Genomic DNA, 55,241 nt, shown 5'->3' on the forward strand with positions numbered 1-55,241 from the left:
GGCCTTGGCGCCGATCGCGATTGCCAGCGGCAGGCCGATGGCCGACCAGACCGAGTAGCGCCCGCCGACCCAGTCCCAGAAGCCGAAGGTATGCGCCGCGGCATAGCCCTGGGCGGCCGAGACCGCCGGCGAGGCGGTCACCGCGATCAGGTGCGGTGCCTGCTCCTCGGCCGTCTGCAGGCCATGGTCGGCCAGCCAGCGCTGGGCCGATGCCGCAAGGGTCATGGTTTCCTGGGTCGTGAAGGTCTTGCTCTGGACGATGAACAGCGTGCTGTCGGGCTTGCACCAGCGCAGCAGCGAATGCAGCGCCCAGCAGTCGGGGTTGGAGACGAAGTGCACCCGCACCTCGCGCGTGGCGCAGGCGTCGAGCGCCTGCACCGCCATGCGCGGCCCCAGGTCGGAGCCGCCGATGCCGATGTTGATCACGTTGGCGATGCGCTGGCCGCGGTGGCCCCGCCAGCGGCCGTCGCGGATGCGCTCGGCGGCGTCGAGGAAGCGGTCGAGTTCCTGGCGTACCGCCTCCGATACCGCCGCGCCCCAGGGAGCGTCCGCCATGTCGGCGCCGCGCAGCGCCATGTGCAGCACGGCGCGGTTCTCGGTCGCGTTGACGGGCAGGCCCTGGTGCTGGGCCTCGGCCTGCTCGAGCACGCGGGATTCGGCGGCCAGCTCGAGCAGGGCGGCCAGCACCTCGGGCGTGACCTGCTGGCGTGCGGCATCGAGCTGCAGGCCGGCGACTTCGAGCTGCAGGCTGGCGTGGCGCTCGCTGGCCGGGTCGGCCAGCAGCTCACGCAGATGCGGCAGGGGTTGATCGGCCAGTTGCTGCAGCCGCTTCCAGGCCGCTCGTTGTTGGGGGGGAGTGAAAGGGTTCATGTGTGACAGCTAGCTTTGCCGGCAATCATGCCAGATCGGCAAGAACAATCCGGGTCTGGCGCGGTGGGTCGAAGCGAATATCCCGGGCTGAAGGACGCTGGCAGCTGCGACAATGATTCCATGAGCGCGCTTCATCAGAACCCTTCATCCCCCCCCGTGTTGACCCTGCACGGCGCGGTAGCCACCATCACGCTGAACCGGCCGGCACACCGCAATCGCCTGCAGGATTCCGATCTGGACATGCTGCTCGAGCAGTTCGCCCGCATCGATGCCGATCCGTCGATCCGGGTCTTGGTGCTGCGCGCCAACACCCAGGACCAGCCCCGGCCCGTGTTCTGTGCCGGCTATGACATTGGCGGCTTCGAGCAGGATGCCCAGGCCTCGAGCGCCTTCGAGCGGGTGCCCGACGCTCTGGCCGCGCTGCGCCCGGTGACGATCTGTGCCTTGAACGGCAGCCTGTACGGTGGCGCGACCGACCTGTTCCTGGCCTGCGACCTCAGGATTGCGCTGCAGGGGGTGGAATTCAGGATGCCGGCCACGGCGCTGGGCCTGCATTTCTACCCGAGCGGGCTGCTGCGCTATGTCGAGCGCCTGGGCCTGGCGGCAGCCAAGCGGGCCTTCCTGACCGGGCGTCCGTTCAGCGCCGACCAGCTCTGGCAGACCGGCTGCCTGGAGGCGCTGGCTGCCCCCGAGCAGTTCGAGGCCGAACTGCAGTCCCTGGTCGAGGATGTGCTGGCCATGGCACCGCTCACGCTCGAGGCCATCAAGCGTTCGCTCAACGAGATCGCGGCCGGTTGCCACGATCCGGCCGAATTGCGCCGGCGCGAGCACGCCAGCACGCGCAGCGCCGATTTCGCCGAGGGCCGCAAGGCCTTCGCCGAGCGGCGCCGGCCGGTCTTCACCGGCCGTTGAGCGCCGCTGCGACCGGGGTCGCGATCAGTCGCCGAGCAGCGACAGGTCGCGCACCGCGCCCTTGTCGGCCGAGGTCGCGAGCATCGCGTAGGCCTTGAGCGCGGCCGAGACCTTGCGCGGACGCGGCTTGGCCGGCTTCCAGCCCAGCGCATCCTGTTCGGCACGGCGCCGGGCCAGTTCCTCGTCCGAAACCAGCACGTCGATGCTGCGGTTCGGGATGTCGATGCGGATGCGGTCGCCGTTCCTGACCAGGCCGATCGCGCCGCCGGCGGCTGCCTCGGGCGAGCAGTGGCCGATCGACAGGCCGGAGGTGCCGCCCGAGAAGCGACCGTCGGTCAGCAGCGCACAGGCCTTGCCCAGACCCTTGGACTTGATGTAGCTGGTCGGGTACAGCATTTCCTGCATGCCCGGGCCGCCCTTGGGGCCTTCGTAGCGCACGATCACGATGTCGCCGGCCTTGACCTCATCAGCCAGGATCTTCTCGACCGCCTCGTCCTGCGACTCGGTCACGAAGGCCGAGCCTTCGAACACCAGGATCGACTCGTCCACGCCGGCGGTCTTGACCACGCAACCGTCGAGCGCGATGTTGCCGTGCAGGACGGCCAGGCCGCCTTCCTGCGAGAAGGCATGCTCGGCCGAGCGGATGCAACCCTCGGCGCGGTCCAGGTCCAGGTTGGGCCAGCGGGTGGCCTGGCTGAAGGCGACCTGGGTCGGGATGCCGGCCGGGCCGGCCAGGTAGAAGGTCTTGACCGCCTCGGACGGGTGGCGCGCGATGTCCCACTGGTCCAGCGCGTCCTTCATGGTCTTGGCGTGGATGGTCGGCACGTCGGTGTGCAGCTTGCCGGCGCGGTCGAGCTCGCCCAGGATGGCCATGATGCCGCCGGCGCGGTGCACATCCTCGATGTGGTACTTGTTGGTGTTGGGCGCGACCTTGCACAGCTGCGGCACGACGCGCGACAGGCGGTCGATGTCCTTCATCGTGAAGTCGATCTCGGCTTCCTGGGCGATCGCGAGCAGGTGCAGGATGGTGTTGGTCGAGCCGCCCATCGCGATGTCGAGCGTGATCGCGTTCTCGAACGCCTTCAGGCCGATCGAGCGCGGCAGCACCGATGCGTCGTCCTGCTCGTAGTAGCGCTGGCACAGCTCGACAGCCAGCCGGCCGGCACGCTTGAACAGTTGCTCGCGGTCCGCGTGGGTCGCGACCACGGTGCCGTTGCCCGGCAAGGACAGGCCGAGCGCCTCGGTCAGGCAGTTCATCGAGTTGGCGGTGAACATGCCCGAGCAGGAACCGCAGGTCGGGCAGGCCGAGCGCTCGACCTCGGCCAGGTCGGCGTCGCTGACCTTGTCGTCCACCGCCATCACCATCGCGTCGACCAGGTCGAGCTTCTTGAACTCGATGGTCTGGGTGGCCGGGTTGGCCAGGCGGACCTTGCCGGCTTCCATCGGGCCGCCCGAGACGAAGACGACCGGGATGTTCAGCCGCATCGCGGCCATCAGCATGCCGGGGGTGATCTTGTCGCAGTTCGAGATGCAGACCAGCGCGTCGGCGCAATGCGCGTTGACCATGTACTCGACCGAGTCGGCGATGATGTCGCGGCTCGGCAGCGAGTACAGCATGCCGTCATGGCCCATCGCGATGCCGTCATCGACCGCGATGGTGTTGAATTCCTTGGCGACGCCGCCAGCGGCCTCGATCTCGCGCGCGACCAGCTGGCCCAGGTCCTTCAGGTGCACATGGCCCGGAACGAACTGGGTGAAGCTGTTGGCGATCGCGATGATCGGCTTCTGGAAATCGTCGTCCTTCATGCCGGTGGCGCGCCAGAGCGAGCGCGCACCCGCCATGTTGCGGCCGGCGGTGGAGGTCTTGGAACGGTAGATGGGCATGCTGAGGTCCTGGTTGTCTTGGGGTCAGTTTTCGATTGTCGCCGAGCCGGGCGTGCGCAGGCGCAAGACCGTGGCGCTGGCCGGGTTTCTGGTGGGGCTCAGCCCCGGCTGAGCTTGAACACCGCGGTGCTGGCGCGCAGATTGGGCTGCCAGCGCAGCACCCGGCCGTCCTGCAGGCCGAAGCTGTCCTCGATCGCCAGGCCGTTGCGGCGTGCCAGCTGCTCGAAGTCGGCGTAGGTGCCGACCCGGATATTGGGCGTGTCGTACCACTGGTAGGGCATGCGGCGCGTGACCGGCATGCGACCGCGCAGCACGCTCAGGCGATTGGGCCAGTGCGCGAAGTTCGGGAAGGCGACGATACAGCGCTTGCCGACTCGCACGGTCTCGCGCAGCATGGTCTCGGCATTGCGCAGATGCTGCAGCGTGTCGATCTGCAGCACGACGTCGAAGCTGTCGTCGCCGAACAGGCTCAGGCCTTCCTCGAGGTTGAACTGCAGCACGTTGACGCCGCGCTGCAGGCAGGCCTGCACCTTGGCATCGTCGATCTCGACCCCATAGCCCTGGCAGCCGCGCTCGGCCTGCAGATAGGCCATCAGGGCGCCGTCGCCGCAGCCCAGGTCGAGCACCCGCGCGCCTTGCGGCACCATGCGGGCGATGCCTTCCATGATCGATGGGTCGCTCATGCAGCTGCTCCCTTCAGGTCGGCGGCGATGGTGCGCTCGAAATAGGTCCGCACGGCCGCCAGGTAGCGCGGGTCGTCGAGCAGGAAGGCGTCGTGGCCATGGGGGGCGTCGATCTCGGCATAGCTGACGTCGCGCCGGTTCTCGAGCAGGGCCTTGACCAGCTCGCGGCTGCGCGCCGGCGAGAAGCGCCAGTCGGTCGTGAAGCTGACCAGCAGGAACTTGGCACTGGCACGGGCCAGCGCCTGGCTCAGGCTGCCGCCGTAGCGGCGCGCCGGGTCGAAGTAGTCGAGCGCCCGCGTGATCAGCAGATAGGTGTTGGCGTCGAAGTACTCGCTGAACTTGTCGCCCTGGTAGCGCAGGTAGCTCTCGATCTGGAACTCGATCGCCTGCGTGCTGTACTGGTAGTCCAGGCGCTCGAGCGCTGCCGCATCCTGGGTCAGTGCGGCATCGACCAGGGGCTTGAGCTGGCGGCCGAACTTCTCGTTCATGACGTCGTCGCTCAGGTAGGTGATGTGGCCGATCATGCGCGCGATGCGCAGGCCGCGCCGGGGCAGGGTGCCGGCGCGCAGGTAGTGGCCGTCGTGGAAATCGGGGTCGGTGACGATGGCGCGCCGTGCCACCTCGTTGAAGGCGATGTTCTCGGCGTTGAGGTTGGGTGCGCTCGCGATCACGACCGCATGGCGCACCCGCTCCGGGTATTGCAGCGTCCAGCTCAGCGTCTGCATGCCGCCCAGGCTGCCGCCCATGACGGCGGCCAGCTGCTGGATGCCCAGGGCGTCGATCAGCCGTGCCTGCGCATCGACCCAGTCCTCCACCGTCACCACGGGGAAGTCCGCGCCCCAAGGCTGGCCGGTGGCCGGGTTCAGGTGGGTCGGGCCGGTCGAGCCGAAGCAGGAGCCCAGGTTGTTGATGCCGATGACGAAGAAACGATCGGTGTCGACCGCCTTGCCGGGCCCGATCATGTTGTCCCACCAGCCTTCGCTCTTCGGGATCGCCTGGCCGTTGGCGTCGGCCTTCAGGCCCGCCACATGGTGCGAGGCGTTGAGCGCGTGGCAGATCAGCACCGCGTTGGAGCGCTCGGCGTTGAGCTGGCCGTAGGTTTCGTAGACCAGCTCGTAGCTGGGCAGTACCGCGCCGCTCTGCAGCGTGAGCGGCTGGTTGAATCGCATCGTTTGCGGCGTGACGATCACTGGCTTGACCCCAGGGACTGGTGCGTCCCGAAACAAAAACCCGGCGCCGCGAACCGTCGGATAAGCAGAGACGGGCACGAAACCGGGGTCCCCTCTTTAGCGGCATTTCTATCGCGCCCGCAATCCGGAAAGCAAATCGGCGCTGAGCCATAGTATAAGTTGATCGTCCGCGTCACTCGCGGCAGGGGGGATCTGCATGTCCGAGATTTTTGGCTTCGATGCCTATGCGCCGCGCGAAATCGCGCAGCGGGTCGAGACCGTGGGCGTGGCCAAGGCCAGGCTGGCCTTGCTGCCGCTGGCCCTGCTCGGCGTGCTCGCGGGGGCCTTCATCGGCCTGGGCGCGCTCGGCTTCGTGATCGTCAAGTCCGATCCCGGCCTGGGCTATGCCGCCGGCCAGTGGCTGGGCGGACTGGTGTTCTCGCTCGGGTTGCTGCTGGTCGTGGTGGCCGGGGCCGAGCTGTTCACCGGCAACAACCTGCTGGCGATGGCCTGGGCCGACGGCAAGATCAGCGCGCGCGAGTTGCTGCGCAACTGGATCGTGGTCTGCCTGGCCAACCTGATGGGGGCCGCCGGCCTGGCGCTGCTGGTCTTCCTGAGCGGCCACCCCCAGCTCAATGGCGGCGCGATCGCGCAGACGGTGTTCAAGATCGCGCTGGCCAAGCAAAACCTGCCCTGGCAGGAGGCGCTGTTTCGTGGCGTGCTGTGCAACCTGCTGGTCTGCATGGCGGTCTGGATGGCGATGGCAGGACGCAGCGTGGTCGACAAGGCGGTCGCGATCGTGTTTCCGGTCAGTGCCTTCGTCGCCGCCGGCTTCGAGCACAGCATCGCCAACATGTACCTGATGCCGCTGGCCTGGCTGTTGCAGCAGTCCGGCGCGGTGCCGCCCGCACCCCTGATCACCGGCGCCGGCATGCTGGGCAACTGGCTACCCGTGATCGCGGGCAATCTGCTCGGCGGCAGCGTGCTGGTCGCCTTGACCTATCACCTCATCTATCGGCGCAATCCGGCGCATCCCGAGGCCTGACTTGTTGTGCCGCCACAACGAAACCAGTGCCTGTCAAGGGTTAAACGGCTACAACTTGCACCAGATCGAGATTCCTGATCCGGGATGACAAAAAAACCCCCCGTTTTTCAAAGCCACAGCGCATAATGGGATACGTCTGTAAATGCAGGCGTGATTGGTGATAGGTCAGTTTCGTGCGCCACAGCGGCCAAGACATGCGGTTTCGTCGTGCTACCGGGGCTCCATCGCTACTTGTTTCGTGTTTTTTTTCGGGAGTCCCTTGATGGGCAACAAACTGTACGTCGGCAACCTGCCTTACACGGTGCGCGACAACGATCTGCAACAGGCTTTCGGCGAGTTCGGTCTGGTGACCAGCGCCAAGGTCATGATGGAGCGTGACACTGGTCGTTCCAAGGGCTTCGGCTTCGTGGAAATGGGCAGCGACGCTGAAGCTCAAGCAGCAGTCGAAGGCATGAACGGCCAGTCGCTCGGCGGCCGTAGCCTGGTGGTCAACGAAGCCCGTCCGATGGAACCCCGTCCGCCCCGTAGCGGCGGCTTCGGCGGCGGCCGTGGCGATGGCGGCTTCGGCGGCGGCCGTGGCGAAGGCGGCTTTGGCGGCGGTCGTCGCGAAGGCGGCTTCGGTGGCGGTGGCGAAGGTGGCTTCCGTAGCCCCTACGGCAACCCCGGCCGTCGTGATGGCGGCAACCGCGGCGGTTACTGATCGCCTGGGCGCAGCGATGCGCCCCTGAATCCTGGTGCGCCTCGGTGCGCCGACAAGCAAACCCCGGCTCCGCAAGGTCCCGGGGTTTGTTTGTTCATGGCTTCAGCGCGCCGACAGCTGGGCCCGTACCCGGCCCTGCAGTTCGGCCACCCGGGTGCGGTTGTCGTAGCGCAGGGTTTGCGCCGTCGCCCGGTTGCCGTTGCGCGTGAGCTCGACCGGCAGCTCGGAGTCGATGCGTTGCCCGTCGCCCTGGACCCGCAGCTGTTCTCCGGCGAAGTGCATCGAGGTTTCCGGCCCGGCCTTGCCGGCCCCGCCGTGGCGCTCGACCGTGACCGCGCCTTCGAGCAGGTACTGGCTCTGGCGCGTGTCCGTGTTCAGGCGTCGGGCTTCGGCGCGGGTGTAGCCGCTGCTGTTGATCGAGAGCAGGCGCGCCTGGTCGATCTCGATCGCATCGTTGTCCGGGTAATGGCGGACCTCGCTGCCGGACAGCTCGCTCAGCAGCGTGCCGGCGGCGTCATGGCTGCGCACCGAGAAGCTGCGCATGAAATAGTCTGGCTCATGGCTGGCCGGACGCTGCGCGGCTGGCGCCTGCGGTTCGGGCGTGCTGCGCAGTATCCAGTAGCTGCCGAGCGCGAGCAGGCCCATCGTGAGTACCGGCAGGTAGACCGCCGCCCGGTCCCAGCCATGCCGCAGTTGCGCCAGGGGCAAGCCGGGTTTCATGCCCCGGCTTCCTCGAGCAGGCTGGCGTAGCGGCCGCTCGCGACCAGGATCAGGTCGCAGAGTTCGCGCGCCGCGCCCATGCCGCCGCCAGCCCGGGTCACGTAGTGGGCCAGCGCCAGCAACTCGGCCTGTGCCGCTGGCGGGGCCACCGCCAGCGCGCAGCGCCGCAGCACCGGCAGGTCGGGCCAGTCGTCGCCCATCGCCGCCGCCTGGCTCCAGTCCAGGCCGAGTTCGGCCAGGATGCTTTCGGCCGCCGGCCGCTTGTCCTCGGTGCCGAAGCGGCAATGGGTCACGCCCAGGGCGGCCAGTCGCTGGCGCAGCGGCGCCGAATCGCGCCCGCTCACCACCGCCGGCGTCACGCCGATGCGCTGCAGCAGCTTGATGCCATGACCGTCCAGGGTGTGGAAGCGCTTGATCGTCTCGCCCGCCTCGGTCAGGTAGAGGCCGCCGTCGGTCAGCACGCCGTCGACATCGAAGAAGACCACCTTGATCGCTTGCGCGCGCAGCAGCAGCTCGGGCGGGAATTGCAGGACCGGTTTCAGGGGGGGCAGGGGGGCTGGCTGGTTCATGGCTGGCTTGTCCGGTTGGGAGGAGTTCAGATGACCTTGGCGCGCATCAGATCGTGGCTGTTGAGCGCGCCGCAGAGCCCGCCCTGGGCGTCGATCACGAGCAGGCTGTTGATGCGGTGCTTTTCCATCAGCTCGGCGGCCTCGACCGCGAGCGCGTCGGGGCGGATGCTGCGCGGTGCGCGGTGCATGACCTGGCCCGCGCTGACCGCGCGCAGGTCGGTGCCGCCTTCTATCAGTCGGCGCAGGTCGCCATCGGTGAAGATGCCGACCGGCAGGCCGTCGGCGTCGACCACGGCGGTCGCGCCCAGGCCCTTGGCGCTGATCTCGCGCATCATCTCGCTCAAGGACGCCTGCAGCCCGACGCGCGGTGCCTGCTCGGCCGGCCGCATCACGTCGCTGACCAGGGTCAGCAGCTTGCGCCCGAGCGCGCCGCCCGGGTGCGAGCGCGCGAAGTCGTCGGGGCGAAAGCCCCTGGCGCTCAGCAGCGCGACGGCGAAGGCATCGCCCATCGCGAGCTGGGCGGTGGTGCTGGCGGTCGGCGCCAGGTTGTGCGGGCAGGCTTCCTTTTCGACGCCGGTGTCGAGCACCACGTCGGCATGACGGCCCAGGCTGGAACCGGCCTTGCCGGTCATGGCCAGCAGCGGCACGCCCATGCGCTTGATCAGCGGCAGGATGGCGGTCAGCTCCTCGCTCTCGCCGCTGTTGCTGATCGCCAGCACCAGGTCCTCATGGGTGATCATGCCGAGGTCGCCATGGCTGGCTTCGGCCGGATGCACGAACATCGCGGGGGTGCCGGTCGAGGCCAGGGTGGCGGCGATCTTGCGTCCGACATGGCCGCTCTTGCCCATGCCGGTCACGACCAGCCGGCCGCTGCAGCTAAGCGCGAGCTGCACCGCCTGCACGAAGCCGGCGTCGAGGCGGGCGGCCATGGCGCTGATGGCCTGGGCTTCGATCGCCAGGGTGTCGCGGGCCAGCGCCAGCGTGCTGGCGGAGTCGATGGGGGAGCTTGCAGTCATGGGCGAATTATCGGACAAGGGCTGCCGTCCGGGCCGGACCCGGCCTTGCGCCCCGATAAGATCGGAGCATGAATTCGCTCGATATTGCCTTGCTCTACCTGGTCGCTGCCGTGGCGGGCGTGGTGCTGTGCCGTCTGGCCAAGTTGCCGCCCATGCTGGGCTATCTCGCCGTCGGCGTGCTCATCGGTCCGAACGCGCTGGCGCTGGCGCAGGACTCGGCCGGGGTGCGCTATCTGGCCGAGTTCGGCGTCGTGTTCCTGATGTTCGTGATCGGGCTCGAGTTCAGCCTGCCCAAGCTGCGCACCATGCGCCGGCATGTGTTCGGGCTCGGGCTGCTGCAGGTGGTGCTGACGATAGTCCTGACCGTGCTGGGCTCGCTGCTGCTCGACTGGCTGCTGCCGCGCTGGTGGAAGCTCGAGTGGTACCACGCGCTGGCGCTCGGCGGCGTGATGTCGATGAGTTCGACCGCCATCGTGGTCAAGCTGGTGGCCGACCGGCTCGAGCTCGAGTCCGAGCATGGCAAGCGGGTGGTCGGCATCCTGCTGTTCCAGGACCTGGCCGTGGTGCCGCTGCTGGTGCTGATCCCGGCCCTGGGTTCGCCGCCCGAGCAGTTGCTGACCGGACTCGGGCTGGCGCTGCTCAAGGCGGTGCTGCTGCTCGGCCTGCTGCTGACCGGCGGCCAGAAGGTGATGCGCTGGTGGCTCACGCTGGTGGTGCGGCGCAAGAGCGAGGAGCTGTTCATGCTCAACATCCTGCTGATCACGCTCGGCCTGGCCTGGCTGACCGAGCATGCCGGCCTGTCGCTGGCGCTCGGGGCCTTCGTCGCCGGCATGCTGATCTCGGAGACCGAGTTCAAGCACCGGGTCGAGACCGACATCCGGCCGTTCCACGATGTGCTGCTGGGCCTGTTCTTCATCACGATCGGCATGCTGCTCGACTGGCATATCGTCTGGGATCGCTGGCCGCTGGTGCTGTTGCTGCTGGTCGTCTCGCTGCTGTTCAAGATGGTCCTGATCACGGGGCTTGCGCGCGCCTTCGGTGCCGCTTCCGGGGTCTCGCTGCGTGTCGGTCTCTACCTCGCGCAGGCAGGCGAGTTCGGCTTCGTGCTGCTGCAGCTGGCGGCGCAGCACCGACTGATCCCGCCCGAGCTGTTCAACCCGGTGCTGGCGGCGATGGTGATCTCGATGCTGCTGGCGCCGTTCGTGATCATGTCCAGCAACACCCTGGTGAGCCGGCTGGTCGGCAGCGACTGGCTGATGCAGTCGGTCCAGATGACGCAGATCGCCACGCGCGCGATGGCGGCCGACAAGCATGTGATCATCTGCGGTTACGGCCGCTGCGGCCAGAACCTCGCGCGCATGCTCGAGCGCGAGCGCATTCCCTACATGGCGCTCGACCTGGACCCGGACCGGGTGCGCCAGGCGGCGGCGGCCGGCCATTCGGTGGTCTATGGCGATGCGGCACGGGTGCAGGCGCTCAAGGCGGCGGGACTCAAGCGCGCCAGCGCGGTGGTGGTGACCTACCTCGATACGCCGAGCGCGCTCAAGGTGCTTGCGCTGACGCACGAGCACGCGCCGACGGTGCCGGTCATGGTGCGCACCGTGGATGAGCAGGACATCGAGAAGCTGCGCCAGGCCGGTGCGACCGAGGTGGTGCCGGAGGCGATCGAGGCCAGCCTGATGCTGGCGGGCCATGCGCTGGCCCTGGTCGGCGTGCCGATGCGGCGCGTGATCCGGGTGCTGCAGGAACAGCGCGAGCAGCGCTATGCCCTGCTGCGCGGCTATTTCCATGGCGCCGATGACAGCACGGCCGACGAGCAGCAGCAGGAACGGCTGGTCACGGTCACGCTGCCGCCGGCGGGCAAGACCCTGGGGCGCCCGCTGGGCGAGATGTTGTTGCAGCTGCTCGACGTCCGGGTGGTCAGCCTGCGGCGCGCCAGCGGCAAGAACATGCCGGTGCAGGACGAGCTGCTGCTGCAGGGCGGTGACTCGCTGGTGTTGTCGGGCAGGCCCGAGGCGCTGGCGCTGGCCGAAAGCCGGCTGGTCAGCGGAAAATGATGCACGCATGGGAGAATGAAACGATGAACGCCAGAATTCCCGCACTCGATTCCCAGGCTGTCGGCGCGCTCGTCGACGAGCGCTGGCGCACCAGCATCGTGCCCGAGCTGCAGCGCTACATCGCGGTGCCGGCCAAGTCGCCGGCCTTCGATCCGGCCTGGGCCGATCACGGCTACCTGGACGCGGTGCTGCGCCAGGCTGCCGACTGGGTGCAGGCGCAGCGCATTCCCGGCCTGCAGCTCGAGATCCTGCGCCTGCAGCAGGCCGACGGCCAGCCGCGCACGCCGGTGCTGTTCTTCGAGATCCCGGCCAGCGCGGGGCGCGACGGCAGCCCGGCGCCGGCCAGCGGCGAGACGGTGCTGATGTACGGCCATCTCGACAAGCAGCCCGAGTTCAATGGCTGGCGCAGCGACCTCGGGCCCTGGACGCCGAAGATCGTCGATGACAGGCTCTATGGCCGCGGTGGCGCCGACGACGGCTATGCGGTCTATGCCAGCATCACGGCGGTGCAGGCGCTCAAGGCCCAGGGCGCGGCGCATCCGCGCATCGTCGGCCTGATCGAGACCTGCTAGGAGAGCGGCTCCCACGACCTGCTGCCCTATGTCGATGCGCTGAAATCCCGGCTGGGCCAGGTCGGCCTGGTGATCTGCCTCGACAGCGGTGCCGGCAACTACGACCAGCTCTGGCTCACCACCAGCCTGCGCGGCGTCGCCAGCGGCGTGCTCAAGGTCGAGGTGCTGACCGAGGGCATCCATTCGGGCGATGCGTCCGGCCTGGTGCCGTCGAGCTTTCGCATCATGCGCCAGCTGTTCGACCGGCTCGAGGACAGCGCCAGCGGCGAACTGCTGCCGCGCGCCTTCCATGCCGAGATCCCGCCGCTGCGCCTCGAGCAGGCGCGCGCGACCGCTGCCATCCTGGGTCCGGAGGTCTACCGGCGCTTTCCCTGGGCGCATCACGACTGCGGCGGCGCGACCCTGTTCGCCCTGCCGACCACGACCGATCCGGTCGAGGCCCTGCTGCGCCGCACCTGGCGCCCGACCCTGAGCGTGACCGGCGCCGATGGCTTTCCGGCCTTGGCCAATGCCGGCAACGTGCTGCGGCCCTGGAGCGCCTTCAAGCTCAGCCTGCGCCTGCCGCCCACCGTCGATGCGGCGCAGGCCGTGCAGCAGCTGAAAACCCTGCTCGAGGACAACGCGCCCTACCAAGCCAAGGTGACCTTCGAGCCCGAGGGCGCCGCCACCGGCTGGGATGCCCCCGCGACCCGGCCCTGGTTCGAGCAGGCACTCCAGGCTGCCAGCCAGGCCCATTACGGCGCGCCCTGCGCGACCATCGGCCAGGGCGGCACGATTCCGCTCATGAACCTGCTGAGCCAGGGTTTCCCGAAGGCGCAGATGATGGTCTGCGGCGTGCTGGGCCCCCAGAGCAATGCCCACGGGCCCAACGAGTTCCTGCACCTGCCCTATGCGCAGCGCCTGACGGCTGCCGTGGCCGAGGTGATCGCGCGCATGCCCTGAGGCGGCACGCCGAGCCGGGGGCCATGCCCCCGCTGCTGCCATGCCACCCGGTCCCGCCGGCTACAAGGCACGGATCCTGCTTGACTGCCACTGACTCATGCCGGCCCGGCTGCACGCCGGGCCGGATTGATCTTTGCAAGGAAAGTCAGTATGCGGAATCCCACGAAGCCCAAGCTCACCCTGCGCCTGCGACAACAGTTGCTGGTGGTACTGGTGGTCCTGATCGGCTTTTCGCTCACCGTGGCCGTTCTGGTCGGCCAGGTCGAGAGCGCACAAAGGCAGTTGTCCTTGCGCTATGCCAGCGAGCTGGCGAATCACGAGAGCCGGCAGGTCTCGAGCGTGCTGGACCAGGCACTCGATGCCGCGCGCACGCTGGCGCAGGCGATGGCCGGCATGAAGGCGCAGGGCCGCATCGACCGCACGAGCGCCGATGCCATGCTCAAGGGCGTGCTGGCGGGCAATCCGGGTTTCCTGGGCGTCTGGTCCGGCTGGGAGCCCGATGCCCTGGATGGCCAGGATGCCAAGTACATCAACCAGCCCGGCCATGACGGCAGCGGCCGCTACATTCCCTACTGGAACCGTGGCTCGGGCCAGGTCGTGCTTGAGCCGCTGCTCGACTACGACAAGCCCGGCGCCGGCGACTACTACCTGCTCCCCAAGCAGACGGGCCAGGAGACGCTGATCGAGCCCTATCCCTATGTCGTCGCTGGCAAGGAGCTGCAGATCACCAGTGTGGCGGTGCCGGTCATGGTCGACGGCCAGTTCCTCGGCGTCGTCGGGGTCGATATCGCCCTGTCCAGCCTGCAGGACAGCATAGGCAAGATCCGCATCTTCGACAGTGGCTATGCCAGCCTGCTGTCGAACCAGGCCGTCCATGTCGCCGATCGTGACCCGGCCCGGATCGGCAAGGGCCTGGGGCCTGAGCCCGAGCTCGCTGCCGTGCGGGCCGCGATCCAGGCTGGCCAGCGCCATGAGTTGACCACCGAGGATGAACGCCTCGGCGAGGTGATCCGCCTCCATGTGCCGGTCAGGGTCGGGCTGACCCAGAAGCCCTGGTCGTTCGTGGCCACCATTCCGAGCCGCGAAATGCTGGCCGAGGTTCACCGGCTGCGCAACTGGGCCCTGGGCCTGGGGCTGCTCAGCATCGTCGGGGTGTCGCTGGTGCTGGGCTGGTCGCTCGATCGCATGGTGCTGCGGCCGATTGGCGGCGAGCCGGCCGACGCGGTGGCCGTTGCCCAGCGCATCGCCGCCGGCGACCTGAGCCAGCCGGCCGCAGCGCGCCAGCCGGGCGTGGACAGCCTGCTGACCCAGCTGCAGACGATGCAGGCCAGCCTGGTCACGGTGGTGGCCCGGGTGCGCGAGGGCGCGCAGGCAGTGGCCTCGGCCAGTGCCCAGATCTCGATGGGCAACCGCGACCTGTCGGGCCGCACCGAAAACCAGGCGCTGGCCCTGCAGCAGACCGCCACCTCGATGGATGAACTGGGCACGGCCGTCCAGCACAATGCGCAGCATGCCCGCCAGGCAACCGAGCTGGCGCAGACGGCCTCGCAGGTGGCGCTGGCGGGCGGCGAGGTGGTGGGCCGCGTCGTCGCCACCATGCGCTCGATCAACGAAAGCTCGAACCGGATCGCCGACATCATCGGCGTCATCGATGGGATCGCCTTCCAGACCAATATCCTGGCGCTGAACGCGGCCGTGGAGGCTGCGCGTGCGGGCGAGCAGGGCCGTGGCTTCGCGGTGGTGGCATCCGAGGTCCGCAGCCTGGCGAGCCGGTCAGCGGCCGCCGCCAAGGAGATCAAGGGCCTGATCGGGATCAGCGTCGAGCGGGTCGAGCAGGGTTCCCAGCTGGTGGACCAGGCCGGCAGCACCATGTCCCAAGTCGTCGACGCGATCCAGCGCGTCACCCGCATCATGGCCGAGATCAGCGTCGCGAGTGCCCAGCAAAGCGCCGGCGTGACCCAGGTCGGCCAGGCGGTCGCGCAGATGGACCAGGCGACGCAGGAGAACGCGGCCATGGTCGAGCAGATGGCCGCCGCCGCCACCAGCCTCAGCGCGCAGGCCGACGAGCTGGTGCAGCTGGTGTCGGTGTTCCGGCTCGAGCCAGACCCGATCCACCAGGGCTGAGCGCGACTGGCGCGCTGCCTGGCGCCGTCCCGGTGTCAGGCCCGGGGCTGGCTGTTGGCGGCGGCACGCCGCTGGGCGGCCAGCCAGAGCAGGGCCAGTCCGCTCAGGCCGACCGGCAGCAGCGAGCCCCAGTTCAGCAGCGTCCAGCCCTGGGTCGTGACCAGCGCGCCCGAGGCAAACGAGGTCAGCGCCATGGTCGCGAAGACGCAGAAGTTGATCGCCGCCTGGGCCTTGTCCTTTTCCTCCGGACGGTAGGCCTGCATCGCCAGCGTGGTGCTGCCGGTGAACAGGAAGTTCCAGCCCATGCCGAGCAGGAACAGCGCGACCAGGAACTGCTGCAGGTCCTGGCCCGAGAGCGCGATCGCGATGCACAGCGCGTTGAGCAGCACACCGGCGCCCATCATGGGCAGCACGCCGAAGCGCTTGATCAGGTGGCCGGTGAAGAAGCCGGGCGCGAACATGCCGATCACATGCCACTCGAGCACCAGTGCCGCGTCCGAGAACGGCATGCCGCAGACCTGCATCGCCAGCGGCGTGGCGGCCATCAGCAGGTTCATGACCCCATAGCCCAGCGCCGAGCAGGCCGCCGCGACGATGAAGACCGGCTGGCGCGCGATCTCGCCCAGGGGCCGGCCGCTGCTGGCGCCGGCTGCCTTGGGCGCCTGGGCCGGAAAGCGGATCAGTCCGATCACGGCCATCGCCAGCAGCGCCACCAGCGCCAGCGCCAGGTAGGCCGCCAGGAAGGGGGTGCCGAGCGAATCGCGTGTCTGCTGCGCCAGGTTGGGGCCGGCGATGGCGCCGATCAGGCCACCGGCCAGCACCAGCGAGACCGCCTTTTCCCGGAACGCGGGTGCGGCCAGCTCGCCGGCGGCAAAGCGGTAGAGCTGGCCGTTGGCGCTGTAGTAGCCCGCCACCAGCGTGGAGGCGACCAGCAGCCAGAAGCTGTGCCAGTGCAGCGCGGCGGCGCAGGCCAGTGCCGACAGCAGCGCCACCCCCAGTCCGAGCTGGAACGAGACCTTGCGGCCCCAGCGCGCCTGGCTGCGCGCGACCAGTCCGGTCGAGAGCGCGCCGCCGACCACATAGCCCATGACCGGCAGCGTCGCCATCCAGCCGGCGGGCGCCAGGCTCAGGCCGACCAGGCCGTTGACCGCGATGAAGACCACGTTATTGGTCAGGAACAGGCCTTGCGCGGCGGCCAGCAGCCAGAGGTTCGGGTTCATGGAAGATGCCGATCGGATCGAGTGAGGAGGGCGGTGAGCCTGAAGTATATGGGGGGTGGGGTATTTTAGGGTCGCTCGCCAGCCAGACCAGGGCCGCGGGGTCTTGCAATAGCTTCTGCCGTCCCCAGTCTCTAGAATGACGCACCAGAACGATGCCTACCCAGGCGCCACCCAGAACATCACACAAGGGCCTCACCATGGTTCCCCATCTCGTCACCGCACTCACCGGTCCGATCAACGAACTCGAACAGCGCATCCTCGAATCCACCCCGGTGATCGAGCGCTGGTTCCGCCTGGAGTGGATGGAGCACACGCCGCCCTTCTACAGCTCGGTCGACATCCGCAATGCCGGCTTCAAGCTCGCGCCGGTCGACACCAACCTCTATCCGGGCGGCTGGAACAACCTGACGCCCGAGATGCTGCCGCTGGCGGTGCAGGCCGCGATGGCCGCGATCGAGAAGATCTGTCCCGAGGCCAAGAACCTGCTGCTGGTGCCCGAGAACCACACGCGCAACATGTTCTACCTGATGAACGTGGCGCAGCTGCAGAAGATCTTCTACCAGGCCGGCCTGAACGTGCGGCTGGGTTCGATGAACCCCGAGATCAAGGAGGCCACCACCTTCGACCTGCCCAACGGCGAGCAGGTCACGCTCGAGCCGCTGATCCGCCACAACCGGCGCATCGGCCTGAAGGACTTCGATCCCTGCACCATCCTGCTCAACAACGACCTGAGCGCGGGCGTGCCGGGCATCCTGGAGGACCTGCACGAGCAGTTCCTGCTGCCGCCGCTGCACGCGGGCTGGCATGTGCGCAAGAAGAGCCAGCATTTCAAGGCCTACGAGGAGGTCGCCAAGCGCTTCGGCAAGCTGCTCGGCATGGACCCCTGGCTGATCAATCCGCTGTTCAACAGCTGCGGCGAGGTCAACTTCGCCGAGGGCACCGGCATGGAATGCCTGCAGACCAATGTCGATGCGCTGCTCGGCAAGATCCGGCGCAAGTACAAGGAGTACGGCATCAACGAGAAGCCCTTCGTCGTGGTTAAGGCCGACAACGGCACCTATGGCATGGGCATCATGACGGTGCGCGACGCCAAGGAGCTCGACAGCCTGAACCGCCGCACCAAGAACAAGATGAACGTGATCAAGGACGGCCAGGTCGTCAACGACGTGATCATCCAGGAAGGCGTGCTGACCAACGAGCGCGTCAACGACGCGGTGGCCGAGCCGGTGGTCTACATGCTCGACCGCTATGTGGTCGGCGGCTTCTACCGCGTGCATGCCGACCGCGGCGTCGACGAGAACCTCAACGCGCCGGGTGCCAGCTTCGTGCCGCTGGCGTTCGAGAAGGGCGCGCAGCAGCCGCAGCCGGGCTACAAGCCGGGCGCGAGCGTGCCGAACCGCTTCTACATGTATGGCGTGATCGGCCGCCTGGCCATGCTGGCGGCGAGCTACGAGCTCGAGGCGACCGATCCCAACGCCGAGGTCTACGACTGAGCCTCCAAAGGTTTGCTGCCAGCGGGACGTTGCTGCCAGCCGACAGGCCGGCAGCGCTCAGCCTGTCTGTAAGGGTTGGTAACGTTTCGGGCGCACAATAGCGGCAACTGAACCCATCCGGGCGGTTCTTGCCGCCCGCATTCCGAGTGTCTGCTTCCAAATCTTCACTAGGTGCGCTCACCCTGAGTGCGATCGGCGTCGTCTACGGCGACATCGGGACCAGCGTGCTGTACGCGGTCAAGGAGGTGTTCCACTCCGGCCATGTCGAGTTCACGCCCGACAACATCTACGGCGTGCTGTCGATCTTCGTCTGGACGCTGACCGTCATCATCTCGCTCAAGTACGTGACGCTGGTGCTGCGCGCCGACAACAACGGCGAGGGCGGCCTGGTCGCGATGCTGGCGCTGGCATCGGAGTCGATCAAGCACAAGCCCCAGCTGCGGCGCTGGATGCTGCTGATCGGGGTCTTCGGCACCTGCCTGTTCTATGGCGACGGCGTGATCACGCCGGCGATCTCGGTGCTGTCGGCGGTCGAGGGTCTCGAGGTCATCTCGCCGACCTTCAAGAAGGCGGTGATCCCGCTCACGCTGGTGATCCTGTTCTGCCTGTTCGCGGTGCAGCGGCATGGCACGGCCGGCATCGGCAAGCTGTTCGGCCCGATCACGCTGCTGTGGTTCATCGGCATCGCGGCGCTGGCGCTGCCGCATATCGCCGACCACCCCGAGATCCTGGGCGCCTTGAGCCCGCACCATGCGCTGCGCTTCATCTGGGCCTATCCCGGCACCACCTTCATCATCCTGGGCGCGGTGGTGCTGTGCGTGACCGGGGGCGAGGCGCTCTATGCCGACATGGGCCATTTCGGCAAGAAGCCGATCCGCCTGGCCTGGTTCAGCGTGGTCATGCCCTGCCTGATCCTGAACTACTTCGGCCAGGGCGCGCTGCTGCTGGCCGACCCGAGCGCGGTCAAGAACCCCTTCTTCAACCTGGCACCCGACTGGCTGCTGCTGCCGACGGTGGTGATGGCGACCCTGGCGACCGTGATCGCCTCGCAGGCGCTGATCTCGGGCGCCTTCAGCGTGACCAAGCAGGTGATCCAGATGGGCTATCTGCCGCGGCTGCAGATCCAGCACACCAGCATCAAGGACACCGGCCAGATCTACATCCCCTTCGTCAACTGGGGGCTGTTCGTCGCCATCGTGCTGGCGGTCGCGCTGTTCAAGTCGTCGAGCAACCTGGCCGCCGCCTACGGCATCGCGGTCACGCTCGACATGCTGATCACGACCGTGCTGACCTTCTTCGTGATCCGCTATGGCTGGGGCTACAACTGGCTGCTGTGCGTCGGCGCGACCGGCTTCTTCTTCGTGATCGACCTGGCCTTCTTCAGCTCCAACCTGCTCAAGCTGACCGACGGCGGCTGGTTCCCGCTGCTGATCGGCGCCGCGATCTTCCTGCTGATGATCACCTGGCACGAGGGCCGGCGCCTGCTCAACGAGTCGCTCAAGAGCGACGCGCTGCCCTTGTCCGGTTTCCTCGATGCGGTCTTCATCAGTCCGCCGGCGCGGGTGCAGGGCACGGCGGTGTTCCTGACCGCGCAGCCGGGCGTGGTGCCCAATGCGCTGCTGCACAACCTCAAGCACAACAAGGTGCTGCACGAGCACAATCTGTTCGTGACGGTCTGCAACCATCCGGTGCCCTGGATCGGGATGGACAAGCGGCTCGAGATCGAGTCGCTGGGCCATGACTGCTGGCAGGTGAACGTCAGCTACGGCTTCAAGAACGACCCCGACCTGCCCAAGGCGCTCGAGCAACTCAAGGGCCGCGGCGTCGCGCTCGACCCGATGACGACCAGCTACTTCCTGTCGCGCGACATCGTGATCCCGACCATAGGCGGCGGCATGGCGCAGTGGCGCGAGAAGCTGTTCGCTTCCATGCACCACAACGCCAGCGCGGCGGCCCAGTTCCTCAACCTGCCCAACAACGCGGTGGTCGAGCTCGGCTCCAAGATCGAAATCTAACTTCAAACAATGTCGGGGACAGAGCATCGCCAGGCGATGGTCTGTCCCGCAAAGCGTATGAATATTCTCTTCATTGCCGACCCGCTCGAATCGTTCAAGACCTACAAGGACAGCACCTTCGCGATGATGCGCGAGGCGCAGCGGCGTGGCCACCAGCTGATGGCCTGCGAGCCCAAGGACCTGATGTGGCAGCGCGGCGGTCGCGTGACGGCCTATGTGCGCGACATCACCCTGACCGGCGATGCCGACGACTGGTTCGTCGCGGCGCAGCAGGCACCCGACGAGCGGCCCCAGGCGCTGGCCGAGGTCGACGCGGTGCTGATGCGCAAGGACCCGCCCTTCGACAGCGAGTATTTCTACGCCACCCACCTGCTGGGCCAGGCCCAGCGCGAGGGCGCGCGCGTCTTCAACGACCCGGCCGCGCTGCGCAACCACCCGGAAAAGCTCGCCATCATGGAGTTCCCGGAGCTGATCGCGCCGACGCTGGTCACGCGCGACGCCGCCGACGTGCGCCGCTTCCACGAGGAGCATGGCGACATCATCCTGAAACCGCTCGACGGCATGGGCGGCATGGGCATCTTCCGCGTCGGCGCGGACGGCCTGAATCTGGGCAGCATCACCGAGACCTTGAACCGCCATGGCGCGCAGAGCCTGATGGTGCAGAAGTTCCTGCCCTCGATCGCCCAGGGCGACAAGCGGGTGCTGTTGATCGGTGGCAAGCCGGTGCCCTACAGCCTGGCGCGCATCCCGCAGGGCAGCGAGATCCGCGGCAACCTGGCCGCCGGCGGCAAGGGCGTGGCGCAGCCGCTCTCGGCGCGCGATCGCGAGATCGCCGAGGCGCTCGGTCCCGTCCTGCTGGCGCGCGGCCTGCTGCTGGTCGGGCTCGACATCATCGGCGAGCACCTGACCGAGATCAACGTCACCAGTCCGACCTGCTTCCAGGAGATCTTCGACCAGACCGGCTGCGATGTCGCGGCGCTCTACCTCGAAGCGCTCGAGGCGGCGCTGGCCTGATCCGGTTTGCTGGCTGCGCTGCGGCTGCAGCGCAGCAGTCTTACTGTGGCAGGCCGTCGACGAAGACCTTGAGTTCGTTGGGCTCGAAGGCGATCCACTGCTCGTCCTTGGTCAGCGGCTGGGTCACGATGACGGCAGCGCGGTCGCCGGGCTGGTTGACCTGGGCGAAGTCCACCGTCCAGTCCTGGTCCATCAGCGTGGCCTGGTGGAAGGGATGCTGGCGCACCAGGTAGTACAGCTTGGTGCTGCAATGGGCCCAGAGCGCCTCGCCGTTCGAGAGCAGGAAGTTGAAGCTGCCGAACTGCCGGATCTGCGGCACCAGTTCGCGCAGCGTCAGCGTGAGTTCGGCCACGCTCGGCACGCCGGCATGCGATTTGGAGAGTTCCTGCATGATCCAGCAGAAGGCGCGCTCGCTGTCGGTGCTGCCGACCGGCTGGAAATGGCTGTGCAGGCGCGGCTGGTAGTCCTTCAGGTCGCCGTTGTGCGCGAACACCCAGTGCCGGCCCCACAGCTCGCGCGCGAACGGGTGGGCGTTTTCCAGGCTGACCTGGCCCACCGTGGCCTTGCGCACATGGGCGATGATGTTGGTGCTCTTGAGCGGGTAGTGGCGCAGGAAGTCCGCCATCGGCGAGGCCGCCGCGCTGTGGTGGTCGACGAACAGGCGCAGGCCCTTGCCCTCGAAGAAGGCGATGCCCCAGCCGTCGGCATGCTGGTCGGTGGCGCCGCCGCGCTGGCAAAAGCCGGTGAAGCTGAAGGTGGCGTCAGTCGGGGTGGCGCAGTTGAGTCCGAGCAGTTGGCACATGGGAGGACGGGCAAGGTGGGGCAGATGCTGCAGTTTAGCGCCTGCGCACGGGGCGGCCGCCATGCCATCCCGGTCTGGTCCGCTTCCTGGCCGCGACCGGCCTCTCTACAATCGGGCGCATGAACTTCATCGACATGCTGGGCGCGGCCGAGCGCCAGAACCAGTCCATGCTCTGCGTGGGCCTGGACCCCGAACCGGCCAAATTCCCCCACCACTGGCGCAACGACGTCTCGAAGATCTACGACTTCTGCGCGGCCATCGTCGACGCGACCGCCGATCTCGTGATCGCGTTCAAGCCGCAGATCGCCTACTTCGCCGCGCACCGCGCCGAGGAGCAGCTCGAGCGCCTGATGGCGCACATGCGGGTGCGCGCGCCGCAGGTGCCGATCATCCTCGATGCCAAGCGCGGCGACATCGGCAGCACCGCCGAGCAATATGCCAAGGAAGCCTTCGAGCGCTATGGCGCCGACGCGGTCACCCTGTCGCCCTTCATGGGCTTCGACACGGTCCAGCCCTATCTGCGCTACCCCGGCAAGGGCGTGTTCCTGCTCTGCCGCACCTCCAACCCGGGCGGCGACGACTTCCAGTTCCAGCGCCTGGCCGATGTCGAGGGCCAGCCGCGCCTGTTCGAGCATCTCGCCAGCCTGGCGCAAGGGCCCTGGAACCTCAACGGCCAGCTCGGCCTGGTGGTCGGTGCGACCTATCCGGAAGAGATCCGCCGCGTACGCGAGCTTGCCCCGACCCTGCCGCTGCTGATCCCGGGCGTCGGCGCCCAGGGCGGCGACGCCAAGGCGACGGTGCAGGCCGGCTGGCGTGGCCAGGCAGGCAGGACGACCGGCTCCGTGATCGTCAACTCCTCGCGCGCCGTGCTGTATGCCAGCGCCGGCCCGGATTTCGCCCAGGCTGCTCGCGCCGAGGCGATCCGCACCCGCGACCTGCTCAACGCTGGCCGCTGAGCCGGCTGGCGGCCGATCCGGACTCCGGCGCCTGGCGCTGGCGGGTCCGCAGCGGGCCGCCATCCCCAGACCCTAGAATCGCAGTTTCGGTCCACGCGTGCCGCCGTCCGGCGCCGTGGGCGCAAGTCCATCCCCCTATCCGGAGAGTCAAGCATGGCAGTCAACTGGACCGCACCCGAGGCCGCTAGCCTCCTGCCCATCGCGGGCGTCAAGATCGGCGTGGCCGAAGCCGGCGTGCGCAAGGCCAATCGCAAGGATCTGACCGTCTTCCTGCTGGATGCGGGCTCGGCAGTGGCGGGCGTCTTCACGCAGAACCGCTACTGCGCCGCACCGGTGCAGGTCTGCCGCGAGCACCTGGGCGCCAAGCATGGCATCCGCGCGCTGGTGATCAACACCGGCAATGCCAATGCCGGCACCGGCGCGCCGGGCCTGGTCGATGCGCGCGCCACCTGCATCGCGCTGGCGCGCCAGCTCAGCGTCTCGCCCGAGCAGATCCTGCCGTTCTCGACCGGCGTCATCATGGAGCCGCTGCCGGTGGATCGCATCGTGGCCGGCCTGCCGGCTGCGCTGGCCGACGCCCAGGCCGACCACTGGCTCAAGGCTGCCGAAGGCATCATGACCACCGACACCGTGCCCAAGGCCGCCAGCCGCCAGGCCCAGCTCGGCGGCAAGACCGTCAGCATCACCGGCATCTCCAAGGGTGCCGGCATGATCCGCCCGAACATGGCGACCATGCTGGGCTTCCTGGCCACCGATGCCGCCGTCGATGCCGCGCTGCTGCCCGAGCTGGCCAAGCGGCTGGCCGACGCCTCGTTCAACCGCGTCACGGTCGATGGCGACACCTCGACCAATGACAGCTTCGTCGTGATCGCCACCGGCCAGGCCGGCAATGCGCCGGTCACCGACCTGGCCAGCGCCGACGGCCAGGCCCTGCTCGCCGCCATGACCGAGGTCGCGCGCACGCTGGCCCATGCGATCGTGCGCGACGGCGAGGGCGCGACCAAGTTCATCGCGGTGCGCGTCGAGGGCGGCAAGAGTACCGACGAATGCCTGAAGGTGGCGTACGCGATCGCGCATTCGCCGCTGGTCAAGACCGCCTTCTTCGCCAGCGACCCGAACCTGGGCCGCATCCTGGCGGCGGTCGGCTATGCCGGCATCACCGACCTCGACCAGGGCCTGATCGAGCTGCACCTCGACGACGTGCATGTGGTCAGCCAGGGTGGCCGCCGCCCCGAGTACCGCGAGGAAGACGGCGCGCGCGTGATGGCGCAGACCGAGATCACGATCCGCGTCGGCCTGGGCCGTGGCGAGGTGTCCGACACGGTCTGGACCTGCGACTTCAGCCACGACTACGTGACCATCAACGCCGACTACCGCAGCTGATCCCATGAACGAAGCCTTCGAGCGCCTGCTGCAGCGGGCCGAATCCCTGATCGAGCGCATCGAGGCGGTGCTGCCGCAACCGCTGAGCGAGCCCGACTGGCAGGCCTCGGTGGCGTTCCGCTACCGCAAGCGTGGCGGCCATGGCCGGCTCGAGCCGGTGCGCCATGTCGCGACCATCGCGCTGGCCGACCTGCAGGAGATCGAGCAGCAGAAGGAGAGGATCGAGCGCAACACCGAGCATTTCGTGCGCGGCCTGCCGGCCAACAACGTGTTGCTGACCGGCGCGCGCGGTACCGGGAAAAGCTCGCTGATCAAGGCCTGCCTGAACACCTATGCGCCCCAGGGGCTGCGCCTGATCGAGGTCGACAAGGAGGAGCTGATCGACCTGCCCGACATCGTCGAGCTGGTGGCGGACCGGCCCGAGAAGTTCATCGTCTTTGCCGACGACCTGAGCTTCGAGAGCGGCGAGCCCGGCTACAAGGCGCTCAAGTCCATCCTCGACGGCAGCGTCTCGGCCGCCAGCGACAACCTGCTGATCTACGCGACCAGCAACCGGCGCCACCTGCTGCCCGAGACCATGAAGGACAACCTCGGCGCCCGCCACGGCGAGGACGGCGAGCTGCACCCGGGCGAGGCGGTCGAGGAGAAGATCTCGCTGTCCGAGCGCTTCGGGCTCTGGGTCAGCTTCTATCCCTTCAGCCAGGACGAGTACCTGAGCGTGGTCTGGCAATGGCTGGCGTCCTACGGCGTGCCGCAATCCGAGTTCGAGGCGGCGCGGCCGCAGGCCCTGCTCTGGGCGCTCGAGCGCGGCTCGCGCAGTGGCCGGGTGGCCTACCAGTTCGCGCGCCACTACGCCGGCAACCGCGACGCCAATCCAATGGCCGATGCCGAGGCCGACGCATGAGCGGACTGCTGGTGGCCGACGGCGAGCGCCCGCGCGAGGGCGGGGCTGACCGCCCGATCACCGAGGTCGCGGTCGGCGTGCTGATAGACCCCCAGGGCCGCTTCCTGCTGACGACCCGCCCGCCCGGCAAGGTCTATGCGGGCTACTGGGAATTTCCGGGTGGCAAGCTCGAGGCCGGCGAGAGCGTCGAGCAGGCGCTGCGACGCGAGCTGCAGGAGGAGATCGGTGTCACCATAGGCCAGGCCCATCCTTGGCAGGAGCAGCTGGTCGACTACCCGCACGCGCTGGTGCGGCTGAACTTCTGCAAGGTCTACGACTGGAGCGGCGAGCTGCAGATGCACGAAGGCCAGGCATTTGCCTGGCAGACCCTGCCGGTGACGGTCGAGCCGGTGCTGCCCGGCACGCTGCCGGTGCTCGACTGGCTGCAGCAGGAGGCCGACCAGGCCGCAGCGTCCGCCCGCGGCTGACCGCGCTGGGCTTGCCTGGCCGAGGCGGCCGGATCTGCTGGTTTCAGTGGCGCCAGCTGTCCTCGGGTGGCGCGGGCTCGAGCGGCGGCGCGGTCGGGACGCGGAATTCCTCGCTGGCCCAGGCGCCCAGGTCCAGGTTCTTGCAGCGCTCGCAGCAGAAGGGCCGGTAGCGGTTGTCGGGCGCGTAGCGGCTCGGGCCGCCGCAGGCCGGGCATTTGACGATCCGGGCCTCGAAGGCCGGGCTTTCCTTGGCGGGCTTCATCGGGTCCTCCGTTCAGGCGCAGAGTGTCACTTCGAGCGGCGCGTTGGCCTGCGCCGGCTGCAGGCGGCCGTCAACGCCGCGCTGCATCAGCCGCACCGAGAACAGCAGCCGGTTGCCGCTGATCTCGGGTACCAGGCCCTGCGCGGGGTCGAGCCGCAGCCGCAGCAGCTGGAAGCCGCGTCCGGCCGGCAGATGCTGCTGGAACTGTCCCTCCATCGCCACGACCTTGTGCGGCATGCCGCTGTCGCGCAGCAGTTTCATGAGCAGGGACAAGGCGCGGTTCAGGCCCTCGAACTCGGCCGACCATTGCGCGAGGTCGCGCTGGCGCACTTCTACCGGCCGGTGCAGCCAGTCATGGTAGACCGGCAGGTCGAATTCGCAGGTGCCGCCCGGAATCGCCATCCGGTTGCGCACCGACATCAGCCAATCATTGCCAGTCAGGCTGTAGCCGACCCGGCCCGAGTCGCTGTTGAGCGCAGCGAAGCAGGCATCGAACTGTTCGATGCAGCTGTCGAGCGCCTGCTGCGAGATCGACGGGCTGTCGCGGTAGCCGTTGAGCACCTGCTTGTGGCGCTCGATGTCCTTCATGACCTCGGACTTGAGGTCCGAGCGCGAGCTGACATCCATCAGTTCGAACAGGGTCTGGATCGCGTAGTGGTGGTCGACCGCTTGCGTGCGCGCCACCAGTTCACCGAGCCGGCGCAGCAGATGTTCCAGCCGCAGATAGGTGCGAATGCGTTCGTTGAAAGGGTACTCGTAGAGGATCACAGGACACGCATCGGGATTTCAGGCTTAACTGGCCATCATAGCCCGAATCGATGACCGAGCTGAGCCCATTGCGCCCGGACCTGCTGCTCGAGTTCGGCCAGCGTCTGGCCTTCGTTGTCGATCACGCAATCGGCGATGGCCAGCCTTTGCTCGCGGCTGGCCTGTGCCGCCAGCACGGCCTGTACCTGGTCGCGCGTCCAGCCGTTGCGCTGCATCACGCGCCGGATCTGGGTTTCGGCTGTGCAGTCGACGACCCAGACCAGGTCGCAGCGTTCGCGCCAGGCGCTCGACTCGGCCAGCAGCGGCAGGTCCAGCACCGCGACGCCGCCGGGCAAGGCCGCCAGCCGGCGGTCGATCTCGGTGCGCACGAGCGGATGGATGATGGCCTCGAGCCGGGCCCGTGCCGTCGGGTCGGCAAAGATGCACGCGCGCATGCGGTCGCGGTCCATCGCCCGATCAGGCGTGATGAATTCGTCGCCGAAGGCAGCGCGCACCGCCTCGATCGCGCTGCCGCCTGGGGCCGTGCTGGCGCGCGAGATCGCATCGGCGTCGATCAGCTCAGCGCCGAGTTGCACCAGCAGGGTTGCGACCGTGCTCTTGCCGCTGCCGATGCCACCCGTCAGGCCCAGCCGCACACATGAGTGTTCCATCAGATTCCTATCCATTGCAGAAAACGTTCAGGGCCGAACAGCAGGGCCCAGAGCCCGCCGAGCGCCAGGAAGGGGCCGAACGGCACATAGCCGCCCTCGCGCAGGCCGGGTCCGAGCTTGAGTGCGATTCCCACCGCAGCCCCGCTCAGCGAGGCCAGCAGGATGATGGGAATCAGCGCCGGCCAGCCGAACCAGGCGCCCAAGGCGGCAAACAGCTTGAAGTCGCCGTAGCCCATGCCTTCCTTGCCGGTCGCGAGCTTGAAGGCCCAGTAGATCAGCCAGAGCGAGAGATAGCCCGCGACCGCGCCCCAGAGCGACTCGCTCAGGCTGCTCGCGCTCCAGCCCAGTGCCGCCGCGATCAGCCCGGCCCAGAGCAGCGGCAGCGTGATGTCGTCGGGCAGCAGCGTGGTATCCCAGTCGATGAAGGCCAGCGCGACCAGCGCCGCGGCCAGGCCGCAGCCAGCCAGACCGGCCATGCCGTTGCCATGCACGGCCACCACCCCGGCGAACAGGAGGGCGGTCAGCGCCTCGACCAGCGGATAGCGCCAGCTGATCGGTGCCTGGCAGCTGGCGCAGCGCCCGCGCAGCAGCAGGTAGCTCAGCAGCGGGATGTTCTGCTGCCAGCGGATCAGGGCGCCGCAGCCGGGACAGCGCGATCTAGGCTGTGCCAGGCTCAGTGGCGCCTGGTCCGGGGCTGGCTGGCCGGCCAGTTCGGCACATTCGCGCGCCCAGCGCTGCTCGAGCATCAGCGGCAGGCGGTGGATCACCACATTGAGGAAGCTGCCGACCAGCAGGCCGAGCAGACCTGCCAGCCACCAGTTCCATATTCCGAGCGGGAGGTCAGACAATCGGTTTACCTTTGGGTTAACATCTCTAGCATAGTTTGGCACGACTGCTGGCCGGACAGCTGCCCCGGCGTCGGCAGCCGGTCCTGACGATTTCCGATCGTAACGCAGCGGATCGCTGCACATGGGTATGGATATGGAGACTGGCGCGTGATGGAAGAAGCCCGAGCCGCGGCGGCTGCGGGCGATGCGGTCCGGCTGCATGAACTGCGTCGCTCGCTGATCCGGCTGTGCTGGCGCCTGGTGCTGTTGAGTCTGTCGCTGCTCTTGCTTGCGGCTGCGGGCCTGTATGCCGCCTTGGTCATGGATCGCTTGCCGTCCGGCAATGCCGAGTGGCTCGTGCTGTGCGGCCTGCTCATGTTGCTGTTTTCCTGCCTGCCCTGGCTGCTGCTACTGCGCCTGATGATCGGTCGCGAGCTGCTCGATGCCTTCAGCGCCGCCGAGGCCAGCTTGCGCAGCGCCGAAGCCGAATCCAGGCGGCGTGCCTGCCTGGTCGAACTGTCGACCCTGCTGCAGCAGGCCCGCAGCCCCGCTGAACTGGCCCGCCTGCTGCTGTCCGGCCTGGCGCACCGGTTGCCGGTGCACCAGGGCCTGTGCTGCTATTGGGACGAAGGTACCCAGTCCCTGCAGGCGGCAGCGCGCTATGGTGCCGATGGCGCCGACGAGGCCCAGGTGCTGCTGCGCCAGCCCGAGCTCGCGCCGCTCCTGCTCCAGGTCGCGCGTTCGCGTCGCCCCGTCACCCTGGTCCGTCCGGGCGCCCGCTACCTGCGCATCAGCTCGGGCCTGGGCGATGCCGAGCCGGCCGAGCTGCTGATTCACCCGATCGAGCACCGCGGCCGTCTGCTGGGCTTGCTCGAACTCGCCAGCCTGCAGCCCTTCGGCGACGAGGCCAGCCGGCTGCTGCAGGAGATCGCACCGGTTCTTGCCATCTGTCTCGACAGCCTGCAGCGGGCCGAGCGCAGCGAGCGGCTGCTCGAGCAGGTCCAGGGGGCCAACGCGGCGGGCCAGCAGACCCTCGAGCCCGGCGGAGGGGTGGCATGAAGCTGCGCCGCATCAATGCCAGCGCGATCGCGCTCTACCTCGCGCTCGCGCTGCTCAATGCCGGGGCGCTGCTCCTGCTCGACCGCCTCGCGCAGCGCCAGCAGGTGGTGCAGGAGCGCCAGTACCTGGTCAGCCGGCAGGCCGAGCGCTTCCTGGAGGCGGACCGCTACCTGACCAACCAGGTCCGGGCCTTCGTCGTTACCGGCGATCCGGTCCATGAACGGAACTACTGGCAGGAAGTCCAGGTCACGCGCCGCTTCGAGCAGGCGCAGTTCGCCCTCGAAAGCCTGGACCTGAACCATGACGAGATCGCGCTGATCGAGCTGGCCAAGTCCCGCTCCGACGCCCTGGTGCGGATCGAGGCGCTGGCGATGGACGAGCGCCAGGCCGGCCGGATCGAGCAGGCGACCGGCCTTGTCTTCGGTGCCGCCTACGAGGCCGAGCTCGAAGCCATCCATGAGCCGGTGCAGCGCCTGCTGCTCAAGGTCGATCAGCGCCTGGACGATGAGTTCCGCCAGGCCGAGCGCCAACTCCGCCTGGCCTGGCATGCCAGCCTGGCACTGACCCTGCTCAGCACCCTGGCCGTGATGGTCATGCTGGGCTACTACTACAGCCGGCGCGTGCTGCAGCCGCTGTCGGCGATGAACGCGCAGGTGCTCGCGATGAAGGCCGGCCAGGCCTTCGCGCCGCTGGACTGCATGCGGGAGCGCAGCGAGGTTGGCGAACTCGCGCGTTCGCTGGCGCAATACAGCGCCACGCGCGAACAGATGGCGCAGGAGCAGTGGGCGAAGTCGCACCAGGCCCGCATCGCGACCTTGCTGCAGGCCTGCAACAGCTTCAGCGAGCTGGCGCAGCGCTTCCTGTCCGAGGTCTGCCCGCTGCTGCAGGTCGGGCATGGCGTGTTCTACGTGCTCGACGCCGAACACCACCAGCTGCGCCTGATCGCGCAATATGCCCATTCCGAGCGCAAGGGACTGGCGCAGCGCTTCGACCTCGGCGAGAGCCTGGTCGGCCAATGCGCGCTCGAGAAGGCGCCGATCCAGATCACCCGTCCGCCGCCCGACTATGTGCGGATCGTGAGCAGCCTGGGCGAGGCACCGCCCGAGGCCATCCTGGCGCTGCCCGTGCTCAGCGGGGGCAAGGTGCTGGCGGTGATCGAGCTGGCCGCGCTGCGCCTGTTCGGGCCGCGCGAGGAGGGCCTGCTCGAGGGCCTGTTGCCGATGCTCGCGATGGGGCTCGAGATCCTCGAGCGCAATGTCAGGACCCAGCGCCTGCTCGAGGCCACGCAGCAGCAGGCGCAGGAGCTCGAGCGCCAGAAGGAGGAGATCGAGGCCCAGCGCCGTTCCATCTCCGCCATCCTCGACGAGCAGAACGCGATCTTCGAGTCGGTCACCAGCGGCATCGTCGTGCTGCGCCGCCAGCAGGTCGTCAAGTGCAACCAGCACCTGGGCTGGCTGCTGGGCCGGCCCAGCGCGGAGCTGGTCGGCCACAGCATGCTGGGCTGGTTTGCCGATGCCGACAGCCGCGAGCGTATCGAGCGCAGCAGCGAGCAGATCGGCCGCGGCGAGCCGGTGCGGCTCGAGGCGGCGATGCTGCGCCAGGACGGCAGCCAGCTCTGGGTCCGGCTCAACGGCCATGCGATCGACCTCAAGGACCTGGCGCAGGGCGTGGTCTGGACGCTCGACGATGTGTCCGAGGAGCGCCATGTCGCCGACGAGATGCGTCGCGCGCGCGAGCTGGCCGAGGATGCCGCGCGCACCAAGAGCAGCTTCCTGGCCAATATGAGCCACGAGATCCGCACCCCGATGAACGCGATCATCGGCATGGCGCACCTGCTGCACAAGTCGGGACTCAATCCGCGCCAGCAGGACTACCTCGGCAAGATCCAGCGCTCGAGCCAGCACCTGCTCGGCATCATCAACGACATCCTGGACTTCTCGAAGATCGAGGCCGGCAAGCTCACCATCGAGTCGACCGACTTCGAGCTCGACGCGGTGCTCGAGAACGTCGCCAACCTGGTCGGCGAGAAGGCCGGCAGCAAGGGGCTGGAACTGGTGTTCGAGCTCGAGCCCGGCCTGACCCAGGCCCTGGTCGGCGACCCGCTGCGGCTGGGCCAGATCCTGGTCAACTACTGCAACAACGCGGTCAAGTTCACCGAGCAGGGCGAGATCCGGGTCAAGGTGTCGCAGCGCGAGGTCGGCGAGCACGATGTCCTGCTGCATTTCGCGGTCCAGGACACCGGCATCGGCCTGAGTGAGGAGCAGCGCGGCCGCCTGTTCCAGAGCTTCAGCCAGGCCGACCGCTCGACCTCGCGCCGCTACGGCGGCACCGGACTCGGGCTGGCGATCTCCAAGAGCCTGGCCCAGCTCATGGGCGGCGAGGTCGGGGTCGAATCCGAACTGGGCCGGGGCTCGACCTTCTGGTTCACCGCCCGCCTGGGCCGGGGCGAGCAGCAGCCGCAGGCCCGCCTGCCGCGACTCGACCTGCGCGGCTGCCGGGTGCTGGTGATCGAGGACAACGAATATGCCCGCACCGCATTGACCGAGATGCTGGTCGCCATGAGCTTCCGGGTCGCGGCCGTGGCCAGCGGCGAGGCCGGCGTGGAGGCGGTGCGCAGCGCCGCGGCCGCCGACCAGCCTTTCAGCGTCATCTTCACCGACTGGCAGATGCCCGGCGTCGACGGACTCGAGGCCGGGCGCCGCATCCTGGCCCTGGGCCTGTCGTCGCCGCCGCACCTGGTCATGGTCACCGCCTACGGTCGCGACGAGGTCGAAGCCGCAGCCGAGGCCGCCGGCTTCGACAGCGTGCTGACCAAGCCGGTCAATCCCTCGCAGCTGTTCGACGCCGTCATGCGGGCCTTGGGCGAGCCGCTGGCAGCGGAGCCGGTGCCGGGCGGAACCGGCAGCGCCGAGCCCGAGCTCGCGTCCATCGCCGGCGCGCGGCTGCTGCTGGCGGAGGACAACGAGCTCAACCAGGAGGTGGCGGTCGAGCTGCTCCACGACGTCGGCTTGCAAGTCGAGGTGGCCGGCGACGGCCGCGAGGCGCTCGACCGGCTGCTGCAACACGAGGCCGGCTACTACGACGCGGTGCTGATGGACATGCAGATGCCGGTGCTCGACGGAATCGGCAGCACGCTCGAGCTCCGCAAGCTGCCGCAGTTCGCCCGCCTGCCCATCATCGCGATGACGGCCAACGCGATGCAGGGCGATCGCGAGCGCTGCCTGGAGGCCGGCATGAACGACTATGTGGTCAAGCCGATCGAGCCCGACGAGCTCTGGCGCGCCCTGCTGCGCTGGATTCCGGCGCGCGCGGCGCAGGCTGCGACCGCCTCCATCCCGCCCGAGGCCGCGGCAGCCAGGCCGCAGGCCATCCCCGCGCCCGGCCCGGAAACCGTCGCCGTGGGCGCCGATGATCGCCTGGCGCCGGACGACGCTTGCCTGCCGCTGCACATCGCGGGCCTGGATGCCCGGCTGGGCCTGGGCCGCACCGCCGGCAAGCTGGCCCTCTACCGTCGCCTGCTGCAGAAATTCGTGACGCTGGAGGCAGCGGCCATCGGCCAGGTGCGGGCCGCGCTCGCGGCCGGCGATGCCGTCACCGCCGAACGCGCGGCGCACACGCTCAAGAGCACGGCCGGCAGCATCGGTGCCACCGCCCTGCAGGCCCAGGCTGCGGCGCTCGAGCAGGCCCTGCACGAGCGCTTGCCGCCAGCGGCGCTCGAGCCTCTGCTGCAAGCCTGCTCGGTCCAGCTCGAGCCGCTGGTCGCGGCGCTGGCCGCCTGGCTGGCAGCCGCCCCGAGTGAAGAGCCGCAGGCCGGCGATGGCGCCGCACCCGATGCGCAGGCGCAGCAGGCCGCGTTGCAGCGCATCGAGCGCCTGCTGGCGGACTCAGACTCCGCTGCCGAGCAGGCCTGGGAGCAGGACGGGGCGCTGTTGCGCCCGCTGCTGGGCGTGCGCTGGAGCGAGGTGGATGCGGCGCTGCGCGGTTTCGACTACGAGCAGGCGCTGCATGTCTTGCGCCAGGTGGCCAGCGCCAGCGGGAGTCGCCCATGAAGCGGTCCAGGCCAGACTTCCTGCCGGGGCTGCTGCTGCATGCCCCGGTCTACCGGCTGTTCGCCCTTGGCCTGTCCTTGTTGCTCGGCTGGCTGACGGCCAGCTTCTATCAGCGCTCCGACGAGACCGAGCTCAACCACCTGCTCGAGACCCAAGCGCAGCGCCATGCGGTACAGCTGTCCGAGGAGGTCCTGCGCGGCCGGGCGATGGGCGCCGCGGCGATGCTCGGCATCAACGAACCGGTGCTCAAGGCCCTGGTCCAGGGCCGGCTGGAGCCCGATGCGCCGCAAGTGCTCGAGCGCCTGGAGCCGGTGCGGCGGGCGCTCGATGCCGAGAGCATCTCGGTCATCGATGCCAGCGGTCGCTTGCTGGCCCAGGCGGCCGACCAGCCCGCCAGCCTCGGGCAGCAGCTGCAGGACATGCCCTACTGGCAACAGGCCTTCGCCGGCCAGGAGAACGTCTATCCCATCGCCGAGGGCGAGCGCCTGCCCCGGCGCAGCTTCCTGCTGGCGGCCCCGATCTATGCCGAGGCTCAGCGCACTGGCCTGGTGGTCGGCGTGCTCGTGATCAAGCTCTCGGCCGATGGCCTGGATTCCAGCCTGCGCCGGCTCGGCGAGCATGCCCTGCTGCTGTCGCCCCAGGGTCTGGTCTATGCGAGCAGCGACAGCGACTGGAACCTCAAGCTGGCGCACGAGATGAGCCAGGAGCAGCAGGCGGGCCTGGTGGCGCAGTTCGGACCGGCCTTTGCGGCCGGCGTCCAGCCCGGCCGCCTGCCTTTCGACCCGGCGCAGGACCGGGTCGAGCTGCTCGGCCAACGCCACCTGCGGGTGCGCGCCAGCCTGCAATGGCCCGATGCCACCGGCCGCTGGCAGCTGGTGCTGCTCGCCTCGCCAACGCTCCAGGCGTCGCGGCTCGGACAGATCGTGGCCGGCGTCACGGCCGGGCTGCTCGTGCTGGCCCTGCTGTTGTCGCTGCTGCGCGCGGCGCACAACCAGGTGGCCAGGCGTGCGGCGCTGGCACGCAGCGAGGCGGCTTCGCGCGAACTCATGCAGCTGGCGCAGTTCAAGGAGCGCCAGTCCGAGCTGTCGCTGCAGCTGCAGCGCGCCCGCGAGTTGCCCGCGCTGACCCAGGCCCTGTTCACCGAGATCGGCCGCTTCCTGCCCGTGCACCAGGGCAGCCTGTACTGCATCGAGCCCGGCCCGGACGGCCAGCCGGAGCTGCACCTGGCGGGCAGCTTTGCCACGGCGTCTGCCCCCGAGCGCGTGGCCATCGGCGACGGCCTGCTGGGTCAGTGCGCGCGCGAGCGGCGCAGCCTGGTCTTCACCGAGGTGCCAGCGGGCTTCTGGCGGCTGGAGTCCGGCCTTGGACAGGCGCTGCCGCGTGCGCTGCTGTTGCTGCCCGTCATGCGCAACGAGCTGCTGATCGGCGTGCTCGAGCTGGCCTCGATCGAGCCCGACAGCGGGCATATCACCACCCTGCTCGAAGGCCTGCTGCCGGTGCTGGCGACCAATCTCGAGGTCCTGCTGGCCGAGCGCCGCCTCGAGCGCCTGCTGGCCGAGGCACGCGCGCAGGCCAGCGTCGGCCGGGACCCCATCGACGGCGCTGGCGGCTTGGAGTACGCTGGCGCTGACAAGCCGGGCGCCGCCGCCGCCACCCAGGCCCCCGGCGCTGAATGAACCTCTTTTTCCGAGCATGCCGATGGACACCGACACCAAGCACCCCGAGCCTGCCACCATCCTGGTGGTCGACGACACCCCGGCCAACCTCTCGCTGATGACCGGCCTGCTGCGCGACGAATACAAGGTCAAGGCAGCGATCGATGGCGAGAAGGCGCTGCGCATCGCCCAGGCCACCCCGCCGCCCGACTTGATCCTGCTCGACATCATGATGCCGGGCATGGACGGCTACGAGGTCTGCCGCCGGCTCAAGGCCGATCCCGCCACGCGCGACATCCCGGTCATCTTCCTGACCGCCAAGAGCGGGGTCGAGGACGAGAAGCAGGGCCTGGACCTGGGCGCGGTCGACTACATCACCAAGCCGATCAGCCCGCCGATCGTGATGGCCCGGGTTCGCAACCACCTGGTACTCAAGGCCAGCGCCGACTTCCTGCGCGACAAGGCCGACTACCTCGAGCACGAGGTCGGCAAGCGCACCGCCGAGGTGATCGCGATCCAGGACGTGACCATCCTGGCGATGGCCTCGCTGGCCGAGACGCGCGACTCCGACACCGGCAACCACATCCGCCGCACCCAGCACTATGTCAAGGCGCTGGCGCTGAAACTGCGCGAGCAGCCCCACCTGGCCGCGCTGCTCGACGACCGCTACATCCTGATGCTGTTCAAGTCGGCGCCGCTGCACGACATCGGCAAGGTCGGCATCCCGGACCGCATCCTGCTCAAGCCCGGCAAGCTCACGCCCGAGGAGTTCGAGCTCATGAAGACGCACACCACGCTCGGGCGCGACGCCATCCATTCCGCCGAGCGCCAGCTCGGCATGCCGGTCGAGTTCCTCAAGCTGGCCAAGGAGATCGCCTACAGCCACCAGGAGAAATGGGACGGCTCCGGCTACCCCGAGGGGCTCAAGGGCGAGGCCATTCCGCTGTCGGCGCGGCTGATGGCGCTGGCCGATGTCTACGACGCGCTGATCAGCCGCCGGGTCTACAAGGAAGGCATGCCGCACGAGCAGGCGGTGGCCCTGATCAGCGCCGGCCGCGGCCAGCATTTCGATCCCGACATGGTCGATGCCTTCCTGGCCATCCACGAGGAGTTCCACGCCATCGCGCAGCGCTACATCGACACCGACAGCGAAATCGAGGCCAAGCGCCAGCACCTGGCCCGGGTGCACAACCTCTGAGCCGGAGCCCAGGCGCGGCAGTCGCGCCAGCCCCTGGAGCGCCGGCGCTGGCTCAGACCACCTGGCCGAGCTTGAAGATCGGCAGGTACATCGCGACCACGATGCCACCGATGATGGTGCCCAGCAGCACGATGATGATGGGCTCCATCAGGCTCGACAGACCGGCCACCATGTCGTCGACCTCCTGCTCGTAGAAGTCGGCCGCCTTGCCCAGCATGTGGTCGATCGAGCCCGATTCCTCGCCGATCGCGCACATCTGCAGCACCATCGACGGGAAGATCCGGGTATTGGTCATGGCCTGGGTCAGGCTGGTGCCGGTCGAGACCTCCTGCTGGATCTTGACCGTGGCATCGGCATAGAGCGAGTTGCCCGCTGCGCCGCCGACCGAGTCCAGCGCCTCGACCAGCGGCACGCCGGCCGCGAACATGGTCGAGAGCGTGCGGGTCCAGCGCGCCACCACCGACTTCTCGACCAGCAGGCCGAAGATCGGCAGCTTGAGCAGCACGCGGTCCATCAGTCGCTGCACCTTCTCGTTGCGGCGCCAGGCCTGCCGCAGGAAGTAGAAGCCCGCACCCAGCACGATGAAGAGCAGCCACCACCAGGCGACGAAGAACTCGCTCATGCCGATCACGACCAGCGTCGGGGCCGGCAGGTCGGCGCCGAAGGAGGAGAACACTTCCTTGAAGGCCGGGATCACGAAGATCATGATCACCGTGATCACGACGACCGCGACCGTGATCACCGCCGCCGGATACATCAGGGCCGACCTGACCTTGCTTTTCAGCGCCTCCGACTTCTCGAGATAGACCGCCAGCCGCTCGAGGATGCCTTCCAGGATGCCGGCGGTCTCGCCAGCCTCGACCAGGTTGCAGTAGAGGCTGCTGAAATACAGCGGATGCTTGCGGAAGGCGGCGCTCAGCGAGGTGCCGGTCTCGACCTCGGTGCGGACCTCGTTGAGCAGGCGGGTCACATTGGGATTGGGGTTGCCGCGTCCGACGATGTCGAAGGCCTGCAGCAGGGGCACGCCCGCCTTCATCATGGTCGCGAGCTGGCGCGTGAAGATCGAGATGTCCTTGGGGCGGATCGAACGGCTGCCCGACATCCGGCGCTTCCTGACCTTGAGCGGGACTATGCCCTGGCGCCGCAGGGCCGTCAGCACCAGGTTGTCGCTGGCAGCGCGGGTCTCGCCGCGCACGGGCTTGCCGCCGCGATCCTTGCCCTCCCACTCGAAGACATACTCCTTGACCTTGCGTACCGCTGTGGCCATGGCTTCCCCCGTTCTGATTATTGGTCTGCCCACCCTCCGCCCGAGGCGGCTGTGCCAAGCAGTTTACCCCTGCAAGGGCCGGCTGGGGCAATCCCGATCGGCCCGGCTTGCAGCTTGGCGCGCCGAGTGCCGGCCAGGGTGCCGAAGTTGCTGGCAAGGGGCACGAAATGGTGGCGTTTTGATGATTTTTTGCGGTTATTTTTCGCAATTGCACGCAAAAGTCAGCGCTCGTAGCACAACTTCGATACGCCAGGCTTGCAGCACATCGTGTATATTCGGGCGCAATTCCACGTCGTTGTGGAAACTTCGGTGCGTTTTGGCTGCACCTCCTGGAGGAATTATGGATCTGCGCAAACTCAAGACCCTGATCGACCTGGTGTCGGAATCCAATGTCTCGGAACTGGAGATCACCGAGGCCGAAGGCAAGGTCCGAATCGTCAAGAGCGCGCCCGTCGGCACCCTGCCGATGGTGGCTGCCGCCCCGGCAGCCGTGGTGGCCGCGCCTGCGGCCGTTGTCGCCGCACCGGTCGTGGCCGCCGAGCCCGAGGCCGTCAAGGGCCATGTCGTCAAGTCCCCGATGGTCGGGACTTTCTATCGCTCGGCCAGCCCGGGCGCCAAGGCCTTCGTCGAGGTCGGCAGCCCGATCAAGGAAGGCGAGCCGATCTGCATCGTCGAAGCCATGAAGATCATGAACGAGATCGAGGCCGACAAGACCGGCGTCGTCACCCAGATCCTGGTCGAGAACGGCCACGCTGTCGAATACGGTCAGCCCTTGTTCGTGATCGAATAAGGGGGCTCCCATGTTCAAGAAAATCCTGATCGCCAACCGCGGCGAGATCGCCCTGCGCGTGCAGCGCGCCTGCCGTGAGATGGGCATCAAGTCGGTGGTGGTCTACTCCGAAGCCGACCGCGAGGCCAAGTATGTCAAGCTCGCCGACGAGGCGGTCTGCATCGGTCCGGCCGCTTCGGCGCAGAGCTACCTCAGCATGCCGGCCATCATCTCGGCGGCCGAGGTCACCGACGCCGAGGCCATCCACCCGGGCTACGGCTTCCTGTCCGAGAACGCCGACTTCGCCGAGCGGGTCGAGCAGAGCGGCTTCACCTTCATCGGCCCGACGCCCGAGTCGATCCGCATCATGGGCGACAAGGTCTCGGCCAAGCAGGCCATGATCAAGGCCGGCGTGCCCTGCGTGCCGGGCTCGGAGGGCGAGTTGCCCGATGATCCGGTCGAGGTCAAGCGCATCGCCAAGGCGATCGGCTATCCGGTCATCATCAAGGCGGCCGGTGGCGGCGGCGGGCGCGGCATGCGCGTGGTGCACACCGAGGCGGCGCTGCTGCACGCGGTCCAGACCACCAAGACCGAAGCCGGCGCGGCGTTCAACAACCCGGCCGTCTACATGGAGAAGTTCCTCCAGAACCCGCGTCACATCGAGATCCAGGTGCTGGCCGACCAGCACCGCAACGCGGTCTTCCTGGGCGAGCGCGACTGCTCGATGCAGCGTCGGCACCAGAAGGTGATCGAGGAAGCGCCGGCGCCCGGCATCCCGCGCCGCCTGATCGACAAGATCGGCGAGCGTTGCGCGGCGGCCTGCAAGAAGATCGGCTACCGCGGTGCCGGCACCTTCGAGTTCCTGTACGAGAACGGCGAGTTCTACTTCATCGAGATGAACACCCGGGTCCAGGTCGAGCATCCGGTGACCGAGGCCATCTCCGGCATCGACATCGTGCGCACCCAGATCCTGGTTGCCGCGGGCGAGAAGCTGCCGTTCACGCAGCGCCAGATCGAGCTGCGCGGCCACGCGATCGAGTGCCGCATCAACGCCGAGGACCCGTACAACTTCGTCCCTTCGCCGGGCCGGGTCACGACCTGGCACATGCCGGGCGGGCCGGGGGTGCGAGTCGATTCGCATGTCTACGCCAACTACCTGGTGCCGCCGAACTACGACTCGATGATCGGCAAGATCATCGTCCATGGCGACACCCGCGAGCAGGCGCTGGCGCGCATGCGCACGGCGCTGTCCGAGGTGGCGATCGAGGGCATCAAGACCAACGTCCCGCTGCACCGCGACCTGATGGTGGACGCCAGCTTCGAGGCCGGCGGCACCAATATCCACTACCTCGAGCACTGGCTCGAGCAGCGCAAGCGCTAAGCCGATGTTCGAACTCGTATTGATGGCGCCCGAGTCGCGCATCGAGGACCTCGGCGACGCGCTCGAGGCGCTGGACGCGCTGAGCGTGTCGGTCGAGGACGCCGATGCAGCGACCGATGCCGAGCAGGCCCTGTTCGGCGAGCCCGGCATGCCGGCGCCCAAGGGAGGCTGGAACCGCTCCCGCGTCGTCGCGCTGTTCCAGCAGGAGCAGCAGGCGCGCGAGGCGGCCGAGTTGCTGCCGCCGCAGGACTTCTTCGCCGGCTGCGAGGTGATCGGGGTGCGCCCGGTGGCCGACCAGGACTGGGTGCGGCTGACGCAATCGCAGTTCGCGCCGGTCGAGATCACGCCGACCTTCTGGATCGTGCCGAGCTGGCACGAGCCGCCAGCCGAGGCCGAGCGGGTGATCCGGCTCGATCCTGGCCTGGCGTTTGGCACCGGCACCCATCCGACCACGCGCATGTGCCTGCGCTGGATCGCGCAGCGTGACCTGTCGGGTCAGCGCGTGCTCGACTATGGCTGCGGTTCCGGCATCCTGGCGATCGGTGCGGCCAAGCATGGCGCGGCCGAGATCGTCGCGGTCGACATCGATCCGGCCGCGGTCGAATCGACCCAGATCAATGCCGCGAACAACCATGTGTCGTTGCTGACCGGCTTGCCGGAAGCGGCCACGGGGCTGTTCAATGTCGTGCTGGCCAATATCCTGGCGACGCCGCTCAAGGTGCTGGCGCCGCTGCTGTGCGCCCATGTCCAGGCCGGTGGCCATCTGGTGCTGGCCGGCATCCTGGAGCGCCAGGCCGACGAGCTCAAGGCCGCCTACGCGCCCTGGCTGGCGCTCGAGGTGAGCGACAGCGAGGACGGCTGGATCCTGATGACGGCCAGCGCCGCTGGCTGATCAGGGCCGACCGCATCGGCATGGCAGAAGGCCTGGCAAGGAGATTTCCTGCCAGGCCTTTGTCATTCAGGGCCGGTTGCCGGTCGGAAAGGGCCAGGCCGCCGTCGGCGCGATCCGGGTCCTGGCGGCGGGTTCGGCCGGCGGCAGGGCCTTGGCCGGGGCAGCCCTCTTGGCAGCCGCTTTCTTGGCGGCGGGTTTTTTCGCCGCGGCCTTGCGGGCGACGACCTTCTTGGCCGGCGCAGCCAGGGCTGCGCCCAGCGGCTGTGCCACTTCGACGGGCTCGGACGCTGGTTGTGCCGCAGCCTTCTTGGCCGCAGCGGCCTTCTTCGCAGTCGCCATCTTGCATCTTCTCCTGAAACAACTTGCACGTTGCGCATGAGGCCGGACTATTCCGGCTCAGCGAGTCAGCACAATGGCTTCGGGGAACAGTGAAACCAAGGCGTGGAAAGTGGAGATCCGCTCTGGCCGGGCAGGCTGGCCCGGCCGAGTTAGGGAAATCCCACAAACATGAACTCTGACTTTTATATTATGAAAGTGTCACGGCGAAATGCAAGCCCCGTGGGCCATGAAGCGGACACTTTATTGCATGGCGGCAGCGCTGCCAGCCCCTTGTGGCACGCTTTGGCCCGGATCGCTGCCGTCGACGGCAGGATTCCGCTGTTCCAGGGTGGCTGAGGGGAAGCATTCCTGCGGCCACCTGAGCGCCTCGCGCAGTCGCGCCCAGTCGAAGCCCGGTCCGGGATCTGCCTTGCGGCCGGGGGCGACATGTTCATGGCCGGCCACATGGGCGATCGCGTAGCGCCGGGCCAGGGCCTGGCAGAGCAGGGCCAGCGCCTGGTACTGGGCCGGCGCGAAGCTCCAGCCCTCGAGGCCTTCGAGCTCGATGCCGATCGAGTCGTCATTGCAGTTGTCGCGCCCGCGCCAGCAGGAGCGCCCGGCATGCCAGGCGCGGTCGTCGCAGGAGACGAACTGCAGCAGCGCGCCGTCGCGCCGGATCAGGAAATGGCTCGAGACTTCCAGCCCGCGCAGGCCCGCGAAATAGGGATGGGCGTCCCAGTCGAGCTGGTTGCAGAACAGCTGTTCGATCTCGGGGCCGCCGTAGCGGCCCGGCGGCAGGCTGATCGAGTGCAGCACCAGCAGGTCGATCCGGGCGTCTTTCGGCCTTGGCCCGTGGTTGGGCGAGGGCACGGCGCGCGCACTCTTGAGCCAGCCGTCCTGCCAGGCGGCGGCCGGGGTTTCAGCCGGCATCGCGGGTAGGGCTGCGGGACTTGCCAGGTCCGAGGCGCTGGTGTTCGGCGCTGCAGTAGGGGCCGCCTGGGCCGTCGACCGCGTCGCTGGCCGGCAGATGCAGGCCGCAGTGGCGGCAGGCGACCATGGCGCTCGGTGTCGGCGCGGCCGGGCGTGGCGGTGGCGCAGGCGGCCTTTGGGTGACACGCCGGCTGCGCCAGATCCAGACTCCGGCCAGGACGACCATCAGTACCAGCAGGTATTTCATGCGCGCGACAGGATGACTTCAAGCACGAAGTGCGAACCGACATAGCCCAGCAGCAGCAGGGTGGCGGCGGCGTAGAGCATGCGGATGGCGAAGCGACCGCGCCAGCCCTGGGTCAGCCGGCCCCAGAGCAGCAGGGCCAGCACCAGCCAGGACAGCAGGGTGAACAGGGTCTTGTGGTTCCAGATCCAGCCCTGGGTCAGTCCCTGTTCGCTGAACCACCAGCCGGCGAGCAGGGTGGCGCTCAGCATGATGAAGGCGGCCCAGACCAGGCGGAAGGTCAGGCGCTCGAGCGCGAGCAGGGGCAGGGTGATCTCGCCCGCGCGGGCCTGGCGGATTGAGGCTTCGGCGCGCTGCGCGAGCCAGCCGTGCAGCACCGCGGCGGCCAGCAGGCCGTAGGAGACCATGCCCAGCCAGCCATGCAGCGGCAGCCAGCGCGAGGCATGGGCCGGATGCGGCAGGCCCGGGAACAGCAGCGCGAGCAGCACGGTCGCAGCGCCCAGGCCGACCAGCGAGGCGCGCGCGCGCAGCTGCGGGTAGAGCCGGGTTTCGATCGCATAGAGGGTGAAGACCATCCAGGCCGTGAACGACAGCGCGGGTGCGAAGCCGAAGCGCATCGCCCCGGTGCCGAACTGGTTGGTCGCCAGCGCGACGCCGTGCAGCAGCCAGACCGTGGCCATCAGCAGGTTGAGCTTGCCGGCTGCCAGCCGGACCGGGTGCAGCGCCAGCAGGGCATAACCCAGCGCTGCGCCCAGCGACGGGATGCTGCTCCACCAGGGGCTCGGGGATAGAATCATGCCCAGAGTTTAACGGCCCGCGCGGCCGGCCAAGTCTCCTTTTGTCCCTATCCCCCTGCCCGGGGCCGCCCTTTGGGTGGCCGCCGTCGGCGCTCACACCGCATTGATCATGGCCTCAGCCCTCACCGAAAAACTGTCACGACTGGTCAAGGAGGTGCGTGGCCAGGCCCGCATCACCGAAAGCAACGTCAGCGACATGCTGCGCGAGGTGCGCATGGCCCTGCTCGAGGCCGACGTCGCGCTGCCGGTGGTGCGCGACTTCATCGCGCGCGTCAAGGAGAAGGCGCTCGGTGCCGAGGTGGTCGGCTCGCTGACCCCGGGCCAGGTGCTGGTCAGCGTGATCCAGCGCGAGCTCGCCGCGACGATGGGCGAGGGCGTCAGCGACCTGAACCTGGCGGCCCAGCCGCCGGCGGTGATCCTGATGGCCGGCCTGCAGGGTGCCGGCAAGACCACCACCACCGCCAAGCTGGCCAAGCACCTGATCGAGCGGCGCAAGAAGAAGGTGCTGACGGTCTCGGGCGACGTCTATCGCCCGGCCGCGATCGAGCAGCTCAAGACCGTGACCAAGCAGGCGGGCGCCGAATGGTTCCCGAGCAGCCCCGAGCAGAAGCCGCTCGAGATCGCGCGCGCCGCGCTCGACTACGCGAAGAAGCATTACTTCGACGTGCTGCTGGTCGATACCGCCGGCCGGCTGGCGATCGACGAAGCGCTGATGGCCGAGATCAAGCAGCTGCACGCGGCGCTCAATCCGGTCGAGACCCTGTTCGTGGTCGACGCGATGCAGGGCCAGGATGCGATCAACACCGCCAGGGCCTTCAAGGAGGCGCTGCCGCTGACCGGCATCGTGCTGACCAAGCTCGACGGCGACTCGCGCGGCGGTGCCGCGCTGTCGGTGCGCACGGTCACCGGCGCGCCGATCAAGTTCGCCGGCGTGTCCGAGAAGATCGACGGCCTCGAGGTGTTCGATGCCGAGCGCCATGCCGGCCGCGTGCTCGGCATGGGCGACATCGTCGCGCTGGTCGAGCAGGTCACGGCTGGCGTCGACATGGCGGCGGCGCAGAAGCTGGCCGCCAAGGTCAAGAGCGGTGACGGCTTCGACCTCGAGGACTTCCTCGACCAGCTGCGCCAGATGAAGAAGATGGGCGGCCTGTCCACCCTGATGGACAAGCTGCCGAGCCAGATGTCGGCCAAGGCCAGCGAGGCCGACCTGGGCCGGGCCGAGAAGGAGATGAAGCGCAAGGAAGGCATCATCTGCAGCATGACGCCGCAGGAGCGGCGCAAGCCCGAGCTGCTCAAGGCCACGCGCAAGCGCCGCATCGCCGCCGGCGCCGGCGTGCAGGTGCAGGAGGTCAACCGCCTGCTCAAGGAGTTCGAGCAGATGCAGGGCGTCATGAAGAAGATGAAGGGCGGCGGCCTGATGAAGATGATGAAGAAGCTCGGCGGCATGAAGGGCCTGGGCGGCATGCCTGGCATGCCCAAGCTGCCGGGCATGTAAGCGCGAGCACTGTCGATGGACGGCGAGGCCCTGCTCTGGCTCGAACTGGCGCTCGGGCTGCCGGCGCTGTTCGCCGCGCTCGCGCTCAAGCCCTGGCGCATGCTGTGCGGCCCGCTGCTGACGCCGACGCTGGCGGCGCTGGCCTTGCTGCCCTGGTTCTGGTTGCTGCCGCAGCAGTTGCCCCAGGGTCTGCAGATCCAGCTTTCGGGTGCCAGCCTGCTGGCCCTGATGCTGGGTTGGCCGCTGGCGGTGCCGGTGCTGGTGCTGGTGGCGCTGCAGGTCTGGGCCTTCGGCCTGCATGATGCCGAGGCCGTGCTGGCGCAATGGGTCTGGCTTGGCCTGGCTCCCGCGACGCTGGCGCTGGGCATCGGCGCCCTGTTGCGGCGCTTCGTGCCAGCCCATCCCTTCGTCTACACGCTGGGGCGCGGCTTTCTCGGCACGGCGCTGTCGGTGTTCGGCGCTGGCTTGCTGCAGGAGTTCGCGCAGCGCTGGCTGACGGGGGCGAGCCTGCAGGATGCGCTGGTGGCGCACTGGCTGATGGCCTGGGGCGATGCCTTCCTGACCGGCATGTTCTGCGCAATCTTCGTGGCTTTCGCGCCACAGTGGCTGGCGACCTGGTCCGACCGGCGCTACCTGAAGCCGCCGGCCGACTGAGCCCGGTGGCCGGGCGACACCGGCTAGAGGTGGCTGTGGCGGGCCCAGGTGTCCTTGATCTCCTGCGGGTCTGGCGCGGTGCCGGTCAAGGACAGATGCTGGCTCTGGATGTTCACGAGCGCGGCCATCACCTGGAACGGGAAGCCGCGCCGCGAGCCGTCGCGGGTGTCCTGCAGCAGTTGCTCGATGTAGGTCACGATATCCTTCGTCCCCCATTTCTCGCTGAGCACCTTGCCGATATGCGGGTAGCTGGCGTTGATCGTGTCTAGATCTGATTGGGTTGTCATGACCAGGAAGCTCCTCGCGGTGTTGCAGTCCGATTCGATCCGATGCGCTGTGCCGAATCGCGCAAGGCACCATGCCGTACGCTGGCGAACATAGCAGATTCTGGACCCGCTGTGGCGTTACAGCAAGGGCCGCATGCTGCGTGCCGTGTCCTGCAGCACTGGCAGCACGCGCCGGGCGGCGTCCTCGCTGCTCTCGCTCTGCATCGGCATGGTGACGCTCATGGCGGCGACCAGATGGTCCTTGTGGTCGTACAGGGGCACGGCAATGCCGCGGTAGTTCATCTCGAGCTGCTGCTCCGAGATGGCCCAGCCCTGGTGCTGGATCTGCTGCAGCCGCCGGCGCAGCTCGTCCCGGTCGACCACGGTGTGCGAGGTGTAGGCGCGCAGTTCCTGCCGGGCCAGCCAGGGCTCGTAGACCTCGGCGCCCGACATGGCCAGTATCACCAGGCCGGCCGCGGTCACCTGGGCCTGGACGCGCGAGCCCAGCATGTAGCCGGTGTTGAGCTGGCGGTGGCTGCCGCTGCGCGCGACATAGACCAGTTCGTCCTGCTCGAGCACGCCGGCATAGGCGACCTCGCCGGTGCCTGCGGTGACGCGCTGCAGATAGGGCTGGACCGCGCGTGGCAGCCGCGCCGACTCGAGGTAGGCCTGGCCCAGGCGCAGCACGCGCGGCGTCAGCGAGAACAGCTTGCCGTCGGTCGCGACATAGCCCAGGTGCACCAGCGTGAGCAGGTGGCGGCGCGCGGCCGTGCGGGTCAGGCCGCAGCGCTGGCCGGCCTGGCTGGCGGTCAGGCGCGGGTGTTCGGCGTCGAAGGCCTCGATCACGGCCAAGCCTTTCTCGAGCCCGGCGATCCAGTCGCGGCGCTCGAGCGCGAAGGGGGGATCTTGCTCGCTCATGGCAGTCAAATGGCGGTTTCTGTTCGATAGTCGATTTGCTTCGTTCGATTGTCGCTCATCGCAAGCAGGCCGGGATGCAAAAAAACGCCCGGACTCGCTTACAGTGCAGGCTGAATCTGGAGATATCTCATGAGTGACCTTCTGCTCAAGTCGGCCGGCGAGCGCGAGCCGCTGCAAGCCTCTTTCAGCGATGCGGCCAACCCGATCGGCCTGGATGGCATCGAGTTCATCGAGTTCGCCACGGCCAAGCCGCAGGCGCTGGGCCAGGTGCTCGAGACCATGGGCTTCAAGCCGGTCGCGCGCCACCGTTCGCGCGAGGTGCTGCTGTACCGTCAGGGCGAGCTCAATGTCGTGGTCAACGCGCACGCGCCGGTGGCCCAGGGCAGCGGCCGCCGCAGCGACGCGCCGAGCATCTCGGCGATCGCGCTGCGCGTGCGCGACGCGCGCGCCGCCTACGAGTATGTGCTCGAGCGCGGCGCCTGGGAGGTGACGACCCATCCCGAGGTGATGGAGCTCAACATTCCCGCCATCCATGGCGCCGGCGGCAGCCGGATCTACTTCGTCGACCGCTACAAGGAATTCTCGATCTACGACGTCGATTTCGTGCCGATTCCGTCGGTCGAGCAGCGCCCGGCGGCGACCGCCGGCATCCATTTCTTCGGCATCGTGCAGTACATCGGCCCGGAGCGCAGCTACGACTGGATCGAGTTCTACCGCGAGCTGATCGGCGCCGAGCTGATTCCTGACGAGCAGCGCTTCGGCATCATGCCCAAGGGCAAGCTGCTGCGCACGCCGGCGCTCGATCCCGACAAGCGCTTCATGATCCAGCTGATCGAGCCCGACCTCAATGTGCTCGATGCCGACGAGCGGCTGCAGCGCATCGGCCTGGGCGTGCCCGACGTGCCGGCGGCGGTGCAGGCGCTGCGCGCGCTCGGCGTCGAGTTCGTCGAGACCCAGGCCGCGCACACCGAGTCGCGCGGCGCGATCAGCAAGACCTATCTCGGCTCGGTGGTGTTCGAGCTGGTGCACGACGAGAAGGCCTGAACCATGACGCTCCAGCGCAGCACAGCCCAGGCCATCGCCGGCTTCGGCATGGATACCATCACGCTGGCCGGTCCGCTCGAGGCCAAGCTGGCCGCGATGAAGGAGGCCGGCTTTTCCCAGGTCATGCTCAAGGCGAACGACCTGGTCGGCCATCCGCAAGGCTGGCAGGCCGCGGTGCAGGCCGTGCACGACAGTGGCCTGCGCGGCACCGGCTTCCAGGTCCTGCGCGACTTCGAGGGCCTGAGCGGGCATCTGCACCACTACAAGATCGACATCGCGAAGATGATGCTCGAGATGTGCGCCGCGCTCGGCTGCAAGGTGCTGCTGGCCTGTTCGTCGACCTCGGCCCATGCGAGCCCGGACCTCGACCATATCGCGCGCGACCTGCGCAAGCTCGCGATGCTGGCGGTGCCGCATGGCATCAGGATCGCCTACGAGGGCCTGTCCTGGGGCCGCACCATCAACGAGTTCACCACTGCCTGGGACGTGGTGCAGCGCGCCGACTGTCCGAACCTCGGCATCGGCATCGACTCCTACCATATCTTCGCCGCCAAGACCCCGCTCGACGAGATCGACTACCTCGATCCGGGCAAGATCTTCCTGGTCCAGCTGGCCGACTTCATGTGGCAGGAGACCAAGACCTTCGAGGAGCGCATGACGACCGCGCGCACCTTCCGCGTCTTCCCGGGCGAGGGCGTGCACAGCGAGCAGCTGGTCGACCTGGTGCTGCGGCTCGACCGCCTGGGCTACCGCGGCGACTACAGCTTCGAGGTCTTCAACGACGACTATGTGCAGATGCCGCTGCCCTTCGTGGCCGGGCGCGCGCGCCAGTCCGCGCTCTGGCTGGCCGAGGAGGTGCTGCGCTGCTCGGTGCCGCTGCCGAACCAGATGCGGCTGAAGCAGCCGGGTTGAGCCCGCCCTGAGTCCCCACACCTGCGCCGGCTCCTGCCGGCGTTTGTCATGCTGGCTTCAGCTGCGCTTGAGCCGGGCGCCGGCCAGGCCGCAGAGCGCGATCACGGCGATGCCCAGCAGCGCCAGCGCGTCGGGCGCATGGCCGAAGGCGGCCCAGCCGGCCAGGGTCGCGAAGCCGATCTGGGCGTACAGATAGGGCGCGACGCGCGAGGCCGGTGTCTGCTGGAAGGCCTTGATCAGCAGGAAATGGCCGATCGAGCCGAACAGCCCCATCAGCGCGATCGCGGCCCATTGGCGCCAGTCGGCCAGCCATTGCCAGCCCAGCGGCACCACCAGCGAGGTGCAGGCCAGTCCGGTCAGTCCGGTGTAGAAATGCGTGACGCCCGGGTCCTCGGTCCTGACCATGCGGCTGGTCAGCACCTGGAGCAGGGCGTTGATCAGCACCGACAGCAGGGGCAGCAGCATGCCGAGGTGGAAGTCGCTGCCATGGGGGCGGATCACGATCAGCGCACCGCTGAAGCCGCCAGCCACCAGCAGCCAGCCCAGCGGGCTGACGCGCTCGCGCAGGATCAGGCTGGCCAGCAGCGTGACGGCGAGCGGGATCAGCATCATGATCGCGGTGAACTCGCCGACCGGCAGGAAGCGCAGGCTCAGGAAGCTGAAGCCGAAGGAGCCGACCATCAGCAGGCCGCGCGCGAGTTGCGCGCGCGGGGCCTGGGTCTGGAACAGGCGGCGGCGGTACTGCGGCCACAGCAGCGCCGTCGTCATCAGGGTCTGGATCGCGAAGCGAAACCAGATCGCCATCAGCACCGGCACCGCCAGCCGGCCCGCGTACTGGGAGGCGGTGTCGAGCAGCGCGAAGCACAGCGTCGCGAGGATGGCCAGCAGGATGCCCAGGCCGGGGCGGCGTGCGGTGGCGTTCATCGCTTCAGCCCAGCCCATGCATCACGACCCAGATCCAGGCGTTGACGCTGAAGAAGGCTGCCACGGTCGAGGCGACCAGCAGGGTGGCGGCAAAGCCGCCATGGCCCAGGCGCTGGGCCAGGGCCGAGAACAGCGCCGGCATCGGCATGCAGGCGTAGAGGATGGCGGCCTGCTGCAGCTCGGACGGCAGCGCGGGCAGCAGGGCCAGCGCGGCCAGCACGCACAGCGGGTGCAGCAGCAGCTTGCCGGCGAGCACCATCGGCAGGTCCAGCTTGACGTCCTGCAGGCGCTGGCCGACCAGTACGCCGCCGATCATGATCAGCGCCACCCCGGGTGCGGCCGAGCCGACGATCTGCAGGCTGCGGTCGAACACATAGGGTAGCTTGAGCTCGAGTGCCGAGCCCGTCACGCCGGCGACGATGGCCCAGATGATCGGGTTGCGCGCCAGCGTGCGCAGGGACTGCAGCAGCGAGCGCTGCCAGGGCAGGTCGGCGTCGCGCCCGGCCAGCAGCAGCACGACGGGGACCACCAGCAGGTTCTCGACCAGCACGCCGAGCGTCATCGCGATCGCCGCGCCCGGACCGATCAGCTCGCCGACGATGGGAAAGCCGACGAAGACGGTGTTGGAGGCCGACATGCCCATGCCGGTCAGCGCCGCCTGCGGCCAGGGCATGCCGCGCCAGCGGCCGTAGAGCACGCCGGCCAGCAAGGCCAGGGCCGAGCCGGCGCCGTAGACCGCCAGATAGCGCAGGTTGAGCACCTCCTGCAGCGGGAACTGTAGGATGGCGCGGCAGACCAGCGCCGGCAGCAGGAAGTCGATCAGCAGCTTGCCCAGCACCAGCATGTCCTCGCGCTTGAAGACGCCGCGCCAGACGGACAGGTAGCCGACCGCGATCAGCAGGAAGATGGGCGAGGTGATCGAGAGGATGTGCAGCATGCGGAAAAAAGCCCGCCGGTGGCGGGCTGGCTGGTGGACGGTGGCGCGATAGACGTCAGGCAGCCGTCAGTATGACAGACGGGCGACCGACCTGAGGTGCTCGGCGGTCGTGCTCGGCAGGCCGAAGTACTCGAGGTAGGCCGGGATCTGCTCGAACAGCATGTCGGAGCCGACCTGGGTGCGGCAGCCACGCTCGCGCGCCGCGGCCAGGAAGGCGGTCACCTCGGAGGCCATCACGACTTCGCCGACGAAGGTCTCGGGCGCGAGGCGGCTGACATCGAGCGGCAGCGGGTCGCCGGCCTTCATGCCCATCGGCGTGGCGTTGACGACCAGGTCATGGCCGGCCGGGTCATTCGAGCCAGTGCGGACCTCGATCTGCGGGTAGTTGGCCTGGATGCGCTGGCCCAGGGCCTCGGCTGCAGCCTGGTTGACGTCGAACAGGCTGATCGAGGCGATGCCGGCACCGGCCAGCGACGCCGCGATCGCCGAGCCGACGCCGCCGCTGCCGACCACCAGCACCCGCTTGTCCTGCAACTCCAGGCCCTTGCGCTGCACGCCGCGCACGAAGCCGGCGCCATCGAACATGTCGCCGACCAGGCGGCCGTCGGCCAGGCGCTTGACCGCGTTGCAGGCGCCGGCGACCTTGACGGTGGCCGTGACCTCGTCGAGCAGGCCGACGGTGGTGACCTTGTGCGGCATCGTGATCAGCGCGCCTCGGATGTTGGTCAGTGCGAATACCGACTTGAGGAAGGCCGGGTAGTCCGGTGCCTGGCAGCCCATCGGCACGACCACGCAGTCGATGCCGGCCTGCTCGAAATAGGGGTTGTAGATCATCGGCGACTTGAAGCTGAAGGTCGGGTAGCCGATGTGGGCGATGATTTCGGTGTTGCCGGTGATCATGGTGTGAGGTCGGGGCTCAGGCCTTGCGGGCGGCGGAATTGACGAACTTGCGCACCAGGCCGTCGATCGCGACCAGGTAGCCGTCGACGCCGAAGCCGACCACGATGCCGGCGGCTGCCGGCGAAACCCAGCTGTGGTGGCGGAATTCCTCGCGCGCGTGCACGTTGGAGATATGGCATTCGATCACCGGCAGCGGCTCGACGCCCTTGATCGCGTCATGCAGCGCGATCGAGGTATGGGTGAAGGCGCCCGGGTTGAAGACGATGCCGAGCGCCTCGCCGGCCTTGTAGAGCCGGCCGTACTCGTGGATCTTGTCGAGCAGCGCGCCTTCCCAGTTGCTCTGGAAGCACTCGACCTCGTAGCCGATCTGCTTGCCGTGGGCCTGGCAGAAGGCCTCGACGTCGGCCAGCGTGGTGTGGCCGTACTGGACCGGTTCGCGCGTGCCGAGCAGGTTCAGGTTGGGGCCGTTGAGGATCAGGATCTTCTTCATTTTGTACGAACTGGTTAGTTTGTGATGGGTCAAAAAAGGGACGCCGGCAGCCCGGCGCCCTTCCTCGACTTACTTGCGGACCTTGGCCAGTTCGGCCTGCAGTTCCTGCACGGTTTCCTGGCCGACGTTGACCGCGTACTTGGCGGTCACCGGGCGCAGCTTGTCGCGCAGCTTGCCGAGCTCGGCGGCCGGCAGCTCGGTGACCTGCATGCCACCCTTCTTGAGGTTGGCCAATGCGCCGGCGGTCTGGCTGCGGTTGAACTCGCGCTGGTACTTGGCCGATTCCTTGGCGGCGTCGGACACGATCTTCTGCTCGCTGGCGTCGAGCTTTTCCCAGAACTTCTTGCTGATCAGCACCGATTGCGGGTTGTACTGGTGGTTGCTCAGCACCAGGTGCTTCTGCACCTCGTAGAACTTGTTGGCGTTGATGACCGAGATCGGGTTTTCCTGGGCATCGATCGCGCCTTGCTCGAGCGCACCGTAGACCTCGGGGAAGGGCAGCGGGGTCGGGTTGGCGCCCAGCGCCTTGACCCAGTCGACGTTGATCGGGTTCGGGATCACGCGCAGCTTGAGGCCGGCCAGGTCATCGACCTTGGTGATCGGGCGCTTGCCGTTGGTGATCTGGCGGAAGCCCAGCTCGTAGTAGGCCAGGCCGACCAGGCCCTTGCTGTCGAGCTTGGCGTGCATTTTCTGGCCGAAGGCGCCGTCCATGATGGCGTCGGCTTCCTTCTCGTTGCCGAACATGAAGGGGAAGTCCCAGATCGCGAATTCCTTGACCTGGTTCGACAGGATGCCGGAGTTCATCGTCACCATCTCGAGCGTGCCGCCCTGCAGCGCCGAGACGTTGGCCTGGTCGCTGCCCAGGGTGCCGCCCGGGAACAGGTTGACCTTGAGCTTGCCGCCGGACTTGGCCTCGACGATCTCCTTGAACTTCTCCATGCCGACCACCAGCGGATGGCCCTTGGGGTTCTGGGTCGCGAACTTGATGGTCTTGCTGCTCTGCGCCGCAGCCATGCCGCAGGCGGCCAGCGTGACGGTGGCGAGGACGGTCTTGATGAACAGGCGTTTCATGTGGATGCTCCAGTCTACAGAGGAATGGTCGTACGCTCGATTATTGCGCCTGGCCTGGCGTACCCGTTCAGGCCAGGCGCTTGTTGCCAGGGTCAGCCGTAGAACCAGCGTGCCGGCACCATGACCAGTTGCGGGAACAGCACCATCAGGAACAGCAGCGCGAACTGCGCGATCATGAAGGGCCAGACCCCCTTGGTCACGTCGTCCATGCTGATCTTGCCGACGCCGGCCACGGTAGAGAGCACGGTGCCCACCGGCGGCGTGATCAGGCCGATCGCGTTGTTGATCATGAACAGCACGCCGAAGTAGATCGGGTCGATGCCGGCGGCCTTGACGATCGGCATCAGCACCGGGGTCAGGATCAGGATGGTCGGCGTCATGTCCATCGCGGTGCCGACCAGGATCACCACGCCCATGATCGCGAACATCAGGATGGTCGGGTTGTCGAGCAGCGGCTCGAGCAGGGCGACCAGTTCGGCCGGCAGGTTGGCCACCGTGATCATCCAGGCCGAGACCATGGCGGCGGCGACCAGGAACATGATGACCGAGGTGGTCTTGGCGGCGGCCAGGAACAGGCCGTAGAGCTGGTTGAGCTTGAGTTCCTTGTAGACCAGCACCGAGATCAGCAGCGCATAGACCGCGGCGACCACGGCGGCCTCGGTCGGCGTGAAGACGCCGAACTTCAGGCCCACGACCACGATCACCGGCAGCACCAGCGCGAAGGTCGCGTCCTTGAAGGCGGCCAGCACCTGGGCCTTGCTCGCGCGCGGCGCGGCCTCGATCTTCTCCTTGCGCACCAGCCACCACCAGGTCAGCCAGAGCGCGGCGCCCAGCATGATGCCCGGCGCGATGCCGGCCATGAACAGCTTGGAGACCGAGACGTTGGCGGCGACGCCGAACACCACGAAGCCGATCGAGGGCGGGATGATGGGCGCGATGATGCTCGACGCCGACAGCAGGCCGGCCGAGCGCGCCGGGTCGTAGCCGGCGCGGTTCATCATCGGCAGCAGCAGCGCGGCCAGCGCGGCGGCGTCGGCCACCGCCGAGCCCGACAGCGCGGCCATGATGATGGCGGCCATGATGCCGACATAGCCCAGGCCGCCCTTGACATGGCCGACCAGGGTCATCGCGAAGTTCACGATGCGCTTGGACAGGCCGCCGGCGTTCATGATCTCGCCGGCCAGCATGAAGAAGGGCACGGCCAGCAGCGGGAAGCTGTTGCTGCCCTCGATCACGTTCTGCGCCAGGATCTGCGCGTCGAACATGTCCAGGTGCCACATCAGCGCCGCGCCCGACAGCAGCAGCGAGAACGCGATCGGCACGCCCAGCATCATCGCGCCGAGCAGCGCGCCGAGGAAGATGGTTATCGTCATTGGATTCTCCTAGGGGGTTCGGCGGGCGGCTTCAGGGATGCGGGTCGCCATGCGGCATGTCGTCGGACTCGCGCACGCCGATCAGCTCGCCCTCGCTCAGGCGGCCGGTCAGCAGCTTGAACAGGTCATGGCTCAGGATCAGGCCGGCGAGCACCGAGAACAGCAGGCCTGACGAATAGAACAGCGCCATCGAGACTTCCATCACCGGGCTGGTGGTCTCGTAGTTGATCACGACCTGGTCCCAGCTGCCGCGGAAGATCAGCCAGGCGCAGAACAGCATCAGCACATGGGCCAGGAAGAAGCAGGCCTTCTTGCCCGCGACCGGCAGCTTGGCGATCAGGCTGTCGGTGCCCAGGTGGCCCTTGTCGTGCAGGCCGACGAAGGCGCCCAGGAAGGTCATCCAGACGAACAGCCAGCGCGACAGTTCCTCCGACACCGTGAGTCCGGAGTTGAAGGCGTAGCGCAGCACCACGTTGGTGAACACCAGCACCACCATCAGTGCCAGCGATACCACCATCAGCAGCGACAGCAGCCGGGAGATCTGGTCTATCAGTTTTTGAAGCATGGGGAATTTCTCCTTGAAGCGGCGAATTGTACGAACCAGTTAGTTTTTTAATCCTGGGGGAAACCCTAGGAATCCTGGTCTGGACCGGCCTTACTGGCGCAGATAGCGCCAGACCATGTCGATCACGCGCTCGCGCCGGTGCTCGAGATAGCCGGGGTCCTGGGTGTCCTGCTTGAAGATCAGGCCGAAGGTGTGGCGGTTCGAGACGTTGAAGAAGGACAGTGCCGAGATCGAGGCGTGGATGTCGACCGGGTCCAGCCCCGGTCGGAACACGCCGCTGGCCACGCCGCGCTGGTAGAGCTCGCGGATGGCGTCGATCGCCGGTACGTTGAGGTCCTGGATATACTGGCTCTGGCGCAGGAACTGGCCGCGGTGGATGTTTTCCGACATCACGATGCGGACATAGCTCTCGTTGCGCAGGTGGCGGTCGAAGGTGAAGCCGACCAGGCGCTTGAGCGCTGCCTCGGGTTCCAGGTCCTCGAGGTGCAGGTCGGTTTCCTCCTGGCGGATCTTGCGGTAGGACTCCTCGAGCACGGCCAGGTAGAGCCCTTCCTTGCTGCCGAAGTAGTAGTAGATCATGCGCTTGCTGGTCTGGGTCGCGGCGGCGATTTCGTCGATGCGCGCGCCGGCCAGGCCCTTCTCGCCGAACTCCTGCTCGGCCACGGCCAGGATGTTGGCCTTGGTGCGCTCGGGGTCGTTGGTGCGCGTCGTTTCTCGTCCCGGGGCGCGCTCGGTCCGCGCCGTCGTCTGCAATGAATGTACTGGTTCGTTCATTCTCGCGAGTATAGGAAGGGGCAGCGGCCCTGACCATGCTCGCAAACCCTCAGTGGGCGGGGGGTGTCGACTGGTGCTGGCGGTGCAGCTGGGCCAGTGCCTGGGCCCGGAAGGCGCTCGGGCTCAAGCCGGTGTGCTTGCGGAAGAAGCGGCTGAAATAGGCGTCGTCGCCGTAGCCGAGTTCGGCCGCCAGCTGCTTGATCGGCATGTGGGTGTAGACCAGTTCGCGCTGGGCCTCGTGCAGCACCCGCGCGTTGATCACGTCGAGCCCGGACATGTCGAGCGCCTCGCGGCACAGGCGCGAGAGCTGGCCCGGCGTCATGCCCATCTGGCTG

The 55,241-nt window shown here is 68.1% G+C and carries 52 protein-coding genes and 1 pseudogene (1 of these 53 running past the window's edge); 24 read left to right on the forward strand and 29 right to left on the reverse strand.

The window, feature by feature from the left end; genetic code table 11:
• Nucleotides 1–870: glucose-6-phosphate isomerase (locus C6P64_RS03280; protein ID WP_483869222.1), on the reverse strand; the 870-nt coding region annotated here is incomplete at its 3' end.
• 156 nt (nt 871–1,026) lie between these two features.
• Between C6P64_RS03280 and C6P64_RS03285 the strand changes: the two genes are divergently transcribed.
• Nucleotides 1,027–1,782 carry an enoyl-CoA hydratase/isomerase family protein gene (locus C6P64_RS03285; RefSeq protein WP_245911615.1) on the forward strand — a complete coding sequence of 252 codons (756 nt, stop codon included), beginning with the start codon at nt 1,027–1,029 and terminating at the stop codon, nt 1,780–1,782.
• Nucleotides 1,783–1,806: 24 nt separating this feature from the next.
• Here C6P64_RS03285 and ilvD read toward each other — a convergent pair whose 3' ends face one another.
• The 3 genes from ilvD to metX form a co-directional block, all read right to left on the reverse strand.
• Nucleotides 1,807–3,666, reverse strand: a complete 1,860-nt coding sequence (gene ilvD, locus C6P64_RS03290; RefSeq protein ID WP_105747173.1) for a dihydroxy-acid dehydratase — start codon at nt 3,664–3,666, stop codon at nt 1,807–1,809.
• A 98-nt stretch (nt 3,667–3,764) separates the two neighbouring features.
• Nucleotides 3,765–4,349, reverse strand: coding sequence for a methionine biosynthesis protein MetW (metW, locus tag C6P64_RS03295; protein ID WP_105747174.1), 585 nt, complete (start codon nt 4,347–4,349; stop codon nt 3,765–3,767).
• Nucleotides 4,346–5,539 (reverse strand): homoserine O-succinyltransferase MetX, encoded by a 1,194-nt coding sequence (gene metX, locus C6P64_RS03300; protein ID WP_105747175.1) that lies wholly within the window; start codon nt 5,537–5,539, stop codon nt 4,346–4,348. Before metX ends, metW begins: the two co-directional genes overlap by 4 nt.
• Before the next feature lie 196 nt (nt 5,540–5,735).
• On the opposite strand from metX, the gene C6P64_RS03305 reads away from it, so the two are divergent.
• Both C6P64_RS03305 and C6P64_RS03310 read left to right on the forward strand, forming a co-directional pair.
• On the forward strand, nt 5,736–6,563 hold the full coding sequence (locus C6P64_RS03305; RefSeq protein WP_105747176.1) for a formate/nitrite transporter family protein: 828 nt from the start codon (nt 5,736–5,738) through the stop codon (nt 6,561–6,563).
• Between the two features lie 262 nt (nt 6,564–6,825).
• Nucleotides 6,826–7,263 (forward strand): RNA recognition motif domain-containing protein, encoded by a 438-nt coding sequence (locus C6P64_RS03310; protein WP_105747177.1) that lies wholly within the window; start codon nt 6,826–6,828, stop codon nt 7,261–7,263.
• A gap of 102 nt (nt 7,264–7,365) precedes the next feature.
• On the opposite strand, the gene lptC is transcribed toward C6P64_RS03310, so the two are convergent.
• The 3 genes from lptC to C6P64_RS03325 are packed head-to-tail and all read right to left on the reverse strand — an operon-like array spanning nt 7,366 to nt 9,568.
• The gene (gene lptC / locus C6P64_RS03315; RefSeq protein ID WP_105747178.1) at nt 7,366–7,983 is read right to left on the reverse strand and encodes an LPS export ABC transporter periplasmic protein LptC; all 618 of its coding nucleotides are present in this window, start codon (nt 7,981–7,983) and stop codon (nt 7,366–7,368) included.
• Nucleotides 7,980–8,552, reverse strand: coding sequence for a KdsC family phosphatase (locus C6P64_RS03320; RefSeq protein ID WP_105747179.1), 573 nt, complete (start codon nt 8,550–8,552; stop codon nt 7,980–7,982). Before C6P64_RS03320 ends, lptC begins: the two co-directional genes overlap by 4 nt.
• A gap of 26 nt (nt 8,553–8,578) precedes the next feature.
• Entirely contained in the window at nt 8,579–9,568 is a 990-nt protein-coding gene (locus tag C6P64_RS03325; protein WP_105747180.1) for a KpsF/GutQ family sugar-phosphate isomerase, read from the reverse strand.
• Nucleotides 9,569–9,636: 68 nt separating this feature from the next.
• Between C6P64_RS03325 and C6P64_RS03330 the strand changes: the two genes are divergently transcribed.
• From C6P64_RS03330 to C6P64_RS03340, 3 genes and pseudogenes are all read left to right on the forward strand, one after another.
• Nucleotides 9,637–11,625 (forward strand): monovalent cation:proton antiporter family protein, encoded by a 1,989-nt coding sequence (locus C6P64_RS03330; RefSeq protein ID WP_105747181.1) that lies wholly within the window; start codon nt 9,637–9,639, stop codon nt 11,623–11,625.
• A gap of 23 nt (nt 11,626–11,648) precedes the next feature.
• Nucleotides 11,649–13,139: pseudogene (locus tag C6P64_RS03335) on the forward strand (M20/M25/M40 family metallo-hydrolase).
• Nucleotides 13,140–13,289: 150 nt separating this feature from the next.
• Nucleotides 13,290–15,263, forward strand: a complete 1,974-nt coding sequence (locus C6P64_RS03340) for a methyl-accepting chemotaxis protein (RefSeq protein ID WP_105747182.1) — start codon at nt 13,290–13,292, stop codon at nt 15,261–15,263.
• A 35-nt stretch (nt 15,264–15,298) separates the two neighbouring features.
• Here C6P64_RS03340 and C6P64_RS03345 read toward each other — a convergent pair whose 3' ends face one another.
• Entirely contained in the window at nt 15,299–16,483 is a 1,185-nt protein-coding gene (locus C6P64_RS03345; protein WP_105747183.1) for an MFS transporter, read from the reverse strand.
• A 197-nt stretch (nt 16,484–16,680) separates the two neighbouring features.
• Here C6P64_RS03345 and gshA point away from each other — a divergent pair, with 197 nt between their 5' ends.
• The 3 genes from gshA to gshB all read left to right on the forward strand — a co-directional run bounded on the left by gshA (nt 16,681) and on the right by gshB (nt 21,005).
• On the forward strand, nt 16,681–17,976 hold the full coding sequence (gene gshA / locus C6P64_RS03350) for a glutamate--cysteine ligase (RefSeq protein ID WP_105747184.1): 1,296 nt from the start codon (nt 16,681–16,683) through the stop codon (nt 17,974–17,976).
• Nucleotides 17,977–18,122: 146 nt separating this feature from the next.
• Nucleotides 18,123–19,991, forward strand: a complete 1,869-nt coding sequence (locus C6P64_RS03355; protein WP_105747185.1) for a potassium transporter Kup — start codon at nt 18,123–18,125, stop codon at nt 19,989–19,991.
• 57 nt (nt 19,992–20,048) lie between these two features.
• Complete coding sequence (gene gshB / locus C6P64_RS03360; protein WP_105747186.1) at nt 20,049–21,005, forward strand: glutathione synthase; 957 nt, start codon at nt 20,049–20,051, stop codon at nt 21,003–21,005.
• A 40-nt stretch (nt 21,006–21,045) separates the two neighbouring features.
• Here gshB and C6P64_RS03365 read toward each other — a convergent pair whose 3' ends face one another.
• Nucleotides 21,046–21,807, reverse strand: a complete 762-nt coding sequence (locus tag C6P64_RS03365) for a class II glutamine amidotransferase (RefSeq protein ID WP_105747187.1) — start codon at nt 21,805–21,807, stop codon at nt 21,046–21,048.
• 119 nt (nt 21,808–21,926) lie between these two features.
• Here C6P64_RS03365 and pyrF point away from each other — a divergent pair, with 119 nt between their 5' ends.
• The 4 genes from pyrF (at nt 21,927) to C6P64_RS03385 (ending at nt 25,517) form a co-directional block, all read left to right on the forward strand.
• Complete coding sequence (gene pyrF, locus C6P64_RS03370; protein WP_211296790.1) at nt 21,927–22,763, forward strand: orotidine-5'-phosphate decarboxylase; 837 nt, start codon at nt 21,927–21,929, stop codon at nt 22,761–22,763.
• Between the two features lie 153 nt (nt 22,764–22,916).
• Nucleotides 22,917–24,146: a bifunctional glutamate N-acetyltransferase/amino-acid acetyltransferase ArgJ gene (gene argJ / locus C6P64_RS03375; RefSeq protein ID WP_105747188.1), complete on the forward strand. Its 1,230-nt coding sequence runs from the start codon at nt 22,917–22,919 to the stop codon at nt 24,144–24,146.
• 4 nt (nt 24,147–24,150) lie between these two features.
• Complete coding sequence (locus C6P64_RS03380; RefSeq protein WP_105747189.1) at nt 24,151–25,050, forward strand: ATP-binding protein; 900 nt, start codon at nt 24,151–24,153, stop codon at nt 25,048–25,050.
• The gene (locus C6P64_RS03385) at nt 25,047–25,517 is read left to right on the forward strand and encodes an NUDIX domain-containing protein (RefSeq protein ID WP_105747190.1); all 471 of its coding nucleotides are present in this window, start codon (nt 25,047–25,049) and stop codon (nt 25,515–25,517) included. Before C6P64_RS03380 ends, C6P64_RS03385 begins: the two co-directional genes overlap by 4 nt.
• A 43-nt stretch (nt 25,518–25,560) precedes the next feature.
• On the opposite strand, the gene C6P64_RS03390 is transcribed toward C6P64_RS03385, so the two are convergent.
• The 4 genes from C6P64_RS03390 to C6P64_RS03405 are packed head-to-tail and all read right to left on the reverse strand — an operon-like array spanning nt 25,561 to nt 28,045.
• On the reverse strand, nt 25,561–25,779 hold the full coding sequence (locus C6P64_RS03390; protein ID WP_105747191.1) for a DNA gyrase inhibitor YacG: 219 nt from the start codon (nt 25,777–25,779) through the stop codon (nt 25,561–25,563).
• Between the two features lie 12 nt (nt 25,780–25,791).
• Nucleotides 25,792–26,547 (reverse strand): cell division protein ZapD, encoded by a 756-nt coding sequence (gene zapD, locus C6P64_RS03395; protein WP_105747192.1) that lies wholly within the window; start codon nt 26,545–26,547, stop codon nt 25,792–25,794.
• A gap of 35 nt (nt 26,548–26,582) precedes the next feature.
• Nucleotides 26,583–27,197, reverse strand: coding sequence for a dephospho-CoA kinase (gene coaE, locus C6P64_RS03400; protein ID WP_105747193.1), 615 nt, complete (start codon nt 27,195–27,197; stop codon nt 26,583–26,585).
• The gene (locus C6P64_RS03405; protein ID WP_245911617.1) at nt 27,197–28,045 is read right to left on the reverse strand and encodes a prepilin peptidase; all 849 of its coding nucleotides are present in this window, start codon (nt 28,043–28,045) and stop codon (nt 27,197–27,199) included. Before C6P64_RS03405 ends, coaE begins: the two co-directional genes overlap by 1 nt.
• Before the next feature lie 150 nt (nt 28,046–28,195).
• Between C6P64_RS03405 and C6P64_RS03410 the strand changes: the two genes are divergently transcribed.
• Genes C6P64_RS03410 through C6P64_RS03425 form a run of 4 tightly spaced genes read left to right on the forward strand, consistent with a single transcriptional unit; the run spans nt 28,196 to nt 35,985 of the window.
• Nucleotides 28,196–29,083 (forward strand): GAF domain-containing protein, encoded by an 888-nt coding sequence (locus C6P64_RS03410; RefSeq protein WP_105747195.1) that lies wholly within the window; start codon nt 28,196–28,198, stop codon nt 29,081–29,083.
• Nucleotides 29,080–33,132: a hybrid sensor histidine kinase/response regulator gene (locus C6P64_RS03415; RefSeq protein WP_105747196.1), complete on the forward strand. Its 4,053-nt coding sequence runs from the start codon at nt 29,080–29,082 to the stop codon at nt 33,130–33,132. The genes C6P64_RS03410 and C6P64_RS03415 overlap by 4 nt, the downstream gene beginning before the upstream one ends.
• Entirely contained in the window at nt 33,129–34,808 is a 1,680-nt protein-coding gene (locus tag C6P64_RS03420; RefSeq protein ID WP_105747197.1) for a GAF domain-containing protein, read from the forward strand. The genes C6P64_RS03415 and C6P64_RS03420 overlap by 4 nt, the downstream gene beginning before the upstream one ends.
• Nucleotides 34,809–34,830: 22 nt before the next feature.
• Entirely contained in the window at nt 34,831–35,985 is a 1,155-nt protein-coding gene (locus C6P64_RS03425) for a response regulator (RefSeq protein ID WP_105747198.1), read from the forward strand.
• A 52-nt stretch (nt 35,986–36,037) separates the two neighbouring features.
• Here the strand turns inward: C6P64_RS03425 and C6P64_RS03430 are convergent, their stop codons facing one another.
• On the reverse strand, nt 36,038–37,252 hold the full coding sequence (locus C6P64_RS03430; protein ID WP_105747199.1) for a type II secretion system F family protein: 1,215 nt from the start codon (nt 37,250–37,252) through the stop codon (nt 36,038–36,040).
• Between the two features lie 340 nt (nt 37,253–37,592).
• Between C6P64_RS03430 and accB the strand changes: the two genes are divergently transcribed.
• The 3 genes from accB to prmA are packed head-to-tail and all read left to right on the forward strand — an operon-like array spanning nt 37,593 to nt 40,294.
• Nucleotides 37,593–38,042, forward strand: a complete 450-nt coding sequence (accB, locus tag C6P64_RS03435; RefSeq protein WP_105747200.1) for an acetyl-CoA carboxylase biotin carboxyl carrier protein — start codon at nt 37,593–37,595, stop codon at nt 38,040–38,042.
• A 10-nt stretch (nt 38,043–38,052) separates the two neighbouring features.
• Entirely contained in the window at nt 38,053–39,402 is a 1,350-nt protein-coding gene (accC, locus tag C6P64_RS03440) for an acetyl-CoA carboxylase biotin carboxylase subunit (RefSeq protein ID WP_105747201.1), read from the forward strand.
• A gap of 4 nt (nt 39,403–39,406) precedes the next feature.
• Complete coding sequence (gene prmA / locus C6P64_RS03445) at nt 39,407–40,294, forward strand: 50S ribosomal protein L11 methyltransferase (protein WP_105747202.1); 888 nt, start codon at nt 39,407–39,409, stop codon at nt 40,292–40,294.
• A 66-nt stretch (nt 40,295–40,360) separates the two neighbouring features.
• On the opposite strand, the gene C6P64_RS03450 is transcribed toward prmA, so the two are convergent.
• The 4 genes from C6P64_RS03450 to C6P64_RS03465 form a co-directional block, all read right to left on the reverse strand.
• The gene (locus tag C6P64_RS03450) at nt 40,361–40,633 is read right to left on the reverse strand and encodes a histone-like protein 2 (RefSeq protein ID WP_245911619.1); all 273 of its coding nucleotides are present in this window, start codon (nt 40,631–40,633) and stop codon (nt 40,361–40,363) included.
• Nucleotides 40,634–40,873: 240 nt separating this feature from the next.
• Nucleotides 40,874–41,542, reverse strand: a complete 669-nt coding sequence (ampD, locus tag C6P64_RS03455) for a 1,6-anhydro-N-acetylmuramyl-L-alanine amidase AmpD (protein ID WP_105747203.1) — start codon at nt 41,540–41,542, stop codon at nt 40,874–40,876.
• Entirely contained in the window at nt 41,532–41,789 is a 258-nt protein-coding gene (locus C6P64_RS03460; RefSeq protein ID WP_105747204.1) for a PP0621 family protein, read from the reverse strand. Before C6P64_RS03460 ends, ampD begins: the two co-directional genes overlap by 11 nt.
• Complete coding sequence (locus C6P64_RS03465) at nt 41,786–42,583, reverse strand: cytochrome C assembly family protein (RefSeq protein WP_105747205.1); 798 nt, start codon at nt 42,581–42,583, stop codon at nt 41,786–41,788. The genes C6P64_RS03460 and C6P64_RS03465 overlap by 4 nt, the downstream gene beginning before the upstream one ends.
• Nucleotides 42,584–42,692: 109 nt before the next feature.
• On the opposite strand from C6P64_RS03465, the gene ffh reads away from it, so the two are divergent.
• Both ffh and C6P64_RS03475 read left to right on the forward strand, forming a co-directional pair.
• Nucleotides 42,693–44,078 (forward strand): signal recognition particle protein, encoded by a 1,386-nt coding sequence (gene ffh, locus C6P64_RS03470; RefSeq protein ID WP_105747206.1) that lies wholly within the window; start codon nt 42,693–42,695, stop codon nt 44,076–44,078.
• A gap of 15 nt (nt 44,079–44,093) precedes the next feature.
• Nucleotides 44,094–44,732: an energy-coupling factor ABC transporter permease gene (locus tag C6P64_RS03475; protein ID WP_105747207.1), complete on the forward strand. Its 639-nt coding sequence runs from the start codon at nt 44,094–44,096 to the stop codon at nt 44,730–44,732.
• A gap of 23 nt (nt 44,733–44,755) precedes the next feature.
• Here C6P64_RS03475 and C6P64_RS03480 read toward each other — a convergent pair whose 3' ends face one another.
• Nucleotides 44,756–45,019 carry a hypothetical protein gene (locus C6P64_RS03480; RefSeq protein WP_105747208.1) on the reverse strand — a complete coding sequence of 88 codons (264 nt, stop codon included), beginning with the start codon at nt 45,017–45,019 and terminating at the stop codon, nt 44,756–44,758.
• 117 nt (nt 45,020–45,136) lie between these two features.
• Nucleotides 45,137–45,916, reverse strand: a complete 780-nt coding sequence (locus C6P64_RS03485) for an IclR family transcriptional regulator domain-containing protein (RefSeq protein WP_105747209.1) — start codon at nt 45,914–45,916, stop codon at nt 45,137–45,139.
• Nucleotides 45,917–46,045: 129 nt separating this feature from the next.
• Between C6P64_RS03485 and C6P64_RS03490 the strand changes: the two genes are divergently transcribed.
• Both C6P64_RS03490 and C6P64_RS03495 read left to right on the forward strand, forming a co-directional pair.
• Nucleotides 46,046–46,960 (forward strand): 4-hydroxyphenylpyruvate dioxygenase, encoded by a 915-nt coding sequence (locus tag C6P64_RS03490; RefSeq protein ID WP_105747210.1) that lies wholly within the window; start codon nt 46,046–46,048, stop codon nt 46,958–46,960.
• A 3-nt stretch (nt 46,961–46,963) separates the two neighbouring features.
• Entirely contained in the window at nt 46,964–47,872 is a 909-nt protein-coding gene (locus C6P64_RS03495) for a sugar phosphate isomerase/epimerase family protein (RefSeq protein WP_105747211.1), read from the forward strand.
• Between the two features lie 57 nt (nt 47,873–47,929).
• Here the strand turns inward: C6P64_RS03495 and C6P64_RS03500 are convergent, their stop codons facing one another.
• The 9 genes from C6P64_RS03500 to C6P64_RS03540 form a co-directional block, all read right to left on the reverse strand.
• A complete protein-coding gene (locus C6P64_RS03500; protein WP_105747415.1) occupies nt 47,930–48,796 on the reverse strand; it encodes a DMT family transporter in 867 nt (288 codons plus the stop codon).
• A gap of 4 nt (nt 48,797–48,800) precedes the next feature.
• Complete coding sequence (locus C6P64_RS03505; protein WP_105747212.1) at nt 48,801–49,733, reverse strand: AEC family transporter; 933 nt, start codon at nt 49,731–49,733, stop codon at nt 48,801–48,803.
• Between the two features lie 66 nt (nt 49,734–49,799).
• Entirely contained in the window at nt 49,800–50,633 is an 834-nt protein-coding gene (locus C6P64_RS03510; protein WP_105747213.1) for a shikimate dehydrogenase family protein, read from the reverse strand.
• A 16-nt stretch (nt 50,634–50,649) separates the two neighbouring features.
• Entirely contained in the window at nt 50,650–51,123 is a 474-nt protein-coding gene (gene aroQ, locus C6P64_RS03515; RefSeq protein WP_105747214.1) for a type II 3-dehydroquinate dehydratase, read from the reverse strand.
• 69 nt (nt 51,124–51,192) lie between these two features.
• Complete coding sequence (locus C6P64_RS03520; protein WP_105747215.1) at nt 51,193–52,194, reverse strand: TRAP transporter substrate-binding protein; 1,002 nt, start codon at nt 52,192–52,194, stop codon at nt 51,193–51,195.
• Between the two features lie 92 nt (nt 52,195–52,286).
• Nucleotides 52,287–53,567 (reverse strand): TRAP transporter large permease subunit, encoded by a 1,281-nt coding sequence (locus tag C6P64_RS03525; RefSeq protein ID WP_105747216.1) that lies wholly within the window; start codon nt 53,565–53,567, stop codon nt 52,287–52,289.
• Nucleotides 53,568–53,598: 31 nt separating this feature from the next.
• A complete protein-coding gene (locus C6P64_RS03530; RefSeq protein WP_105747217.1) occupies nt 53,599–54,132 on the reverse strand; it encodes a TRAP transporter small permease in 534 nt (177 codons plus the stop codon).
• A gap of 90 nt (nt 54,133–54,222) precedes the next feature.
• Nucleotides 54,223–54,906: a TetR/AcrR family transcriptional regulator gene (locus C6P64_RS03535; protein WP_105747218.1), complete on the reverse strand. Its 684-nt coding sequence runs from the start codon at nt 54,904–54,906 to the stop codon at nt 54,223–54,225.
• 49 nt (nt 54,907–54,955) lie between these two features.
• Nucleotides 54,956–55,241: the end of a helix-turn-helix domain-containing protein gene (locus tag C6P64_RS03540; protein WP_105747219.1), read on the reverse strand. 650 nt of this gene lie beyond the right edge of the window; 286 of the gene's 936 nt are visible here — the last part of the coding sequence; its start codon lies beyond the right edge, outside the window — the gene reads right to left on this strand; the stop codon is at nt 54,956–54,958.

Origin of the sequence: Malikia granosa, assembly GCF_002980595.1 — a bacterium.
Classification (GTDB): domain Bacteria; phylum Pseudomonadota; class Gammaproteobacteria; order Burkholderiales; family Burkholderiaceae_C; genus Malikia; species Malikia granosa.

Bases quoted from the DNA above. Each gene is read 5' to 3' on its own strand.
- ilvD (WP_105747173.1), bottom strand. From the start codon at position 3,666: ATGCCCATCTACCGTTCCAAGACCTCCACCGCCGGCCGCAACATGGCG.
- metW (WP_105747174.1), bottom strand. From the start codon at position 4,349: ATGAGCGACCCATCGATCATGGAAGGCATCGCCCGCATGGTGCCGCAA.
- C6P64_RS03305 (WP_105747176.1), top strand. From the start codon at position 5,736: ATGTCCGAGATTTTTGGCTTCGATGCCTATGCGCCGCGCGAAATCGCG.
- C6P64_RS03310 (WP_105747177.1), top strand. From the start codon at position 6,826: ATGGGCAACAAACTGTACGTCGGCAACCTGCCTTACACGGTGCGCGAC.
- lptC (WP_105747178.1), bottom strand. From the start codon at position 7,983: ATGAAACCCGGCTTGCCCCTGGCGCAACTGCGGCATGGCTGGGACCGG.
- C6P64_RS03320 (WP_105747179.1), bottom strand. From the start codon at position 8,552: ATGAACCAGCCAGCCCCCCTGCCCCCCCTGAAACCGGTCCTGCAATTC.
- C6P64_RS03325 (WP_105747180.1), bottom strand. From the start codon at position 9,568: ATGACTGCAAGCTCCCCCATCGACTCCGCCAGCACGCTGGCGCTGGCC.
- C6P64_RS03330 (WP_105747181.1), top strand. From the start codon at position 9,637: ATGAATTCGCTCGATATTGCCTTGCTCTACCTGGTCGCTGCCGTGGCG.
- C6P64_RS03340 (WP_105747182.1), top strand. From the start codon at position 13,290: ATGCGGAATCCCACGAAGCCCAAGCTCACCCTGCGCCTGCGACAACAG.
- C6P64_RS03345 (WP_105747183.1), bottom strand. From the start codon at position 16,483: ATGAACCCGAACCTCTGGCTGCTGGCCGCCGCGCAAGGCCTGTTCCTG.
- gshA (WP_105747184.1), top strand. From the start codon at position 16,681: ATGGTTCCCCATCTCGTCACCGCACTCACCGGTCCGATCAACGAACTC.
- gshB (WP_105747186.1), top strand. From the start codon at position 20,049: ATGAATATTCTCTTCATTGCCGACCCGCTCGAATCGTTCAAGACCTAC.
- C6P64_RS03365 (WP_105747187.1), bottom strand. From the start codon at position 21,807: ATGTGCCAACTGCTCGGACTCAACTGCGCCACCCCGACTGACGCCACC.
- pyrF (WP_211296790.1), top strand. From the start codon at position 21,927: ATGAACTTCATCGACATGCTGGGCGCGGCCGAGCGCCAGAACCAGTCC.
- argJ (WP_105747188.1), top strand. From the start codon at position 22,917: ATGGCAGTCAACTGGACCGCACCCGAGGCCGCTAGCCTCCTGCCCATC.
- C6P64_RS03380 (WP_105747189.1), top strand. From the start codon at position 24,151: ATGAACGAAGCCTTCGAGCGCCTGCTGCAGCGGGCCGAATCCCTGATC.
- C6P64_RS03385 (WP_105747190.1), top strand. From the start codon at position 25,047: ATGAGCGGACTGCTGGTGGCCGACGGCGAGCGCCCGCGCGAGGGCGGG.
- C6P64_RS03390 (WP_105747191.1), bottom strand. From the start codon at position 25,779: ATGAAGCCCGCCAAGGAAAGCCCGGCCTTCGAGGCCCGGATCGTCAAA.
- coaE (WP_105747193.1), bottom strand. From the start codon at position 27,197: ATGGAACACTCATGTGTGCGGCTGGGCCTGACGGGTGGCATCGGCAGC.
- C6P64_RS03410 (WP_105747195.1), top strand. From the start codon at position 28,196: ATGGAAGAAGCCCGAGCCGCGGCGGCTGCGGGCGATGCGGTCCGGCTG.
- C6P64_RS03415 (WP_105747196.1), top strand. From the start codon at position 29,080: ATGAAGCTGCGCCGCATCAATGCCAGCGCGATCGCGCTCTACCTCGCG.
- C6P64_RS03420 (WP_105747197.1), top strand. From the start codon at position 33,129: ATGAAGCGGTCCAGGCCAGACTTCCTGCCGGGGCTGCTGCTGCATGCC.
- C6P64_RS03425 (WP_105747198.1), top strand. From the start codon at position 34,831: ATGGACACCGACACCAAGCACCCCGAGCCTGCCACCATCCTGGTGGTC.
- C6P64_RS03430 (WP_105747199.1), bottom strand. From the start codon at position 37,252: ATGGCCACAGCGGTACGCAAGGTCAAGGAGTATGTCTTCGAGTGGGAG.
- accB (WP_105747200.1), top strand. From the start codon at position 37,593: ATGGATCTGCGCAAACTCAAGACCCTGATCGACCTGGTGTCGGAATCC.
- accC (WP_105747201.1), top strand. From the start codon at position 38,053: ATGTTCAAGAAAATCCTGATCGCCAACCGCGGCGAGATCGCCCTGCGC.
- prmA (WP_105747202.1), top strand. From the start codon at position 39,407: ATGTTCGAACTCGTATTGATGGCGCCCGAGTCGCGCATCGAGGACCTC.
- C6P64_RS03450 (WP_245911619.1), bottom strand. From the start codon at position 40,633: ATGGCGACTGCGAAGAAGGCCGCTGCGGCCAAGAAGGCTGCGGCACAA.
- ampD (WP_105747203.1), bottom strand. From the start codon at position 41,542: ATGCCGGCTGAAACCCCGGCCGCCGCCTGGCAGGACGGCTGGCTCAAG.
- C6P64_RS03460 (WP_105747204.1), bottom strand. From the start codon at position 41,789: ATGAAATACCTGCTGGTACTGATGGTCGTCCTGGCCGGAGTCTGGATC.
- C6P64_RS03465 (WP_105747205.1), bottom strand. From the start codon at position 42,583: ATGATTCTATCCCCGAGCCCCTGGTGGAGCAGCATCCCGTCGCTGGGC.
- ffh (WP_105747206.1), top strand. From the start codon at position 42,693: ATGGCCTCAGCCCTCACCGAAAAACTGTCACGACTGGTCAAGGAGGTG.
- C6P64_RS03475 (WP_105747207.1), top strand. From the start codon at position 44,094: ATGGACGGCGAGGCCCTGCTCTGGCTCGAACTGGCGCTCGGGCTGCCG.
- C6P64_RS03480 (WP_105747208.1), bottom strand. From the start codon at position 45,019: ATGACAACCCAATCAGATCTAGACACGATCAACGCCAGCTACCCGCAT.
- C6P64_RS03485 (WP_105747209.1), bottom strand. From the start codon at position 45,916: ATGAGCGAGCAAGATCCCCCCTTCGCGCTCGAGCGCCGCGACTGGATC.
- C6P64_RS03490 (WP_105747210.1), top strand. From the start codon at position 46,046: ATGAGTGACCTTCTGCTCAAGTCGGCCGGCGAGCGCGAGCCGCTGCAA.
- C6P64_RS03495 (WP_105747211.1), top strand. From the start codon at position 46,964: ATGACGCTCCAGCGCAGCACAGCCCAGGCCATCGCCGGCTTCGGCATG.
- C6P64_RS03500 (WP_105747415.1), bottom strand. From the start codon at position 48,796: ATGAACGCCACCGCACGCCGCCCCGGCCTGGGCATCCTGCTGGCCATC.
- C6P64_RS03505 (WP_105747212.1), bottom strand. From the start codon at position 49,733: ATGCTGCACATCCTCTCGATCACCTCGCCCATCTTCCTGCTGATCGCG.
- C6P64_RS03510 (WP_105747213.1), bottom strand. From the start codon at position 50,633: ATGATCACCGGCAACACCGAAATCATCGCCCACATCGGCTACCCGACC.
- aroQ (WP_105747214.1), bottom strand. From the start codon at position 51,123: ATGAAGAAGATCCTGATCCTCAACGGCCCCAACCTGAACCTGCTCGGC.
- C6P64_RS03520 (WP_105747215.1), bottom strand. From the start codon at position 52,194: ATGAAACGCCTGTTCATCAAGACCGTCCTCGCCACCGTCACGCTGGCC.
- C6P64_RS03525 (WP_105747216.1), bottom strand. From the start codon at position 53,567: ATGACGATAACCATCTTCCTCGGCGCGCTGCTCGGCGCGATGATGCTG.
- C6P64_RS03530 (WP_105747217.1), bottom strand. From the start codon at position 54,132: ATGCTTCAAAAACTGATAGACCAGATCTCCCGGCTGCTGTCGCTGCTG.
- C6P64_RS03535 (WP_105747218.1), bottom strand. From the start codon at position 54,906: ATGAACGAACCAGTACATTCATTGCAGACGACGGCGCGGACCGAGCGC.